The organism is Allofrancisella inopinata, from assembly GCF_012222965.1.
GTDB lineage: Bacteria > Pseudomonadota > Gammaproteobacteria > Francisellales > Francisellaceae > Francisella > Francisella inopinata.
This window is the reverse complement of sequence record NZ_CP038241.1, coordinates 807,400-865,070: the sequence shown is the minus strand read 5'-3', so window position 1 is coordinate 865,070 and position 57,671 is coordinate 807,400. Positions and strand designations below refer to the sequence as shown.

The window sequence follows — 57,671 nt, the reverse complement described above, 5'->3', positions numbered from 1 at the left end:
GGTCGTAGAATTCACCCTGCTTCCGGTAGAGCTTATCATGTAAAATTTAACCCTCCCAAAGTTGAAGGTAAAGACGATGTAACAGGCGAAGACTTGATTATCCGTTCTGATGATAATGAAGCAACAGTCAAAGAAAGACTTTCTGTATATCGTGAGCAAACTTCCAAATTAATAGAATTTTATAAAAACTTTAAATCAAATAATACAAAAACACCGGAGTATATAAAAATCAACGGTGATCAACTAGTTGAGGAAGTATCTCAAGATATTTTTAATGCGTTAGATTAGTTTATAACTTCTTATAAATCTAAACTGATACATTCCAAAATTAACTCAACAAAAGAAATATATTCTATACCAGAGTGGTAGCTAAGACCGATCTGGCAGCTACGATTGAAGCTTACGCCTATATCGCAACCTTTTATTTGGTCTGCTAGTGAACTTAAGCTACTTGCATTTAATTCTGGGGTAGTAAAACCCTTATCGCCAGCAAAACCACAACAGTAAATTCTTTCTGGTAGTATAACCTCATTACAGCATAACTTTAAAAAATTAATATATTTTTCATCGGTATTTTGTTTTCTGGTTGAACAATCAATATGAAGAGCTATCTTATTAAACTTTTTGGTAAGTTTTGTAGTATCAATATTTTCTATAATAAAGCTATTTATATCAGTTAAAACTATATTTTGTTGTTTTGCAAAACTAGCACAAGAGCTATTATCTATCACAACATAATTATATTGACCTAAGTTTTGATTATTAAACAATTCTTGAGTTCTATATTGTTGGGCATAATTAGCTTTTGAGTTATACATCTGACCACAACATATATCCTTAAGGTCTTCTGGATAATTGACATCAAAACCTAACTTTTCTAAAACCAATTGACTAGGATATTTAGAATATTTTTTATTACTAGCAAATATTTTATTAGGACATGATGGCATTAGTAATACCCTATTATCATTATTGGTGATTGAGTTCTTAAAATATACATCTTGAACTTTAGGCATAGTTTCTAAGTATATCGGTATAGATTTAAAGTGATTATGTAAAACCTTAGTTACCTTTTGCAAATTTGTCTTCCCGATGATACTTCCAGTTAAATTAGCCAGTTTAACTTTTTGTTTAGCTTTGTTAATTTCTTGAGAGTGATTAACTAACTTATTAGCTTGTCTTTTCTGTTTTAAAATAAAAGCTCCTGTATCTATGTCAACTGGGCATCTAGTTTTACATAAACTTGTAGTTGCACATGTTTTCACACCATAATATTCAAAATCTTTTTGCCATCTTTGTTTATCACTATCTGCTAAAGTAGGTATCTTTCGTATAACAGCATTTCGTTGGCGGGGAGTAAGACTTAAATTACGTGAAGGACACACTGGTTCACAAAACCCACACTCCATACACTTATCTATTTCATTTCCAATTACATTAAGCTTTTTGAGATTTTGGATATGTAAGTCTTTATTATGTGTTAGCTTAACGTCAGGATTTAAAATATTTTTAGGGTCAAACAACTTTTTTATTTGCCACATGATGTTCCAACACTTTTCTCCCCATTCTACTATTGCAAAAGGCGAAATATTTCTTCCACTGCCATGCTCAGCTTTTAGTGAACCATTAAAACCTTTAGTTACTATATCTGCTAACTCATGCATAAATTTGTCATATACCAATACCGACTCCAGTCGGAATACATGTGTAAACCGGTAGTATGATTTTTAAAATAGCTCTCTATCTCTTATATGGTCTACCTTTTCAGGTATTGTATTCAGATCTAAAACTAGTTCTCCAAATCGCTTAATATGTTCAGTTAAGTATGGGCTTAAATAGCTTAAATCTTCTGCTGTATAGCTATATCCTTCTTGTTTTAATTCATAAAGTATATTCGACATATCTACAACATTCTGGAGAATAATAGAATTAGCTATTAGTTGATTATACTTTATAGATTTCTCCATTTCATCTGGATTATTTGTAGCAACAAGCTTTTTGCTTCCAAATCTTATCCAGTCAGATAATTTATTATATGATTCTGCTTTATTTGTAGTATCTGTAACTTTTTGTCTAAGCTCAATATCATTCATAAAATCTAACAAATAAATTGTTCTCAATACTTTTCCAAGCTCCTGAAAAGCCTTATATAGCTTGTTTTTATAGTTATATGAATTTAACTTGCTTAATATGAAAGAGGAAGATATTTTTCCATATTTAACAGATAAAACTACTTGCATTAAGTCTTTCCAATGGAGTTTTATTAAGTCCCAATTAATAGCTGAGTCACAGAATAAACTATCAATATTCTTATATGCAGAATCTTTTGTTTGACGATAAATCTTTAATTCTTTCCAATTTCTAATCCTTGGCATAAGTTGAATTCCAAATAAATATGCAAAAGCAAACACTGGTAACGACTGTCCTTGAGTGTCAGCATGTATAATTCTGGGCTGGACCTCAGAAGCGTTTTTCATTAGCCCATCTATTATGTGTATAGCTTCCCATACGCCACATTGAATAAATGTTGAAAATAATGCTATATAATTATCAGCTACATGATGATAGGCTATCCCTCCTTTCTTTCCGTAGCGAATATGATGTTCAGCTACCATATTATTATCATGAATTTCTTCTAAAGTTCCATCCGCTGCACAGCTTTCACCAGTTCCCCAAGCTTTTATTAAAGGAAATTCGTTAATAAAGTTTACCAGCCTAACTATTGATTTATTAAGAGATTTAACAGAAAAATGTTTTTGATTTACTCTTGATAAAATACGCGGAGAAATATTGCCTCTAATATGCTTTGCAGTTTGAGTTACTCCCAGCCCTGTACCTTGTGAAAGAGTTGTTAGGATGAATTTTTCAATTGGGCTGTCTAATTTAACATCATAACCTTGTGGTGAAGTACATTCTTGAGTCCATTCAACATAATATTCTGCATTTGATAGTAAATCTAATAAGTTATGCTCTGGCATTCGAGACTTTAGAATACTTTCCAGTTTTTCAGCACTTTCTAATATTGGCTTAGCATCATATTTTTTTAAAATAGGCCTGCCACTAGAATCAATAGTGAATGCGGGGTTATTTAAATAATCATTATCTACATTGCTAGCTTTTTCTATTAATTTTTTATTTAGATAGTCAAACATATCGTCAGGTGAGCTAGGTAAATCAAGGTGATTACAATAATCGTCTATATACTTTAGGCATTCATCCCAAGGTAATAACCCTGCTCTATAGTCACTATAGTTTCTAGCACCTTTAACATATACATCTCCTGAATTTAGACCTTTTACCAAAGCATCAAGAACACTAGTAATTAGCTCTTTTCGATTCATTTTATAACGACCATTTATTTTCTTAAGAATGCGATTTTTCCAAAATTCAACAGTAAATGATAAATCTATCTTTTGATCAAAATATTCACGAGTTGCTGTTCTATTTTTTTGAATAAATTTTATTGCGTCAGTTAAGGACTTGTTATTATTAGATGATTGAGGATCTATGGTATCTATAAGCGTGTGAAACATATTTTGTTGATTATTCAAAAGTACTTTTGATAGAAATACTCTTGATTCAGAACCACAAGTTAATATGACATCATTACATTTATTAGCTATATGTTCAGGACCTCCTGACTTGGAAATTAAATCTGTTATCCATTTAGCGTAAATATTTGGATTCTTAATATCTACACTACGTTCAACTATTGATTTTAAAAGAGAAGCTATATGGGAAGAATTATCTTTATTTTCATCAGCTTTCTTTTCTAACTCATCCTGAGCATGCTTATATCCTGTGGCTACTAGTTTACATAGCATATTTGCAATAGCATCTAATGAGTTAGATTTACTCAAATATACAAGGGATAGTATATATGTATATTGTTTTGCTATATTCATTTTTTTGATTTCATCAATAGTTAGAATTTTTGCTTCTTCAGCAAATTGTTCTATTTTAATTTGAGCAATTCCATCAAGGTAATCATTGGAGTTTCCTAATGAATCTAACCATTTTGAATGTTCTATAAATTTGTATACATTTTGTTTGGTTAGTTTCTGTGGCTGCGTTTTTAAGTTATTGAATAAGCTAAAATAAGAGTCTCCTTGGCATTTTAATAATTCTGTAATTTTATTTCTATTATCTAATTGAGCATTTACCCTATTAAAGACTTGCTGAAATATTTTATTGTTAACTAAATGTCTTGTATGTCTAACAAGTCTATTTAAACTGTAAAAACTTGGAAGCTCATAGTTGTTTTCTATCATGCTCTCAATAACTGCATTAATAATGTCAGGAATATTATTCATGCTATGTGATATTTCATAAGAAAGTTTAACTGCACTTTTTAATCCAAGGTTGATATGCCTACCATTATTTTCCAACTTCCCCCATCTTGTGATGTTCATATGCTTTCTAATAATTTCTCGATGGTTATAAAGTGCTTTAGAAAAATCACCTTTATATTTTTTGTAACCATATTTTTGGGTATAATGAAATTTAGAAGTTTTTCTTATGTAATTAATTATTTCATCAGGTACATTATCAAGGGGTATGAAATAACCTAAATTTTGAAAAGTTTTTAATTGAATTGCAAAGCTTAATCTATATTGATCACTACGAGCATGTTTTTTCATTAACCTTATCTCACTCGAGTTAAGTCTATAAAAATTATCGAGCTCTTGAGACTTAATTTTTCTTCTAGATGAATATCTTGGGTAAGCAGTTCTTTCTATGGTAGACATATTTTCTCCTATAGTGTAAATTAAACTAAAAGTAGTCAGGTTTATGTAACTTAAAATATGTTACGAGTTATTTAACATATTTTATGAAGTTTACAGATAAAACTGAGAGTGTTAAATAAACGGACGTTTGTGAAACAAAAATGTTGATAGGTTACGCAAGAGTTTCAAAAGTAGATGGATCTCAAAATTTAGATTTGCAAATTGATGCTTTAGTCAAAGCTAGAGTTGGCCAAGAAAATATTTATCATGATCATGCTTCTGGTAAAAATATTAAACGTCCATCTTTGGAAGCATGTTTAAAGGCTTTAAGAGAAAATGATATTTTAGTAGTTTGGAAGCTTGATCGCTTAGGAAGAAGCCTTCATGATTTAGTGAATTTAATTCAAAAGCTTTCTGATAAAAAAGTAGGGTTAAGAGTTCTTACTGGTAAAGGAGCAGATATTGATACATCAACTCCTGCAGGAAGAATGTTTTTTGGATTCTTTGCAGTGCTTGCAGAGTTTGAAAGAGATCTAATAGTTGAAAGAACAAAAGCTGGTCTTGAATCTGCTCGCTCAAGAGGTAAGAAAGGAGGCAGAAGGTTTTCCTTAACAAAGTCACAGATAAGACTTGCTCAAGCTGCAATGGGTAATAAAGAAACTATAGTAAGTGAGTTATGTGAAGAATTAGGAGTAACTAGACCAACTTTATATAGATATGTTAGCCCTAGTGGTGAATTAAGGGAACATGCTAAGCGTATCCTAAATATAAAAGATAGTATTTAGGAGTTGTGCGTGCTTACAAAATTTAATTATCATCAAAAAAATATAGAAGGTACAGATTTATTTTTATTAGATGTAAATGATAATAAGCATTTAGTAGATGAAAGCATCATTCCAGATAATCAATTATCAGATATACAAAAGTATAAGATAGAATTTGATCATCTTAAAAGATTAGTATCAAGAAGCTTTCTATATATATATCTAGAAAGTAAATATCAAATAAGTAATTATGAGCTTACTTATAATGAGTATAAAAAACCATATTTAAAATTCCATCAAAATATAAACTTTAGTATTTCCTACTCAAAAGAATATATTTTAATAGCAGTAAGTGATAAGTGTCAGGTTGGTACTGACATTGAATACATTGATAAGAGCATTAATCATAATGAACTTAAAGATGTAATTATGCACCCAGAGGAAATTAGTCATTATAACCAACTAAAAGAAGATCTTGACAAAATCAACTTTTTTTTTGAAGTATTTAACATCAAAGAATCAATAATAAAAGGTTTAGGGATTGGGTTATACTTCGATATTAAAAACATCAATATTTTAAACAATCATAAAACAAAATTGTTCCATAATATTTTTAAAATATTACAGGCTAACTTTAAAACATCACTTTATCTAAATAAATTAAACAAAAGTAGACACATATGATAAAAGCATCCCCATATACAAATTTATTTTGGAATGAATTCCAATTAGATCCAGATCGTAGCGACTATAATATTGTCTTTGATCAAAGAATTAGTGGATCTCTAGATATTGAAAACCTTAATTTGAGCTTACAAAAGCTAATATCTGAACATTTTATTTTAAATAGTCATTTAGTTCAAAAAGATGAAGATATTTTTTGGGAAGAAAATGAATTTATAAATGAATTAGAAATTTACGGCTATAGTGATATTGATAGAATAAAAGAATGGGTATCTAAACCTTTTAATATTGAAAAAGAGCCTTTATATCGTTTTGGATTATTTAAAGTATCAAAAAATGAATATGATTTAGTATTAGTGTTTCATCATGTTCTTATAGGTGGAAACTTATTTGATGAAGTAATTGATAAAATTTCAAAATATTACAATAGTAATAACTCAAAAAGTTTTTTTATAGAAGACCAAAAAAAAGAATATATAGATTATGTTTCTTCTTTACATGAGATAGTAACTGCCGTTGAGTCTAAAAATGAATGGGGAGAGCTATTAGGAAATTGTTTACCTAAAGTAAATTTCTCATCCAATAATAATCAGGGCCAAGAAGAGCTTATAGAAGAGTTTAGTTTTAATATTGAAAGTGAACGATTAAATCTAAAACTATTAAAAAGTATTAATTTAAGTCTTTTTAATGTGTTAATTACACTATATGGCTACATATTAAGTAGATATGTAAATCAAGAAGAAGAGTCTTCGATTGGAATCTCATACCCTGTTGGTATAAAGAATACAAAAGGTTTAATCTTTGGCACTCAGCTTAATACTTTAGTTTTTCCATATAAAAAAGTCAATGAGAAAAAAACTTTTAAAAATCTGTTTGAGGATACAAAGCTCTTTGTATCTAATGTTACAAACAATGATCTTATATATCTACCAACCTCAAAACTTATTTCAGATTCACCGGTTTCAAAACTAGATGTAAGTTTTATACAGACAAACTTTAAATCTAAGCACTTAAATTTAAGGGGATGTAGCTCACTACCGCAAAATAGATTTAATATCGATGTTGGAGGCTCAGATTTATCTTTACAGTATCAGCAATCCGATGATTTTATAGAGTTTAAATGTATATACAAAAATAATTGTTTTCACAAAGAGTTGATAGAACAGTTTTGCAATCATTATAAGAAATTAATAATTGATATATTTGATAAAGCTGATTTAATAATACAAGACTATAAATTATTGATGCATCAAGAGTATCAAACGATACTCTATGATTGGAATAAGACAGATAAAAATTATCCAAAAAATAAAACAATATATCAAATATTTGAAGAACAAGCTCAACAAAACCCAAACAATATAGCATTGGTCTTTGAAGAAGAAAGCTTAACTTATAAACAGTTAAACGAAAAAGCTAATCAATTAGCTAGATATATAAGAAAGCAGTATAAAGAAGTTACAAATCAAGAGTTACAAGCAGACACGCTGATACCTCTATGCTTAGAAAGAAGTATGGATATGGTTATAGGTATCTTAGGAGTAATAAAAGCAGGAGGTGCATATGTGCCAATGGATCCTGAGTATCCTAATGAGAGATTTAAACATATACTGAGTGATACAAATGCTAAGTTAGTTATTACGCAAAGTCATCTAGAGTATAGATTAAAAGATGTATCTGATATAAAAACAATATCGATAGATAATCAAGTATATATACAAGAAGATAAATCAAATTTAGACCTTCAAAGCAAAGCTACAGATCTTGCTTATGTGATATATACATCAGGTACTACAGGTATGCCTAAGGGTGTGATGGTTGAACATCTGAGTTTAGTAAATAGATGTTTATATATGTGTGATTTTAGTAGTATCAATATTAATGATGTTTACTTATTTAAAACAAATTACTTATTTGATGTATCTGTATCAGATATTTTCACTCATTTATTAGTAGGTGCAAAACTCTTAATGACCAAGAATGAATTTGATCTTAAAGAGTTAGAAAGAATTTTAAAAAAAGGAATAACGAGTATACACTGTGTTCCATCCCAGTTTGATTTACTAGAAAAAGCGATAGATAGCTGTGGTACTATTAAAAAAATCTATTTTAGTGGAGAAGCATTAGATTCATCTTGTATCAAGGCGTTACCTAAAGATCAAAAAATCAGAAAGATCAACTATTATGGTCCAACAGAGACAGGAGAGATAACTTCTAAAATAATCAATATAAAAAAAATAAGTTCAATAGGTAAGGTATTTCCTAATTCTAAAGCCTATGTTCTAGATAAGAATAATCAGTCAGTTCCATTTGGAGTTATAGGAGAGTTATATATAGGCGGAGCAGGATTGGCTCGTGGTTATTTAAACAGACCTGAGTTGACAGTAGAGAGGTTTGTAGATAATCCATTTGCTACTGAGTCAGATATAGCTAAAGGTTATACAAGGTTATATAAGACAGGAGATTTAGTTAGATGGTTGCCAGATGGTAATATTGAATATATAGGCCGAAATGATTTTCAGGTTAAGATCCGTGGGTATCGTATAGAGTTAGGAGAGATAGAGTCACAGCTATCTAAGCTTGATGGAATTAAGCAATCAGTAGTATTAGCTAAGGAGAAAGCTGAGACTAAGAGTCAATACTTGGTAGGTTATTATGTAGTTGATGAGTTAGGAATACTTAAGCAAAAAGATTTACTTGATCAGTTATCTGAAGTATTACCTGAATATATGGTGCCTAGTGTATTGGTGGAGTTAGATAGTATGCCACTTACTGTAAATGGTAAGTTGGATAGGAAGGCGTTACCGGATCCTGAGTTTGTTAATGAAGATAGTTATGTAGAACCAATTACAGAGTTAGAAGTTAGTTTATGCAATATTTATGCCGAGTTACTTGGATTAGAGAGAGTAGGTGTTACTGATGACTTCTTCAAGATTGGTGGTAATAGTATATTAGCTATTAAGTTAGCTAATAAAATCTCTAATAAAATGGGGGTAGATATTCATGTTGCCGAGATTCTAAAGTCTAAGAATATTCATAGTTTATCAAAATTAGTAGTTTTAAGAAATCATAGAATTAATATTACTAAATGTAATCAAGAAAATGCCCCCCTTTCTTTTGCACAAGATAGGCTTTGGTTTATAGATCAATATGAAGAGGGAGCTAAAGCATATTATATTCCTATTTTAGTTGCATTATTACCAAATATAAATATAAAATACTTAAAGAAGTCTATTATGAAAATAATAGACAGGCATGAAGTACTCAGAAGTATATTTAAGAAGGATAAATTTGGAAATAATTATCAAACAATATTAAATAAACCTTTTAAAATAAATGAATATAGATCTAGTGATATAGATTTAGAGAAGCAAGTTTTTCATGATATTAATACACCATTTGACTTACAAAATGATTTCCCTATTAGAGTTTGTATTTACTATTATAAAGAAGAGACTAGGTTACTAATCAATATACATCATATTGCTAGTGATGGATGGTCTTTTGACATTTTTTTTAATGAATTAAAGTCTCTTTATGAGTTTTATTCTAGTGATCTTAAAGAAACTAAACTTCCTGAACTAAAGATACAATATAAAGATTACGCATACTGGCAAAGAAACTATCTTAAGGGTAGTATTCTGGAGGAACAATTATATTTCTGGAAGGAAAAATTATTAAATTATGAAGAAACTTCTATTCCTGCTGACTATATAAGACCAAAAAATATAAATTATAAAGGTAATATAATCAATTTTGAAATAAATAAACAACTTTCAAATGATTTAAGACAACTAGCAAAAAGAAATAGCGTATCTCTTAACGCTGTAATGTTAGCGGGATTTTATATTTTACTATATCAACACAACACTAGCCAAAAGGATCTCGTTATAGGGATGCCTACTGCAAATAGGCATTTTGCACAGATACAAAATCTTATAGGTTTTTTTGTAAATACATTAGTGATTAGAGAAAAAATAAATATAGAAGATTTTATTCATATATTTATAAAAAAAGTTCAGTCTAGTTTATTAGATGCTCAAAAACATCAAGACCTTCCTTTTGAGAAATTAATTGATTTGCTTGATATTGATCAAGATCAGAGTAGAAATCCAATATTTCAAATATTATTTGTTGTACAAAGCTTTATATCTAATAAGATAAAAGATAATAGTGAACTTTTCTGCTCTACAAATAAAGCTAATGATTATTATAAAATTTCTCGATTTGATTTAGAATTTTTTATAGATGATAGTACAGATACTTTAACAGCTACTGTACACTATGCTACTAATTTATATAAAGAAGAAACTATTCAAAATATTATAAGACTATATAAGAGAGTATTAACAAATATAGTTAATACTACTGACACTAGAATAAAGGACATCAACCTACTTAATATTGAAGAGTATAAAACTATTGTTTATGATTGGAATGCTAAAATTAAATCCTACCCTAAAAATAAGACTATTTATCAGTTATTTAATGAACAAGTAGAAAAAAGCCCCAATAATATTGCATTAGTTTTTGAGAATCAAAAGTTAACATATAAAGAACTCAATGAAAAAAGTAATCAATTAGCTAGACATATAAGAAAAAAATATGAACAAATTACAGGAGAAAAGCTAAAGCCAAATACACTAATACCACTATGCTTAGAAAGAAATTTAGATATGATCATAGGTATATTAGCTGTTATGAAAGCAGGAGGAGCATATGTTCCTCTTGAGCCTGGATATCCAGATGAGAGATTTAAACATATATTATGTGATACAAAAGCTAAATTAATTATCACTCAAAATCATTTAGAGAAAAGACTTAAACAAATAATAAATATATTGCCGATATCTATTGATGAACAAAATAGTATATATGAATATGAAGAAAAAAATGATCTAAATCCACAGAGCAAGTCAGCGGATCTTGCATATATTATTTATACATCTGGAACTACTGGATTACCTAAAGGTGTAATGGTCGAGCATAGAAATGTTATTCCAATTATAAAATTTCTAGATCAAATATATGATATAAAGCAAGGCTCAAGATTTACACAGTTTACTTCATACGTATTTGATGTATCAATCGCCGAAATATTTGCTGCTTTAACACAGGGAGCTACTCTTTTTCTTCTTTCAGAAGAAGAAAAACGAGATACTAATTTATTATCGACTTATTTAATTGATAATAAAATCAACTATTGTTATTTGCCACCTGTAATATTATCTGAGCTTAAAAAAATAAATTATCCTAATCTTAAAGCTTTAATATATGCGGGAGAACCATTAGATAAAAGAACGGCGGCTTATTGGTCTCAAAACGTTTTATTATATAACTTATATGGACCTACTGAGACAAGTATATATGCATCATATAAGAAAATATCTGGTGATGAAGTAGAACAGATCGGACATGCGATTCCAAATGTAAACCTCTATGTTTTGAATGAACAGCTTAAACCTGTACCTGTTGGCTTATCTGGTGAGTTGTATATAGGAGGACCTAGTGTTGCTAGGGGATATTTAAATAATCCAAAACTTACAGAAGAAAAATTTATATACAAATCTCCTTGCTCAGAAGATGTATTGTATAAAACTGGTGATATTGTCAGATGGTTATCTAATGGTAGCTTAGAGTATTTTGGTAGAAATGATTCACAGGTTAAAATTCACGGATATAGAATAGAGTTAAAAGAAATTCAATCATATATCAACAAGTTAAATGGTATTAAACAATCTGTTATACTAGCACAGAAAAATAAAGAGACAAATACTAGTGAACTATCATGTTACTATCTAGTCAATGATAATTTTTATAATCAAGATTCTCTAGCCTTAAATACATGGGAAGAAGTATACGATGAAAATTATGATATAAACATAAACAATGGAAACTATATAGATGATTTTTCTGAATGGAAAAGCTATATAACTGGAGATATCATTCCTTTAAAACAAATGAGAGCATGGAGAAATACAACTATTTCGAGAGTTAAGTCTCTAAACTCCAAAAGAATTTTAGAAATTGGTGTTGGCTCAGGTTTATTGATGTATCCATTGCTTGAAGACGTTGAACAGTATGTTGGTATAGATATATCCAAAAACGTTATAGAAAGACATAAAAGAAACTTTTCAAAATTAAAGAAGACCACTTTTTATCATTTAACTGCAGATAAAATCAATGAAATCAATGAAAGTGAGTTTGATTGTATAATTATAAACTCTGTTATTCAGTACTTCCCTCATATTAAGTATTTTGAAGAAGTATTAGAAAAAGCTTTATCAAAATTAACAGATGAAGGTACTTTGTTTATAGGGGATGTAAGAGACTATAATTTACACAAAGATCTAATCAAGGAAAAGCTTCAATATAATAATAAGAAATATAATGAATTACTTTTATCTAGTATATCCTTGCAAGAATCTGAATTATTAGTAGCTCCCGAATATTTTATAAATCTTTTAGGCATTAAAAAAGATTTACAACTAGATATATTAGAGAAAGATTTTTCATATAACAATGAATTAAGTAATTACCGTTACGATGTACTCTTGACCAAACAGAAACAGAAAAGTAACGAAGTAAAAATATTTAAAACCGATTATGACAATATAAGTTCTATAAATTTTGAACGAAACATATACTTTGTAGATAAAATTCCTAGAAGAAATTTTATTGTTCATGAATCTAATAATATAATTTTTGAATATCAACACTATAGTGAATATGGTTCTGATTATATGTCTGCTATTATGTATCATAAAGATATGGGTATAGTACGCTTAAGTGACTGTATTCAACCTAATAACAAACAAACTAAAAATTTAAATAACATACCTTCATTAAGTAAGTTAAGGCCAAAAGATATAAAAAATTATTTATCTAAATTGGTTCCTGAATATATGGTACCAAATAATTTTATAGAATTAGAGTATATACCACTGACAACAAATGGAAAAATAAACTATAAAGCATTACCTAAAGTAGAAGTGATATCACAAGATGATGCATATATTGCTCCAAGCTCAGAATTAGAAAAACAATTATGTAATATATGGAAAGAAGCTCTGAACCATAAAAAAATAGGCACCCATGAAAATTTTTTTGAGGTTGGTGGAAATAGTATTTTAGCAATTAAATTAGTTAACTTAATAAATATAAAGCTAAGTACACAAATAAAAGTAAAAGACCTCTTTGATTACAATAATGTTCATGATTTAGCTTTATTAATATCAGGTATAGAAAAAGATTTTAAATATCGCGAATATACTATAAAACCTAATATAAATGATAAATATAATCCTTTTAGTTTGACTAACGTGCAACAGGCATACTTATATGGAAGATTATCAAATTTTGAAATGGGTAATGTATCAACGCATAGTTATTTTGAATTAATTTTTGAGAGTTTAGATGTAGCTAAACTTGAAAAAGTATTGAATATATTAATTTCTAGACATGATGCTCTAAGAACTGTATTTACCGATGATAGTCAAACTTTCATGTCAAATAAGCATAACTACAGTATTACTTATCATACAAATATTAATAAAATAAAATTAAAAGAGATACGTAATAGGCTTTCTCATAAGATATATGATGTAAGTAGATGGCCTTTATTTGATATTGAAGTTAGTTACCACGAAAGTAAATATATATTACACTTAAGCTTTGATATTTTAATAATGGATGGCTCGAGTTTTGCTATATTTTTTAGCGAGTTAGCAGAGCTTTATAATAGTGCAAATATTAATGAAGTAAAGTTACCTCAACTAGATGTCTCATTTAAAGATTATATTGAATCATTTGAAAAAGTAAGAAATAGTGAGTTATTTAAAGAGGCTAAAAGATACTGGGTAGATAAATTATCTAACTATAACTTTGATGCTCAACTACCAATGATTGTTAAACCGTCAGAAGTTAAAGAGCCTAAATTTACTAGATTAATAAAGGTTATAGATAAATCTATATGGAATAAATTAGAGCAGAAAGCTAATCGATATAGTGTCAGCCCTACTACAGTTGTACTTTATGCATATGGTCAGGTACTAACTAGATATAGTGGTACGAGTAAATTCTGTATTAATTTGACTCTATTTAATAGATTACCTTTACATGAGCAAGTAAATAATTTATTAGGAGACTTTACAGTACTTGAATTATTTAACTTTGATCAAAGTAAGTTGGATACTAATATTAGTCAAAGTCTTAAAACTAATCATGAAGAATTATGGAATGATATAGAGCATAACTTATTTGATGGCATCGATTTTCAGAGATTAATCCGTAAAGAGTTACATATAGGAGAAACACAATCGTTAGCTCCAATTGTATTAACAAGTGTACTAGGTGATAAAGATTTTGAGCTTAAGATGGATGGTTATATAGGTAGAGGTTATTCTATTACTCAAACATCTCAAGTTTATTTAGATAATAAGGCATATGAGACATCTGAGGGTTTTATAGCAGAGTGGGATTATGTTGAACAGTTATTTGATCCTGAAGTTATTTCATCTATGCACAAGTCTTATTGTGACTTAATAGAATAGTTAGCTGAGGTAGATTGGGAGTGTAAGTTACCTGAAATAAGTTTGCCTGAATTAGACAAATCCGTAATAGAACAAGCTAATAATTATATTCAGCTAGAAGTTAAATCAACATTAATAGAATTATTTGCAGATTCATTAAAAGCTACCCCATCATTTATAGCAGTAGTAGATTGTGAGGGACAGTATAGTTATAAAACTATATCCGAATATTCAAATGCTATTAATTTATATCTGCATGATAATGGCTTGTGTAAATCAGGTAAGCTAATAGGTGTCTTGAGTGAGAAAGGCTATAAGCAAGTAGTAGCTACTCTAGGGATAATGCAAAGTAGTTCAGCTTATTTACCATTAAATGTGGATTGGCCAAGAGGTAGGTGTGATGAAGTACTATCAGAAGGTAATGTAGATACAGTATTACTATCTAATTCTGAGTTTAATGGCTGTATAAAGGGTAGTGATATAGAGGATAAATATAATTGGTTAATAATAGAAGATATTATCAATTATAAGTCTAATACTAAGTTAGAAGAATTATTTAAACCAAGCTTAGATGATATAGCCTATGTAATCTTTACATCAGGAAGTACAGGTAAGCCTAAAGGTGTGACGATATCACATAGCGGAGCAGTTAATACAATCCAAGCTGTTAACGATAAGTTTGATGTTAACAAAGAAGATAAAATTTTAGCTTTATCAGAGTTAAGCTTTGATTTATCAGTGTATGATATCTTTGGATTGTTAGCAGCTGGAGGGACAATAGTATTTCCAGATCAAAAAAAGACAAAAGAGCCAAGCCATTGGTACGAATTAATAGATAAGCATAATATAACTATATGGGATACGGTTCCTCAGTTAATGAGCTTATTAGTTGATTATGTGAGAGATAGTAGTAAGCAGTTACCATCATTGAAAGTTACCTTAATGAGTGGGGACTGGATACCATTAAATCTTCCTATACAAATAAAAGAAGTATGCCCGAATATAACGGTAATGAGTTTAGGAGGAGCAACAGAAGGAAGTATCTGGAGTATATGGTATGAGATAGCACAAATAGATGAAGGCTGGAAATCTATCCCATATGGCCAAGCAATGCCTAATCAGAAGATGTATATACTTAATGAGCAAGGGCAACATAATCCATTGGGTGTAATTGGGGAGATTCATATAGGTGGTCAAGGAGTAGCGTTGAACTACTGGCAAGATCAGGAAAAAACACAAGCAAGCTTTATAGAGCATCCACAACTTGGAAGGTTGTATAAGACGGGAGATCTTGGTAAGTGGGATAAGAATGGATATATAGTCTTTGAAGGTAGGATAGATGGTCAAGTTAAGCTCAATGGCTATAGAGTTGAATTAGATGAGATATCATCAAAGCTAGCTAAGTTACCTGGAATAGAAAATGCTTTAGTGACTATACAAGATAATCATCTTGTGGGATATTTGGTATCAGAGAGCTTTAAAAAGAAAGACAATGAAATAGATTATCAAGCCTTTAAGTTAGAGCAGAGAGGTATTCTTAAAGATCTAAAAACTACATACAATTTAAATCCAATTATTGATATTGATAGATATAAACTACGCAAGAGTTATCGTAAATTTGATCATAAAGTTGATATTAGTAGTTTAGATATACAAATACAAAAGAAAGATAATCATAGATCAATATCAACGAACCTTACTCATGAGCAATTAACAGAATTATTGTCACCGCTTAGAGGAGTTCAATTAGAAGATAGAGTATTACCTAAATACTTATATCCATCAGGAGGAAGTGCATATTCTATAAGAGCATTTGTAAATATACCTAAAGGATATATAGAAGGTATAGATGAAGGCGTATATTATTATCATCCAACAGAGCATGCATTACAGTTTTATAAAGAAGTTAATGATAATAAGTTCTCAATAGAGTTCAACTTATACATTCCAGCTATGGAGCCACTATATAAAGAAGAGACATTAAGGCTGGCTTATTTAGAGTTAGGCCATATTTTACAACTATTAAATGAGAAATATCCAGTAGCTTATGAAATACAAGATAAGCAAGATGGGGATTACCATAAACTTGTTAAAGTAACTTTAGATCAACAAGATATAGCCAACAAATTAAATATTAAAAAGATAGATAATGATGGTAGCAAGTTCGATAGTTATGATTTAAATTCTCAATCGATAATGTTACAGAGATCTGAATTAGGAAATATACTTATAGGCTCAAGTGGAGTATTAATTTTTGAAGCTGATAAAAATCAGGAGTCATATATACAAGCCGGATATAGAGCTCAAGAAATAACTACTTATCTTTATCAACAAAATATAGGTAGCACAGCATTAGGTTTTAACTTATCTGATTCCTCAATATATACTATAGCTATAGGTGGCATTTCACAAGAGCAAAAACAAAAAAGTGAAGTTAACGTAGATCAAATTAGTTTAGAAAACTTTATAAGCAAAAAGCTTATGAATTATCTTCCAAGATATATGATTCCAGAGGTTTATTTAACTATAGATCATTTGCCATTAACTGTTAATGGTAAAATAGACTATAAGAGCTTACCAATGGCAGAATTAGTAAATCAAGATAATTATGTGGCACCGACAACAGAACTGGAAAAGCAGCTTTGTAAAATATGGGAAGAGGTGCTTAAACTTGATAAAGTTGGTATAACAGATGATTTCTTTAGGATTGGTGGTAATAGTATATTTGCTATTAAATTAGCACATAAGGTATCTGAGCAACTACATATAAAAATTAATGTAGCAGATATTTTTAGACTTAACTCTATTAATAATTTATCAAATGAGTTACATGATAGATTTGCATGGAAGAAAGAAACTAGCTTACTTAATCTCTATACTTTAAAATTTGATGAGTTTTTACCTAATATGCTATTTATTCACCCTGCATTTGCTGGTGCTGAAGTATATCAGTCTTTAGCCACAAAACTTTCGAAAAGTTTTAATTGTATAGGTATTGATAATTATAATATTTATAGTAAAAATAAAATAGATAATTTAAATGATTTAGCTAAGCTTTATGTATCAGAGTATCTTAAGAATTATAGTATTACTAATCCTATATATTTATTAGGATGGTCATCAGGGGGAGCTTTAGCTCTAGAAATGGCTGGCCTTTTAGAACTTAATGGTATTAAAAATATAAAAACTATATTGTTGGACACATTAATTTCTAAGAAAAACATACCTATAAATGATTTAGAAAAAGATATATATAATATAAAAACTACTTTAAAGAAATTCTTTACTAGTCTAGGTCATCAGCCAGTATACAGTGATAAAATTATCTCTTCATGTCATATTGATCTTAAAATATCTAACATTAAACCTTCAGCTAAATTAAGGTTCACAGATGTTCTTTTAGTAAAAGCAAAAGAAATAGATAATCGGCCAAATATTATTTTTAGAAAAGATCAAGCTAGCTTAGCATTACCCATGAATAATATTGACTTGGTTTCAAAAAGAATAACATTAAAAAAGTTAGACTGTCATCATGGTAATATTTTAGAGTTTGAAGAGGATATAACTGATTTTATTCTACAAAATAAGTGAAATTATTTCTATACTACCGGATTACACACGTATTCCGACTAGAGCCGAATACTTCTTCATTATTGTGAAAATCTGGTGTTATAACAAAATGTATGTTTCCTGCTAACACATGTCCGAAAATAGCAGCATTAATATAACCATACTTATCAAAAAGCTTTCTTATCTGAGTTATAAGACTTGGCAAATCTAAAATATTTACAGCTATATCTTCTATAATCACACTAGAACCTGACGGTCTTAGCCCAGCTATGGTAGGCACTATCCCATTACGTATTTTCCATAGAATTTGCGCTTTAACTTCATCTTGGATAAACCCAACTTGATGAATTATACTTGTTTTTTCTATGTAACTATTTATAAGTTTAAGCTTATCTTCTAAATCTTTTTGGCTTGACTCTGCAAGCTCAACCATAATAGCAGCTATTTGGAAATTTTCTAAAGGGATTAAAAAAGGCTTTAACTCAATATTATTAGCTACTGATTTGAGAGATGCATGATCTAACAATTCAACTGAAGATAAATTAAAAGCCTCAATTTGAGTCGTAAGTTTAACTAAGTCATCTAACTTACCATATATTAAATTTAAAGCTTTGTACTTATAGTCTGGCACTGTATTTAAGGTTACATTGCTAACAAATCCAAGTGTGCCTTCTGAACCTATTATTAGTCTCTCTACTATTTTAATAGGGTCTTTAAAATCTAAAAAGGCATTTAAACTATAGCCACTTGTGTTTTTAATTGAAAATTTCTTTTTTATGAAATTTGTTAACTGATCATTTTCTAATATTTGAGTTTGAATCCTTGAAATCCCATTCAAAAAGCTTTTTTTAGTTTGCTTAAAATCTTCTATACTTTGACAGTCTGAAGTATCTAAAATACTACCATCATTAAAAACCACTCGCATAGAATCTAATGTTGCATAAGAATTTTTAGCTGTACCACAACACATACCGCTTGAGTTATTAGCTATAATTCCACCAATTTTAGCTGTATTTATAGAGCCTGGATCTGGTCCTATTTTGCGATTATAAATTTTCAAGTATTTATTAGCTTCACCTCCAATAATGCCTGGCTGTAATTTTACCTTTTTTCCATCATCATAAATTTTATACTCTAGCCAAGAATCGAAAGCCAATATAACTAATACTTGGTCTGTAACAGCCTGACCGGATAAACTAGTTCCTGCGGCTCTAAATGTTAATTTTACATCGTACTCATTTGCTAACTCAACAATCTTTTGAACTTCTTGTTCTACTCTAACTACTAAAACTAGTTTTGGAACCATTCTATAAAAACTAGCATCTGTTGAATAGGCATACCTTAATAATTCATTTTCAACAATTTGTTGTTTACCTAGAACTTCTAACACTTTTAGCTTAAAATTTTCTAACACAACAAATCCATATACCACAAATTATATAAAAGTCTACTATATTATATAGTTTCATTTTATTACATCAAAATGATTTTATTTTTGATTATATTCCAAAAGTTGTTTATGATGTTGTAATAATTAAAACTACATTGATATTTATTGATATATGACATTACTTGAAAAAATTTCTCGAACTGGTTATTGGAGTGATTTTTATATATATCCTATTACTACTGTCTTTTTTTTAGTATTAAGCTTTAGGTATTTTAAGGGTAATTTATTGTGGATATTTGCTTTTGTTTTGTTGGGAGTTTTTATTTGGACTTTTATAGAGTATATGGTTCATAGATTCTTATTTCATCATTTTCCATTCACCAAAGAATTACATGCTGTACATCATCAACACCCTATAGATTTAGTAGGTAACCCAACATATATTTCGTTACCAATCTACACTATTACACTGTTTTTACCTTTATATCTAGTCTTTGGTTTAGGTATAGCAAGTGCAATTTATAGTGGAGCTTTACTTGGGGCTTTATTTTACTTCTTTATACATCATAGTGCCCACCATATAAAAGCAAAAAAAGGCTCTATTTTATTTCTATACAAAAAGCATCATGCTCTACATCACCATTATGAAAATACAAATTTTGCTGTAACCTTTCCACTATGGGATAGGATATTTAAAACAAAAAAATGATTCCTTTGTATCACAAATTTTCTAAAATAATTTTCTTAGCAAGCAACCTAATATCATTTTCATCCTTAAAATTACTTTTATGTAGCCACATTTTAAGTGTCTTATTAGAACCCTCTTGGAATATATAAAGATAAATCCAACCATTTATGATTATATGTTTTCTTATTCTCCAAAAGTCACTTTCTTGCTTATCTATAATTACTTTAAAGCTCTTCTCATTTTCTTTAGGCAAAACAATTGCCTCTAAGACTGAAAAACTAAATAGACACTCATAAAAGATAGATAATATTATCAAAGCAAAACCGATATACAACAAATAACTACTTCTAAAGTAAACCCCTATTACAAAGCTACTAAGTACAACTGTCAAAGTATAAAATAATTTTCGGTATTTACGTGATTTATCTAGGTAAATAACTTTTTGCATAAAGAAAATTTATATCAAGTCATATCCTAATGACTTTAATGCCCTATCATCGTCAGACCAACCACTTTTAACTTTAACCCATATTTTTAAGTTGGCCTGCATACCTATCAGATGCTCAATATCTTTACGCGCATCTATGCCTATTTTTTTAAGTTTAGAGCCTTTTGCACCAATAACTATACCTTTTTGGCTATCCCTTTCAACAAGGATACTTGCATAAATATCTGCGATATTTTTTTGTTCATCAATTTTATAGCTATCAATCTCTACAGCTATTTGGTATGGTACCTCACTGCCTATAGTACGCATAATTTTTTCACGAATTATTTCTGAAACTAAAAACTTAATACTTCTATCTGTAATTTGGTCATCATCATAAAAAAAGTATTCAGATTCAGGAAGTAACTTTTCTATTCTTGACTCAAGCTCATTAATGTTATGTCCTTGCTTAGCTGAGACATAAATAACATCATAAAATGTAAATTTGTCTTTAATAGACTCAATAAATACACTAGCTTCAAGTGATTTTTTCTTATCAACTTTATTTACCACTAAAAATATTGGAATTTCTGAATTTTTAATTTTAGCTACTATATTATCCTCTAATTCTGTCCATTTACCCATCTCAACTATAAATAAAATCACATCAACATCTTTTATCATTGTTGTTGCTGCTTTATTCATAAATTTATTGATTGCTTTAGGCTCTTTAGTATGGATACCTGGAGTATCCACATAAACGAATTGAGTATCTCCAACTGTCTTTACTCCTATAATTTGGTGTCTTGTAGTCTGAGGTTTACGAGATGTTATACTAACTTTATACTTAAGAATATTATTTAACAGTGTCGACTTACCAACATTTGGTCGACCTATTATAGAAATATAACCACATTTTTTCATAGTTTAAGTTTTAGATTGTTAGAGCATAATAATATTAAGATTGTAACACACTAGTTAACTCTCTCTGAAAAAGTTTTTTACTCCCTAAATTGTAATACCTTAGTTATATGCTTAAACACATTCTTTAAAAAAATAACTTAATTTTAAAGAAATTTAAAAAAAATTATTTTTATACTATAATTAATTAAAAGTAGCATTTATTAATATAGCCAATAAGATGCAGACGCTATGGTATTTTAAGTCTAAAAGCTTATTTATATAGATAAGCTTAGATAAAGAAGGCTATTAGCTATTCAATAATAAAGCTATTACAAACATTAGCCGTAACAAAAATTTTTAAAAATCGAAGAAAAATTGCTAGGACTGACTATGCCAAACTTTGTAGAAATTTTCCAAAATTATCCTGAATTATTTATTCAAAAAAACTCTTTTAAGCTAAGTTATACAGAAAACCCGACAGATGATCTTGCTGTAGACAGATTAATTAATCGAAAAAACAATTTTTATAGAGATATAAAAGTACAGCAAAATGGTCTTAAATATAAAACTTTTATTATAAACGATCCGCTTTTACCTTTTTACCCAAAAGATGTCTTAGATAGTTTTTTTAATTTTATGCTTTATCTAGGTTTTAACGAAGGCTATTTCAAAATTTATTTATGCAAACAGGGAAAACTAAAATTATTAAACATTCCTATACAACACTACAATTTAGAAGGGATTGTATATCATAGTCCAGTAAGTTATGAATTACAAATGCTATTAGAAGAAAATTCTTTAACTTCAGACAATATCTTACTTATATCTCCTGGTGATATTAATCTGGAAGGTAAGGATAAAGGTAAACTAGAGTTTGTAAATAAAAAACTGGTAATGGATCTTGATATTTTATCTAAATACCTGGAGACCAATAATAGCGCATCCTTATTAGAGTATTTACAAGAGTTAGATTTCACTATAAAACTATTTTATACAAGCAAAAAAAAGCTTCCTAAAAATACCGTTGAATTTGTCAGGGGCCTTAGTAAAAAAAAATCAAATATACAAAAACATTTTAATCTTGAAATAGAAAGTACAAATGATTCTAAAATTTTTAGGCGCTATATCTCTGATTTACTCTTTTCAGAAAAAAATTCTAATTTTAAAAATGATCTGGCAATAATAAAAATTTATGTTCTTGATAGCATATCATTAGCGGACTTGTTATGGTTACTGTCATTTGATATTCAATTACTACAATTATTTTTGCAAAAAAAATATATTACGGCTAAGCAACTATATCCTGGTCCACAACATACTGGCCTTATCCTACACGATATAACTTTCACTATACAGAAACTAGATACACAAATGTCTTTCAAGCTTTTTCAAGCATATGGAAAAAAACTTTTACTGGAGGATAGTAAAGTTAAAAAAGCTTATGAAGCGAATTGGGCAGAAAATACTACTTTTAAATCCATGACCATAAACGTAGGTTCTCTACTGAATGCTTCGCACTGTCAGTTATATTCAAGTATTTGTGAAGGGTTTGATGAGATAGTCATTTGTAATTTTCGTTCAAATGACATACTAACTCAGGATGAAATTATAAATTTTTTTCCTAACTCAATAAACGTACGCTACTTTGACAAATTAGGACGCCCTATTGTTGAATATATTGGAAAAAAAGGTTACGAACAAGAAATAGCAAATTCAACTCACCATATAGAACCTTTAAAAAAAATAAAAGATGAAATCAAAAAATTAAAGGAAAACATTATAGATGACCAGATACAAAATAGTAAAAAAAATGAATTTTATATAGCTCAAGATGGTCTTTTAGGAGAGGAAAGAAAATTTGGAAGAAATTTCTCTCCTAACACTCCAGTATACTATTATAAAGCTTTTAAAACCTGGCAATCTACACATTTTAGTTCAAAACTCTCACTGGATCAATTTAATGAAAAAATTTTTACAAAAGAAGGAAATAATATATTACTAAAATTTAGAAATAAGCAACAAATAGATGATTATCTAGATTATGTTTACTCATTCGCTAAGGATAATAGACATGAACTTCTTTTTATATCAGCCTCTGAAAAAATGACTTGTAGTGATGAAAATATTATTCTTTCGGAGGACGGGACTGGAATCATCAAACAAAAGCCTTGCGGAGAAGTATTTGATACTTTAACCAAACAATATACTAAGCCATTAATACTTATAATTGATTACTCGGATTTTAAAGCACAAGATATCGTTAGGTGTAATAGTGCAATAGATATGCCAGTAGAAAATAGAAATATAGACGGAGTAAAAATACCTCATAATACAATCATAATTGGTTTAATAGACATTAATCATAATTACAAAGGAGAAGATTTCTTCTCAAGATTTACTCTTCATGCTCCAATATTTCAAATGGAAAATATTAGTGCTGAGCTCAAAAATCGAACAAAAAACTTAAAAAAGGAAATCTTAGATTTTGATGTAGCTAGAGAAGTAGCACAAAAAGAAAACTTTTTTTTAATTTATAATTACGAGTTAAAAGACTGGGAAAGTTCTTTAATAGGGTCATGGAAACTAAACTATAAAGAACTAATCCTTGACCCAGGTTCACTACTCAACGTAATACGACAAATTTCAATTAAAAAAATTAAAAATGCTTCAATTATAATCAACAACCCTCCATTAGATGATAAAAGATTTGGACATATTTTAAGGCAACTAATAGTCTATAAAAAAACATGCTTATTTGGTTTAACCATAACTATTCCTGATAATACTAGCTTTCAATTTAGCGATGGACTTAAAGTATTTGATTTTAGTAATATATCTTATTCAGACTATTCTCATATAAAACCAGATTATATTCTCACTGCTTCTAATAGGCGTTATCTTTTTGAGGATATAGAATTAAATGATGGTGGTTTTATGAAAAATACACAAGGTTTTTTAGATAAAACACCCAAAAATGACATAATTTTGTATATTCCGTTTACCTTTGATAAACTGATTTGGATCGATTTATTATCTAAACTTGAATCTTATAAAAAAAATATTTCTATTGCTTTACACCCATCGGTAAGCGTTCCAAATGAAATATTTACTAACGAACTATATAGTAAACTGAACCAATCTAGATATCAAGGAGCTCAAGAAATACAATCAGAAACTAACAATAACCTAGAAAGCTTAATATTCACAAAAACAAACTTCGTTATATTATCTGATAGCATTGAAAAAACGGCGCAGGATTTGATTAAGAATAATAATATTGATTATAGTATTCCAATATCAGAGATCATGGTACATCAACTATTTGGATCTATTGAACCAATTTCAACACAATTTCCACTAAGATTCCGTAAAAAAATGACCTTTTTTACAGAGAAACTGCGAGAAAATAAAAGAATTTTACTATATGGGGTATTTTCATCTGAAATTCTTGAGAATATAGTAACATTCTTTCATAAACATTCTCTGCTTTGTTCTGATAAAGATAATCAAGCTCAAATAATCCTTCTTGCTGATATTTCTCAACAAAACTGTTTCCAATTTACTAAAAATATACTTTTCTATAGACAAAATAATAATACTATAACTAATTCAAAGATAGTAAATATTAATAACAATAACCAGCGTAAATTGCAGTGCCTAGAACAACTAAATGATTATCCTTGCATTGCAATTATAGGACCAACTTCAGTTGGAAAAAGCACATTTATTAATTCCTTACAATCAGATATTAATCTTAAAGTTTTTATAGGATTAGACTCCTTACGGGAGTGGACTAAAGCTATTTCAAATACTTCTATCAAGTATAACATTTTAGTCGTTGATGAATATAATTTAACTAATAGCGATTTTAGTGTTTTTAATAATATATATACTTCTTCACCATCAATATACGTTGACAATAATTATTTTTATCTAACAAATAAACACAAAGTTATCTTTGTTGGAAATAGTATAGAATACGGCGGAATGAGAAAACAGCCTAGACTTTTTGATATACAGAATATCCCAATTTTAAAATTTGAAGCTATGGATATTGAAAATCTATATTATTACCTACTGCAAAAGTATTCAAAAGGAGAATCTTTAAAAAAATATTTTGTAACTTTGCTAAAAATATATGCCTATGTACAAAAACTAACGGCTGGTGCCAGTACCAAAGTTTCAACCCGAGAATTAGAAATGATGATCCTCATTATGCTAGTTTTAGATAAATATAAGCGTTTTAGTAAAAAGACCCTTATTTACCAACCTGAGATACCAGCGATTTGCGCTTATCTAGTTTTAGCAAATATATTAAACAAAAGTCAAAAAAGTAAATTTATATCATGTCTTGAAAGCAACATGCAATTTGATATTAACCTTGTTGAAGACTCAATTATGTTCCCTAATAAGAACTACAAAGAAAACTCAAATTTTATATTAGTTAAATCTAGATTTCTGGCGTACAATCAATTACTTGCTTTTATAGAAGTTAGAAAACTAAAAATTGAAGAATCACAGCATCTTAATTCACTTATAGGTTTGAATGCTATTAAAATCGAAGGCATGCCAGGTCTTGGCAAAAGTCAATTTGTAAAATCTGTGTTAAAAAATGAAGCCTTTGTCCCAGCATCAAAATTTTCTTTTTCAGAGTATATATTTATAAGTGCTAACTCAAAACCTAAAGAACAGGAAAAAATGCTGTTGCAAGCGTTTTATTCTGGACTTATTGTTGTGATCGAAGAAGCAAACACCGCTGACCTTAATGAAAGATTAATTAATACTCTATTAATGGGAACAGATCTATCAGGTGCCCCGTCTCCTAAAAAAGGTTTTGCCCTTATTATTACTCAAAATCCTATACAGATGGGAGGAAGAGAACCATATAGCCAAGCTCTGCAACGTCGTATGCTACACGTTGATTTTCCTGACTATAGAGATGATGAATATAAGTCTATTATAGATAAAAAATATAACTTAAATATAAATGAAGCAGAATATTTAATAGAAATCTTTATAAAGCATCGCGATTATGCACTACGACAAAAGTATAGACCAACACCAACGACAAGGGAGCTATTTAATGAGGCACATAGAATTAGTTTAAAAAATAATAAATATATAAATTTTGATTCTTCATTTTTTCTTGCTTTTGATGTAGATGATCACTGGAAAAATCTATTTCCAGAAAAAAAAATGCAAGGGAGAATGTACGGAAAACTTTCCACTACAGAAGTTATAACACCAGAGTTTGACTTTGAATATATTGAATATACAAATGACTATGAAATTAAAACAGTGAAATTACCTAAACACTTATTTTCTGTTAATGAGCCTCAAGTAAAAAATAGAACTTGGATGATAAATATAAGTGCTCATGGATTAGTACAAGTGGATAGCAGATATTTTTCTGTCCAATATTTCAAGAATACAAAAATGTATGATTTTCCTTATAAGATTGATAAGTTTGTTGAAAATATAAAAGAAGCAATTGGTGAAAATAACACATATAACATTGGGTTCTACTTATGGGCTTGTGGATCCTTCACAGTTGCGTTTCGGATGATGGAAGAATTACAAAAAAATTATTTTAAGAATTGTTTTACAGTTACTTACGGGGGAGATAACAAAACAGTTTTCAATAAAGCAGGTATAGATTTAAAATCTGAACGTATAATAAAAAAAGACTACCCAGATGGAACAAATCATAAATTTTCAAAAAATCCTTTTGAAGGAGTTATTGATCAGCAAAAATGGTCAAATAAAGATAATAAATTAGCTGTTTTTTGTGGATATGAAGGAGATTTACAAATTCTTCCTTACTCACTGTTTAAAGATTCATTCATGAGCAGATCTTCTAACGGTTTTACATTGATGAAAAACACGATAACTCCTGTAGGTATACTAAAAAGGATAATAAGGCTTATGCCTAACATAAAACATTCAGAATATACAAAAAAATATTTAAATAAATTTATTTTATGGAATGACATAATACCAATTTATAATAAAATCGCTATCAACTATGTAGATAAAATGTTTAAAATGCTTATATATCACGATCCACCAAGGATTAACCAGGAACAATTTCTTAATCAATACGTACCAAGAAACTTAAATTATGTAGGGTTTTCATATAACGATTTGTTGAAAAAAGTACAAACTATGTACACACCTTCGTTTTTTTGGAGGGATGGAAATTGCTTAATTGAGGATGACGAAATTGAAAAATTACAAGGTATATTTTCTAGTTCAAATCCCATAAAATATTTACACGATTATCTTAATGAAGAAAACTTTGATACTCATACCATTAAATATGGGTTTAAAAAGCTTAACGAACTACTCAAAGATTGGTTTATCGAGGTTGAATATGAACATGGTAATTATTAGCTGCGATAGTTCTTTTTCCTCAATTGCAGGAAATCACGACTATAGCACTTGTTAACAGAGTTCTAACTTCTATTTTTTTAATGCTCCTGCTTCATGTTTATGTACAGGAGTAACCGTATACTATATATCCATGAGATATTTATAGTAAATTTTATTTTAGACACAAGGTAACAAGATATTTAAAACCCATGTTAAACTATAAACATATTTAAACAAATATTTATCATCAGACACTTTAAATTTTTTATTTTTTATATTAGCATATATTAAAAATTTATTTTTAACAAAACAAAGAAAATGGTCTTGTTAATATAGTCAGGCAGAGAACCTCTCTTTCACAGCCATTATTCTTTTTTCAAAAGGTAACCTTAAAATGATAAAATATAAATATAAGATAGCCAGCGTGATAATTTTAATTTTATTAATCACGCTTAGCATATTTGAGCTTGTAAAAAATAATAATCAATACCAAATACTTCCTAACAATAATGGATCTAATTTAACTGACACATCTTGGGTTAAAAATAAATACTTAAATATAGCATATGCTACGGTATCTGATGCCCAGAAACTAGATATTTACCTACCTAATGATAAAAAATTTCCTAAACCATATCCTATTATAATCGCTATACATGGGGGGGCATTCTTAGGTGGAGATAAAGCTGACTACCAACTAAAACCTATACTTGAAGGTATAAAATATGGCTATGCTGTAGTAGCCATTAACTACCGTCTATCAGGAGAAGCAATATTTCCTGCAGCGATCCAAGATGTAAAAGCGGCTATAAGGTTTATCAAAGCAAATGCTACTAAGTATGATCTAAACCCGAATGCTATAGCTGTTTGGGGGGATTCTGCTGGTGCAAATTTGGCTGCTCTTGCTGCAACCTCAGGAAATAAAATAACTCAACTAGACGATTTAAGTTTAGGTAATAAAAAGTACTCAGCAAACGTACAAGCTTGTGTTGATTGGTTTGGACCTACGGATTTTAGCAAAATGGATGATCAGTTTAACCAATCAGGTTTAGGCAAAGCTAATCATTCCCAAGATGACTCTCCTGAAAGTTTATATATTGGTAGCAATGTTGGTAATAGTCCTGAAAAAACGAAGTTGTCTAACCCAGAGACGTATATAAGTAAAGAAACCCCGCCATTTCTTATAGAGCATGGTAGTATTGATAATATGGTACCTACCCAACAAAGTATAAATTTCTATAATAAATTAGTTAAAGTGATTGGAAAAGACAAAGTTGAATTAGTGATTATTGAGGGGGCTAAGCATGGTGGTGAAAAATTTGAAACTAAAGATAATTTAGAGCTTGTATTTAACTTTCTTGATAGAATTCTTAAATAAGAAAAACTCTAACGAAGGTCACTTCTAGTAGCTTTGAAGTATTTATTTTTTAGACCTGATTGTATTTTGTAAAGCTTTACGTATAACCTCTGAAACATCACTAGTATCTACTAGGGAACTTCTGACCATTTTTTCAGCGTCTTTTTGCTTATAACCTAATGCTAATAAAGCATCTACAGCTTCATTAAATATAGAATTAGAAATAATCATTGAGCTATCTTGAGCGGTTGAGTCTTTTGGTAGCTCAGTAGAGTTTTTAATATCAGACTGGCCATAAATTTCATTAGCCAATTTAAGTAGTTTATCATATATTTCAACAACTAACCTTTCTGCTGTTTTTTTACCAATCCCAGGTACAGTTGCTAATAAACCATAATCTTTATTTTCTATACAATGAAGTAGCGTTTTACAGTCCATTCCAGAAAGTATTGCTATAGCGGTTCTGGCACCTATACCACTAACTTTTATTAACTCTTGAAAGACTTTTTTATCAACTTTAGTTTTAAAGCCATAAAGTTGTTGTATATCTTCTCTGACAACAAAATGTGTATACAAGCTTATCTCACTATTAGTCTCACCAAGAGTGTAAAAAGTAGTCATAGGTACGAAAATTTCATATCCAACACCGTTTACATCTACCAATAACGCGGTAGGATCTTTTTCTAAAAGAGTACCTCTTATAAAACTTATCATAATAATCTATTTTTGGTATTTTACTCTTAAGGATAAAGCTTATTTGGCAATAATCAAGTTAACTTTATGTCTTTGTCTCCATAATTTTATCGAAGTGCTTGACCGTGGAATTGTTTGTAATAATTTATATTTTATATATAGAAACGGCAAAGACTATTTAAAAGTCTATTTATTCCAATAGCTAGAAGAGGTTGCCGGCCAGTTATCTTTATCAAACCCAGGAGCTTGCTCTAATTCTTCTTTTGATTTGTTCAGTTTAAACTGCGAATTTGCTGTATCAACTTCAAAAGTAGTCATCGGAATAGCAAATAGTTTATCTCCCATTCCAAGCAACCCTCCAAACGATACAACTACGTAAGCTACTTTACCTGAGTTAGGGTTAATCATAATTTCTTTTACTTTCCCCAAGTTTTCTCCTTTATAGTTAACTACCTTTTCACCTATTAGGGTACTTGCTGGTAAAGCTAAATTTGATATAGCTTGTTCATTTTTAACCGCAACTTTTGATACTATGGTGTCGCTGTTTTCATTTGAATAACCTAAACCTATACCACCAGCTAACAATATAGTTGTTATAATTAATTGTGTTTTTTTCATCGTAGACTCTCCTAATGTTTTTTTTTATTTTTATAGTATTACCCCTACTTAATCTTTGCTTTTGATGCTTCTGCATATTATCTCCTCCTTTTTGTTTGTAGTCTCTTTAAATTAACATATAAGATTGCTTACATGAATTTTTATACAGCAGGTTTTCAACGTTAGCTATTTAAAGACTGTAATTTTTTGGCTTTCAAGACGGTAGATTACCACGTGAAGCACGAGGATAATCAGTTATACCAATTCCAACATAAATTGTTGAATTTATCCCAAAGGAGTTTATGACTAAAAGTAATAATATAGCCTACTAGGCATAAAAGTAGTACTAACTGAAATAGCTTAAAACCAAGCTATTTCAGTTAGTACTACTTTTTAGTATCGTTAGCTATATGTGTTGGAATTGGTATTATGTAATATTTAATAAGCTTTTAGAGTTGATGACATTTATTTAATTCTTTTTTGAGCCACTCGACTTGCTCCAACAATTTTAGCTAAGGATTTACTGCTATGATAATGGCATATAGCTATAGCTAAAGCATCTGCTGCATCTTCTGGTGGCTTTTTACTTAACCCTAATAGAGATTGCACCATATGTTGAACTTGAGACTTTGCTGCTGCCCCTGTTCCAACTACTGCTTGTTTTATCTGCTTAGCCGAATACTCACTAACACCTAAGCCATTTATGGCTAAAGTACACATAGCAACACCTCTTGCTTGTCCTAACTTTAAAGCACCTGTTGGATTCTGAAACATAAAAATCTGCTCAATAGCAGATTCTGTTGGAACATATGTATTTATAACTTCTGTGATACCATCTGCAATCTGCTTGAGCCTATTTGCTATAGTTACTTCTGTAATACGAATACACCCACTAGCAACATAATATAGTTTATTATCTTGAGCCTTAATAACCCCAAAACCCGTAATTCTTGAACCTGGATCTATACCTAAAATTACCATTTAGCTCCTAGACTTATTAAGAATGTAATATCTATCAAATTATAGTTAACTAAGTCGTTCCATTAATTCTTGAGTAAAATTAGCGTTAGAGTATACATTTTGTACATCATCAAGGTCTTCTAATTTATCAATTAGATTCATAACCTTTTCTGCTGTTTCCAGGTCTAACTCAACTTTAGTTTCTGCATCAAAAGTAACTTCAGCACTATCTGGATTAAAACCTTTTTTTATAAGTGTTTCTTGCACATCAGAAAAGCTTTGAGGGTCTGTTATTACATCTATACTACCATCTTCATGTATAATTACATCATTAGCCCCTGCTTCCAAAGCTAGTTCCATTAGAGAATCTTCATCTACTCCACTTGCAAATGAAATAATACCCTTTTTAGTAAACATATATGCTACTGAACCATCTGTTCCCAGATTTCCACTACTTTTAGTAAAAGCATGACGAACTTCACCAACAGTACGATTACGATTATCTGTCATACAATCAACCATAATAGCTACACCATTTGGTCCATAACCTTCGTAACGTACTTCTTCAACATTTGCTCCCTCTTCACCACCAGCACCTTTAGTGATAGCTCTTTCTATAGTATCTTTACTCATATTATTAGAAAGTGCTGTAGCAATAGCGGCTCTTAGCCTTGGGTTAGCATCTTTATCCCCACCCCCTAACCTAGCTGCTACTGTTATTTCTCTAATCAATTTAGTAAAAATTTTACCTCGTTTTGCATCTTCTTTTGCTTTTTTATGCTTGATATTAGCCCACTTACTATGACCTGCCATCTTTTTATATCCTTAAATATAACTAACTACTTTTTCAACTAATTTTTCTATACCTTGTGACGCTTCTAAAATATTTTTAGCACACATATACGCTGGTGTGGAAACCACTTTTACTCCCTCATCAACACAAATATCTGTAGCATCCATCATTACAATTTCAGCACCCTTTTTCTCTAAAATTGCTGCTGTATTTTCATCATTACCGATAGTTACTTTTGTGCCTTCTGGGTAGACTAAAGGTATCATTAAAGGAGAAATACAAATATAACCAGCTGGCTTATCTGCAAGATAAAAAGCTCTTGCAAATTTTAATACTTCCTCATTCATTTGATAACTATCATCACCAACAAATGCAAAATCCATAATATTTTTAGCCGCACCAAAGCCACCTGGAAATATTACAGCGTCATAATTATCACTATCAGCTTCTGCAAGGTCTATAACATTGCCTCTAGTAAGACGTGCTGATTCTTCTAATATATTTCTAGGAGAAGCTTTCGCATCAACAGATTGATTCAAATGGTTTATTACATGTTTTTGGTTTTCATTTAAAGCAACTCCTTGCCATTCTACACCTTGCTTTTCTAACGCTAGTATAGTCAGTATAGCCTCTTGTATCTCGGTACCATCAAGATGACCACAACCTGATAATACTATTGCTACTTTTGCCATTTTCTTCACCTTTTGTTTTTAGTTTTTTAATTTTATAAGTCTAAATTATTTCTTTTAAAAACTCTATCTGCTCTATAGCTAGAACGAACCATCGGGCCAGATGCTACTTCTAAAAACCCTTTTGCTAAACCTACTTTACGATACTCATCAAATTGTGCTGGCGTTACAAACCTTTGTACGCTTAAATGATGCTTAGTTGGTTGCATATATTGACCTAGTGTTAAAATATCAACCCCTACACTTCTAGCGTCATCCATAGTTTTATAGATTTCTTCTTCTGTTTCACCTAGACCCACCATGATACTAGTTTTGGTCAAAACATTTGATGATTTTTGTTTTACATATTTCAAAAAATTAAGAGTCTGCCAATACCCTGCTCTAGGGTCACGCACAGGATGAGTCAAACGTTCTACAGTTTCGATGTTTTGTGCGATAACATCAACTTGCGTATTTATAATTTTATCTATATTTTGTTCTACGCCACCAAAATCTGGTGTTAAAGCTTCAACTTTAATCTCTGGACTAAGTTGTTTTATTGCTGAAATTGTGGCTGCATAATGTGCAGCTCCACCATCTTCTAAATCATCACGATCCACCGAAGTCAAAACTACATATTCCAGATTCATTAATTTTACACTTTTGGCTGCATTTTTAGGCTCATCTTTATCAAGCCAGCCTTTTGGATTTCCTGTGTCAACTGAACAAAACTTACATGCTCTAGTGCAAACACTCCCCATCAGCATGATGGTTGCTGTACCATGAGACCAACATTCATTAATATTCGGGCATTTCGCTTCTTCACAAACAGTAGAAAGCTTATGTTTTTTCGTGATAGTTTTAACTTTAAGGTATTCATTTGAATCTTGTTTTTTAACCTTTAGCCACTCAGGTTTACGAATATGTACAGAATTTTCTTTTTTATTTCTAATACCATCTTTAACTGCATGAAAACCTTGCTCTGTAGTATATTTACCACCACTTTCAACCTTTACTTTTAAATTAGAAATTTCTCGCATAAATTATATAACACTTAGATGTAAACTTAGTAAGCTAGCCACTATTATAAGGAATAACCTAAATTTTATAAATACATATAAGCCAGATTTTACTTTAAAATAGTTGTTTTAAACCTTTAGAATGCTTTAGACAAGTACTTATTATCAGATCAAGTTTGAGCTACTACACCTATAACTAGTAGGCTATACAGTTTCACAAAACTTGTAATGAAAGGGCTCAGGCTCCTCTAATCATCTATTGCTTTCATGCACTTTTTTATGTCTATTCAAATCTCCTTTTCTAGCAGACCTGTAACCACAGATTTCACATTCATATGGTTTCTCACCTGTATGTACTCGTTTATGTTCAACCAATCGTGTTGATGTAGTACAAGTTTGACTACATCCTTCAAAGTCACACACATATGGTTTCTCCTCATGGCTTTTTTTATGTCTATTCAACTCTGCTTTTATAGCAAATTTTCTACTACAGCCTGCAATGTCACAACTAAGTAGTTTCCCTTTATGTCTTTGTTTATGGATTTTCAACTCTACTTCTGTAAAAAATTTTTTATCGCAGTCTTCAAAGTCACACTTAAATGATTTCCCCCCTGTATGTCTCAGCTGATGTGTTTTCAACTCTACTTCTGTAAGAAATTTTTTATCACAGTCTTCAAAGTCACACTTAAATGGTTTCCCCCCTGTATGTCTCAGCTGATGTGTTTTCAACTCTACTTCTGTAAGAAATTTTTTATCACAGTCTTCAAAGTCACACTTAAATGATTTCTCCCCTGTATGTCTCAGCTGATGTGTTTTCAAACTTGCTGAAAAAGTGGTTTTATAATTACAGCCTGGAAAATCACATTTATATTGTTTTTTTGTATATGTTTGCAGCTGACTACTTAGACTAACACTATTATCAGTATTAAATCCTTGTCCTATATTACCCATAACACTAGGTACAATATCAATATTATTATTTACTACTTTTTCTAAATCAGAAGTCGATATGGAAGCCTTTCTTTTCTTGATTTTATTAGGATCTTTGTTGCCAGTTACTTCGCAATCTTGGCACCATGACTCAATAAAATTAGTTACATAATCTTTAGTTTCATGATTATTTTCACACCTAATAGTAATCTCTGCAGCATAACTATTAATTTCATCTCCACCAGCTATTACTGCACTATTATGGTGACTTTTAATAAGGTTTTGGATTTCATTTTTAGCCCTATGAGTATAAATTTCATCATGTAATCGCGCAAAACTAAATTTATCAAAAAAAGTATCGTTACTTTTAGGGCTCAATGGATTATTAACTATATCCGAACCTATGCTAGGATGTCTCACATACTTAAAGTTTTGATCGTTATGGAAGTTATTGTATTCATCAAAAAAAACTCTATTTTGTGGGCTTAGTGGCTTGCCTGGGCTATCTGAAACTATACTCAAACGCCTAGTATTTGTATTTATTTTAGCTGTTATAGTTGCATTGGTATCTGGGTGTTCTAAAAAAGAAGCTCTATTTGCTAAAACATAAGGGCTTTGGGTTTGTTTTTTATAAAGTATGATATATGGTTGAGGGTTAGTGTAGCCATATTTAGGTTTAAAGCTATTAATTACATCGTCTATATTTTTATAAGCTGTTTTAGTTACTTTAGTGTCATTATATATAACAAAATTATCTTGGCAGGTATTACGAGATACTGCTATATAATGACCCCTATCGATATTTGGGCCAATATGTACAATACAAGCAATGGGTTTGTAACATACCCCTTGGGTTTCTATATCGTTAATATAAATGTTCTCTGTATATTTACTTCTGGAAGTATCAAATAATACCAAATGTACAAGTATATAGTCTTGATCCATGAAGTCATAATATATTTCACTTCTCGCATTTTGCTTAGTACCGCCACAAATTCGGCTAGAACATAGGTATTTATTTTCTCCACTTAAATTTTCTATTGAGGGATTATTTTCAGTGAAAACTGCATTAGAAATTACTAAATGGGGTTGATTACAATTAACTCCTATAAAAGTTTGGGGATTATCTGTTACACTTCTTTGACCGCAATTGGAACATGATACTATCCTTTTATGTATTACACTCGGGTTATCTAGTACAGTTATATCTAATAATTTTATTATAAATTCATGAGCATCTCCTTGAACGTTCCTAAAAATAGGAGTATCCAGTGCACTATTTGCTACATTTTGTTGTTTAAAACAATCTAATAGTCTAACTATATCTATAGAAGTTTTTTGTCCGCTAATTAACTGAGTCATTATTTCATTAATTACGTTAAAAAGATTAGTAGAAGAAATATAACGCTTATATTGCTGTTGAATAGCGCCATCTTCAGATAATCTTTGTGAGATTGCAAATGCTCTTTGATTTATATCGCTTATATCTGTTAGTTGGCGTAAGATAGGTTCCATACATGATAGTAATTGTAAACTCGCATTAATATAGCAGTTAACACGATGATTAACTATACCGGCTCTTATACTTGCTTGTTGTTTACCATAAAGTTTTAGTACAGTACCTGGTTTATTAATAAAGAAGCTAGGTTTTTTAGTAGTAAAACTATTTATTTGATTTTGAGCATTTGAGTTTAATGAATCAATTGACATATGCGAGTCTATACTTGAGCGTCTAATATGCTTAAAATCTGTATTATTATAAAACCTATTATTTTCACTAGATAAACTTCTATTTTGAGGACTTAATGGATTATCTGACATTTCTGCATCTATTATATTAAAAACTCTAAGATCTTCAAAACTTTTATAAGAATCATCATGTCTCTCAAATATGCTGGTGTTTTTCAATCTTAATTCACTATCTATACTAGATGTTCTAGAATTAGAATTTAAACTCATAGTAGCTCTTATAGATTCATTTGGATTTAAATACTGCTGCTGTTTTAAAAAAGAAGTTTTGCTTACTAAGTTACATGGATTTTGAACTTGTTGTTTACTATAAGGTTGGAGGGTAATATTTGGTTTATGAATAGCGAAGATAGGTGTTTGCAATTTTTGAGAATATAAGTTAGCACTTGCTGGTGCTAAAAGACATTTGAGGTTTTCATCAAACTCTCCAGTATAATACGCTTTTTTATATAAATTTGTTCCACCGGTGTTATTAGGAAATTTACGCACTATTCGTCCAAGTATTTGCTCACCTTTTGAGCCATACAAATCTCCTAGCTTAATAATATACCCTAAATTAGGATCATCAAAACCTATCGTTAAGCTTCTATAGGTTATCAATACGGCATTATCTTGTTTGTTTTTAAAGTTTTCTAATTTATAAATATTCAGCTTATCAGTATCATCTATATACTTTTTATTATATTTTTTACTATATATATAATTAATACTTACGTTTTGAAAACACTTTTGTAGATATGAGGTTAACAACTGTAAGTCATGTTTTGCTGAGTTTGACTTTTTAAAACTTTGAGGGATTGTTCTTATAAGCTCTCTTAATCTTCTTTGTCCACTCACATAAATTATACCTTTAAACGGTTTATTTTCTAAAATCTTGTTTTGAATTTGATCAATAGTACAAGCTATTTTATAACCTTTTACTTTTCTTATCACATCACGATCGAATGCTTCTCTATAATTTAGTTTATACGTATATTTATGGTCAAATTCTGATCCAGACATTAGTAACTTTTCACTAAAATCAGGTAGTTTAGCTAGCAACTTTTCGGGGGCAGTTATCTTAGCTTCGTCAAAAATAAAACTAACGTTATTTAAGTTACTTTTATCTACAGAATCAAATAAATTTATAAAACTATAATAACTAACGATATATTTTCTTTTTTCCCTTAAATGTTGCGGTTCTCTCATCCTCTCAGCAAAATATGCTAATGTAAGACACCTATTGTAACCTGTAGCAACCTTAAGGACAGGAAACTTATACTTAACATCCAAGTTAGGTCGAGGTATATTCTCTAAGATTTCTCTTTTAAAAAGAGAAAACATTTGATCTACTAATGACAAAAAAGGTTCTATAATAATTACATCTTTACCTTTAATATAGTCATTAAGCGCTTTATAAAAAATTACATAAGTTTTACCAGTTCCAGTTGGCAAAAAAACTCTTTTAATTTTTTCTTGTGAGGATTCTATTTCATTTATAGCTTTTTTTTGATAATCCCTATAATTATTCTTAACATATGAATTAAGTGTATAACTATCTATAACCTTAGCTAACTTAGAAATATTCTCTTTAGGTATATGATTTTGTAACATGAAAAGTTTTAAATAAGGTATATTTATCTTATTTTGATAACGTTCAATAACAGTTTCTTGGAGAGCGGTTATGACGAAGTCTTCTACATCACTTGCACCTTGACTTACTGTTAAATAGTCTTCAACTCCTTTTAGACCCAAGGATGATGCAGATTTTCTATATCTGGAAACTTTGATATTATCTATGTCTATATCTATATAACCATTTTCATAATTATAAGCTAGATTTTGTTTATATAAAACTTCTAACGCTATTAATGTATATGCTGAATCAGCAGCATAATTATAATATTTTACCGGTATTAATTCCCAAAGATTATATCCTGCGTATTTAAAGAGATTTTCAAAGATATAAGAACTATTATAATAAATAATAGCTGCTATACCACTGCGTGTTTTTTGTTCATATTTTTCTTGCCCAATTAAGCCAACAATATGACCATTACTGGTTACCTTTTGTTTAGTATATTGATACAGTAATGACCAATCATAGACATAGTCATTGGCACTTACAACCATATTTATATTACCTTCTATAATAAGAAAATCATCTATGCTCTGAGAATAGGCATAATGCCAAGCAACATATTTCTTTATTACTATATACCTGGCTAAGTCATGGCCGTTATCATCACACTTTAATTTGATAAAACTTATATTATCTTGTAATCCAGTTATTTGATTATTGTTGACTAATATTTTTTTATATTCAGCAGATGTACATATTACTATTATTTGGATATCATTATTGCATATGTAAGGAAGCTTGGTATTTTCAATATCTATGCTTATTACAAATATTACTGGCTTTCCCTTTAAATTGATATTTTTTTCTTTTGAAAGTATATAATAACTTAAATCTAATGTGTTTCCTGAATACGTTATTTCAGGCTTAAAAAGAGCGCTTTTTACAAATACAGAACAATCAGAGTTTGACAAATAAAACAAAGGTAAAATATTTACTTCATTACTTTGCTTTTTGAATACACTACGTAAATCCTCTTTGGCACCTACAAACATTTTATAGTGAATCCCAGTTTTATCAACAAATTCTCTTATACTTAAGAATTGTTTTTTTCTTACTAAAAGGTTATCTCTGTATAGAAAATATATTTTATAAAACCTTGTAATCCTAACTTTGTCACAATATAACTTGTGAAGTTTTATTTGTACTTCATTAACATTAGATCTCAAATGGGGCTTATTTGCACATTTTTTACAATTATAATTCTCACCACTCATAAGAAGTTTTATAGGTTTAATGGAAAAATAACCACATAGCTTACACATACAGTAAATAATACTCTCATCAGAATCTATAAAACCAACAAAAGCAAGATTATGTTGTTGGTATTTAGACATTAGACCTTTATGTAGAGTTTTATTGCTATAATATAATCCAAAATAGCTTGGGCTTGCTTCAAATTTATCCGCAAGTAAAGCATCAATTTGCTCATCATAATCGCTCTTAAAATCTTGTTTACACTGCTTACATATTAAATCAGCACTCTTATATCCAACTCCTTGGAAATGTATGTCTTTATGAAGTTCAAATGTTTGTTCTACATTATGAAACTTGCATTTAATAATAACCTTAATATGGGTATAGCTATTATTAGATAAAACTTCCACGTTATAGTTATAGTAATTAGTATATGCATAATGCTCTAGAGCATATGTGAGTTTAATAAATGAATCATAAGCGCCATCATATCTACGAGCTATATGATTGAGTGTAATGCAATGGATATTTTTAAGTGACTGCATAAGTTATATTTCCATAAGTTTAGTATATTTTTAAAACAATAATAATATAATTGCAATGCATAATATCATAATTACCATATAATTTGTAACTTATTATTAACTTAATAAAATTTCATTATCTTGCTTTTTTTACCCTGTTAAGAATATAGTGGTGCTTTGGTAAGTTGGCAGGTGCATACAGTGTTTGAAAAATGACTAAAAGAACCTATTTAAAGGGGCTGTTACAACAATCCCTTAAATCATATGGTGTACTTGTTACAGGGTTTTGACTATGAAACCCACATGAAAAATTTTTTATAAAAATTTTTTATTAATTAAACCCAATATTTTTTAAAAATTTCTCTACAAACTCTATACGTTGCTCGGCTGTTTTAGTAGTTTTTGTTATCAATAAATCTTGATCTTTGCTTAATTGAAAATCCATCGGACTAGATTGAATAACTTTTATTAGTTTCTGAAGCTCAAACTTAGTAGAGTCAGAAAATACTACTTTACCAGAACTAGCAAACATTTTGATTTGAGCTATCCCTAAATCAATAGCGTCTAATTTAAAATGAGCAACTTTAAGCAAATATAAAACCTCTAGAGGTAACTTACCAAAACGGTCTATCAACTCTATCTTTATATTTACTAATTGTTTATGATCAGCTTTAGATATACGTTTGTATATGTTTAAACGAGTATTAACATCATTTACATAATAGTCAGGTATCAAAAGTGGGATATTTAACTCAATATCACAAGTGGTTGAATTTACTATCTCATGTATATCAAGTTTTTTACCTGCTTTTAAATTATTTATAGTTTTATCAAGTAACTCCATATACAGATTTAGGCCAATACCATCAATATTACCACTTTGCTCTTTACCAAGAATTTCACCAGCTCCACGAATTTCTAAATCATGATTTGCAAGTGTGAAACCTCCGCCTAATGATTCTGTGGTACTAATAGCCTCTAATCTTTTGGTAGCATCTTTGGTAATAGCTAACTCACTTGGAATAAGTAAATAAGCATATGCTTGATGATGAGAACGCCCCACTCTTCCACGTAGTTGATGTAGCTGAGCAAGACCTAAATTATTTGCGTTTTCGATAATAAGAGTATTTGCGTTTGGAATATCAATTCCTGTTTCAATAATAGTCGTACACAATAAAATATGGTATCTATTGTGTTTAAAATCAAACATAACCTTTTGGATTTCTTTTTCACTCATTTGACCGTGTGCAATAGCTATTTTCAAGCGTGGGAAAATCTCTTGTAAAAACTCCTTTTTCTTTTGAATAGTTTCTACTTTATTATATAAATAAAATACTTGACCACCCCGAATAGTTTCACGAGTTACAGCCTCACGAATTATAGCGGTGTCATATTCTTTAACAAATGTTTTTACCGACAAACGCTTAGCTGGAGGTGAGGCAATAATAGACAAATCACGCAAAGCTGAAAACGCCATACTCAGACTACGCGGAATAGGAGTAGCAGACATTGTTAAAATATCTATCTCTGCCTTTAGTGATTTAAGCTTCTCCTTCTGAGATACACCAAAACGGTGTTCCTCATCAATTATTAATAAACCTAGATTGTTAAAATCTATTTTTGAAGAGATCAGCTTATGTGTACCTATAACGATATCAACTTTGCCACTTTTAAGATCTTCAAAAAGCTTCTCTTGTGCTTTTGAAGTTTTAGACCGAGTAATCACTTCTATATTTACAGCTGTTTTGGCAAATCTATCTTTAAAACTGTTATAGTGTTGTTGAGCTAAAATAGTTGTAGGAACTAATATGGCTACTTGTTTTTGATTTTGTACTGCTAAAAATGCTGCCCGCATGGCAATTTCTGTTTTACCAAAACCTACATCACCACAAATTAGCCTATCCATGGGTTTACTAGAAATCATATCTTTAAAAACATCACTAATAGCTTTTAGCTGATCAGGAGTTTCTTCAAAAGGAAAATCTGCACAAAATTTTAAGTACTCTTTTTCATCTAATGAATTACTAAAACCCTGTCGCATCTCTCTCTTTGCATAAATCTCTAGCAAGTCCGCTGCTACATCGATAATTTTTTTAATAGTTTTTTCTTTCTGCTTTTTCCATTTATCTGATCCAAGCCTACTAAGAGCTATACTTTCAGTCACAGAAGAATTATAAATACTTATTAAGTTTAGTGATGTAATAGGGACGTAAATTTTGGCATCAGCGGCGTACCTTAATAAAATAAACTCATCTTTTTTGCCATTTAACTCAACGATTTCTAATCCTTCATACCTACCAATTCCATGGTCTATATGTACCACATGCATCCCAGGTTTTAGATCTGTAAGGTCTTTAAGATCTGTCGTGTCATACTCATTTTGTTGGAAGTTTTTTGATACAGTTTTTGTATGTTCGGGAAATAAATCTGCCTCTGTAATTAATACTAGCTGATCATCTAATATTATGCCTTCTTGAAAAGGTGAAACTATAAGAAAATATTGAGCTTGAGATGCTAAAGCTTGCTCAAAACTATCACAAACTTGTATATCTAAATCTATTTTAGTCAAATGCTCTAAAAGTATCTCTGCACGGCCATTTGAATCTGTTGAAAAAATCACTTTCTCAAAATTATTTTTTGAAAGTAGATCTAATAAATGCTTAAAAGGATTAGAAAGCTTATAGTTTGCCGAAATTCCAGCTAGTGTTTTTAAGTTTATTTTCTTTGATTTTGATATCGGTTCTGATAACCACTTTATAGTTTTATATTTTTCTATGAAATTAATAAATTCATTTTGTGAATAAAAAAGCTCTTCGTAATGTAATACTGGGCGGCTTACATCAGCTTTTAACTCATTATACCTAAGTTTAACCTCACTTAAAAAAGCTTCTATACTATTAGAAACATTGCCATACAGATGTAGATTTGTAGTTTTAGGTAAATAATCAAACAAACTGAATAACTTTTTATAAAATAATGGTAAATAAAACTCTACCCCACTAAAGTATTCTTGATTTTGTATAAAACCTGCTATATCTGAATTAAGTGCAGTTTTTGGACAAAGATGTGCTAACTGATCAAAGGCTAGGTTTGTTGTATTATCAGTATAAACAAATTCATGTGATGGCATTATATCAATATGGTTCACATCTTTTTTTGAGCGTTGCGAGTCAATATCTAGCTCTTTAATACTATCAACTTCATTGTCAAATAAGTCTATTCTATAAGCTACTTTTGAACCTATTGGATAAATGTCGATAATACTACCACGGATACTAAATTCGCCTTTAGCGAAAACATTATTAACTAGTGTATATCCAGCCTCGATAAATTGAGATTTACGTTTTGTAGTATCAAAAATATCTCCTGCTTTTAAAATAAAACTATGTTCTTGTATAAAATCTATTGGAGCTAGCTTTCTAAGGGCATTCTCAACGCTTGTGACTAAAACTATATTTTTTGAGCTCTCATTTGCTAGCTTATAAAGGATTTTTTGACGTTGTGATATGATATCAACCGAAGCAGAAAATCTATCATAAGCTAAAATCTCTAAGCTTGGGAAAAACAAAACTTCTATATTAGAAGTTTTAGATAAGTATTTTAACTCTTTATAAAACCTATACGCCTGCTGTGGTTCTTCTGTAATTATAAGATTAAAATTATCATTTCGTTTAATATATTCTTTGAGTAAAATACTAAACGATGCGCCATAAACATTGGAAATTACATTATCTTTCGGAGTTACATAATTAAAAAGCATTTATAAGAATTTACGAAATCAAAAGTTATAGCAGATAATAATATAAATTATTCTTTATCGCCAGCTGCAATCCCGAAAATTTGTAATAGAGTAACGAAAATATTGAATAAAGAAACATATATATTAACTGTTGCTAAAACGTAATTATTCTCTTCACCTCTAACTATAGAGTTAGTTTGCCACAAGATAAAACCACCTGAAATAAATGCAAAAACTAGCGAAATCACAAACGCTAAAGCAGGTAACTGTAAGAAAATATTGATAACTAAAGCAACCAAAGCAACTATAGCACCAACTGCACAGAATGAGCCTACTCTATTAAAATTTCTAGAAGGGTTCATCGCTAAAGCAGATAGACCTAAAAATATTAGGCCAGTAGTACCAAATGCCATCATTATTAATTCAGCACCATTTTTAAACATAGTGATATACGCGTTTAATATAGGGCCTAATGAATACCCTAATAATCCCGTTAGAGCAAAGGTTAACACTATTCCCATAGGTGAATTTTTAGTAGCATTTATACCAAATAATAATCCTATGTATACCACTATCATAATTATAGGGTTCATAAAACCAGCATTAGTTTGCATAGCTATAAATGCAGTCAAAGCACTAAATAATAAAGTCATAGATAGTAGTAAATAAGTATTCCTTAGTACTTTATTTGCTCTTAAAGCTGACTCTTGTGTTAATGAGTCAATAACTCTAGTATTATTAAAATCGTTCATTTCTTCTCCTTAGAAGTTTCCTGAAATTATACATTGGTTATTATAACATAAGTGTTATATACTTTGTTCTAAAATGTGAATTCATAACTATTTTTCAAGTATTTTCTAGATATTAATAGAAATATCATATAAGAAAGATACAAACACCAATGATGAATATATTAAGTATAATAATGTCGTCGTTATAGTTTCGTTTTTACCACCTGCTAATATCTTTCCTAAAGAAAAATAAATAGGAATTATAAATATATTAAGAATAATAGACAATATTATAGATATGATAAACATCGTATTGCTCACTAGATTATTGTCAATAAACACTGCTAATGCTAATATAAAAACTTTTGTTACTTCTAAGTAAAGCATCACTTTTATCAATTTAGAGTTTATTATTGACTCTATTTTTAAGCTTATAATCTTAAACTGCCAAGCAATATAAACAGCTATACAAAGACCATAATTAAACATAAGGAATATAACTGTACTAATTACTGAATTAATATATTTTGGATCTATACTATTATTGTCATACTTAAGAAAAGTAAGATAAATCATTTTATTTAAAACTATAAGTACTAAACTAAAATACACATATTTAAGAAGCTCTAAGCCAGTTTCTTTATTATTAGTCACAGTCAGCACATGTAAATAGACTAAAGAAACAGGTAGCACGATAAGATTAAGGCTGCTAAAGATTTTTAGATTAAGAAGTAAGTAAAACAATATTACTGAAAAAACAAAAAATATAATAAAAACACCATAAAAACTTATATCTACTCTTTCTGTTTGACTAGTTAAAGAAGTGTTAAGTTTATAACTATTTTTAAGAAAAAAATTAGCAAGAATATAATAGTAAAAAGATAGAATAATTTAAATGAATATGCATCTTTAAGAACAATAAAACAAATAAAAACACCTATAGCTATTCCCAACAAAGCACTCGAGTATACTCCAATAAAGCCATATAAGCGACGGGAATCAGTTTTTAGGTAAAAAGAGCTTAAATTAAAAAGTAAATTAACTATAACGATAGAAACTCCTGTCCATAAAGCTGCTAAGCTAAAAAGATAGGTATTTTTTATAAAAGATAAAATAATAGCAATGATTACAAATTGTAAGCCATGAATTATCGATTTCGTTGAACCAAAAAAATAGTTACTTATACACCCAAAAACACCGGCAAAAAACATTACAGAAATATGGTCATTTCTGTTATAAAAGAAGTTGATATCGCCATAAAGAGTTAAAAGTGTTACAAAAGGAGCTATACACAAGCATAGACAAAAAATCATTATTGCAATGATATGTAAACCCACTGGTTGCTTAAAATCAACATTGGTTTTTGGAACACTTCTACCTATAATTTTTTTCATTACTTACTCTTTATTTTCTACTTAAGCTTCATTTTTTTAGTAATAACTGATTTAATTTATCTAGATAAACTTTGTCCTCTGGAAGAGCATTGTATTTTTGTGATTTCCACATCTCTTCAGCTAGATAGTCTATCATAATATGCTGGACTTTATGTTCATCAAAATTGTACTTAGCTAGTAGCTTTGTATATATACTTGCTATGCCTGCTGGGCGATTAGTCTGAATTTGCTCAATAATAGCAAGATGTAGACCAATGTGTAAAAAAGGATTTATTTGCCCCATTTCAGGAGAATAATCTTTATCGATATTATCCATATTTATTTGGTTATGGTATTCTGGGTGTAGCTCTATAATCCTAGATATTTGCTCTTCTATAGCAGTTAAAGGTTCTCTAGCTTGAAACTTTTGCCAACTATCTATAAAAAGTTTACGCAATTGATTTCTATCTTGGGAAAAAATCATACAAATTTTTCCTTATCTTTAAATTCACAATATTGGTAAATTATACAATTTCTACATTTGGGCTTTTGAGCTGTACAAATATATCTACCATGTAAAATTATCCAATGATGAGCATCTTTTAAGTACTCTTTTGGAATTACCCTTAAAAGCTTTTTTTCGACCTCATTAACGTTTTTTCCCTTCGCTAAAGGAATACGATTAGCAAGTCTAAATATATGAGTATCCACAGCCATAGTTGGTTTACCAAAAGCTGTATTAAGTACTACATTAGCAGTCTTTCTGCCAACTCCTGCTAAAGAAATTAAATCATCAAAATTATCAGGTATTTCGCTATTAAACTTTTCTATTAAATCTTTACACGTCGCTATGACATTTTTTGCTTTTGTTTTGTATAGCCCGATTGATTTTATATACTCAGCTAGTTTTTGTTCACCTAAAGCATATATTTGCTTAGGGGTATTAGCGACTTTGTATAAAACAGCTGTAGCTTTATTTACACTTACATCAGTTGCTTGTGCTGATAATATTACAGCTATTAATAATTCAAAATTAGAAGTATATTTTAGCTCTGTAGTTGGATTAGGGTCATTGTGTTTCCAAATTTCAAAAATCTTTATGCGTTTTTCTTTATTCATCAGAAGTGGAGACTTTTTTCTTATTTCTAAACTTTGCCAAAGATGCTGCTATATATGCTTTTTTATCTATTTCTTGTGCTGTCGCTATATTTTTATAAACTTCACGTTGTTTAACTTTTGTTTGTTTAACTCGTTGCTTGTGAAACTCATACCTTTCACGATAATGATTTTTTTGTTGTATATATTCTTTTTCAGGTAGGTTCTGTGGTTGTTTACTCTCTATAAGATCAATCAAAGAAATACAATCCATAGGACAAGGTTCTATACAAAGTTCACACCCTGTGCACTCTGATTCAACGATTGTATGCATAAGCTTTTTGGCACCAACTATAGCATCTACCGGACATGCCAATATACACTTTGTACAACCAATGCACATACTTTCGTCTATCTTTGCTATAGCACGAGGCTTTACTCTTCCTAAACTTTCATCTAAAGGAATTTCTGGTTTACCTAAAAGCTGTGATAGTTCTTTTAAAGTTTTTTCTCCGCCTGTTATACATTTATTATGTTTTTCGCCATTTGTAATGGCCTTAGCATAACTATAGCAGTCTTGGTAAGTACATTTTTGACATTGAGTTTGAGGTAAAATTTTATCTATGCTTTCAATTGATACTATCATATTTAGTACAACTCTATATTTGTTTTATTTTCCATAGACTGGATATATTTCTTGATATTACTAGGAATTTCTAGCAAATCTTTTGCCATAGTCAAAATATAAAATATCGGAAAAATATTTATATCATCCCATGAAAATTTATCACCATTTATAAATGGGGTATTTATGTATGGGTCTATTTCTAAAAGAATCCTATTTATTTCATTGATAGAATCTTTAGGGGGATTTCTTAGAAAAATATCCATATCACCAATATACTGTGATTTTTTATTTATAAAATACTCTTTTGCGCTTTGAGTGGGGAAATCACACTCATTTTTAGGGTGATAAGGTATCCTAGGGTACACAACTCTACGATAATGCGGTGCTAACTCTGCTATTAAACCTTTTACAATAGGACTTATACTTGAGTTGGCTATTTCAAAAGATTGAATTTCTGCGATGTATTTGCATATCTCATCACTTTCTTTTAAACAAGTACCTTCTTTTTTTTCTAAAAAAGGTACTTGTTTAGACCCTATTCTATCTATATGAGCTTTCTCATCATCATTTGCTAAAAACTCTAACTGATAGGCTAGCCCACTTAGGTCAGCAACTAGCCTAACTTTGATACAATAAGGGCAATGATTGTATACATAGATTTTCGTATTTCCACTCTTATTCATAAATTAATAATATAAGCTATATATTTACTTCTTAGGAGCATTATAGCATAAATTACTTTGTCGTATCATGGCTTGACACAGAATCTATCATTCACCTACTTTAAGACCATAGATCTCTAATAACACTTAGATGCTTTTTTGAAAGCTATAAAATTAACGTTCTAAAGAGTTACTAAAATTACCTTGTTTATTAAAAGCAGCTGCGAAAATAACTACAAGAGCCAAAAACATAACCCCTTTACCATACGCCATCATAGAATCAAATAATGAATTAATAAAAAATGTTACAATTAGTAATATAGAAATGTTAAATGATAGTTTAATTTCAGTATTTTCTCCCCTTTGAAGGAGAAAAAATGCAAAAGTACTTACCCAAAAAATACACCAAAAAATAGCACCAACCACTCCCATTTTTCCTAAACTATTAAAAAAATCGCTATGAAAGTGCTGAAACTCCACCGCAAGAAGTGATGCTTGGTTTTTTTCCATAAGGTCTTCTTTTATTGTATGTGCTTGCTCTATATTACACCCAATAAAAGGATGCTGTTTAGCACATATAAGTGATGCCCTATATAATTGAAGCCTTATTCCTGTAGAAGTTGAAAGAACTTGGTTGTTTTCTGAAATTTCAATACTATGAAACATCTCTGAAAATCTTTCCACATAAGAAGAATTCTTAAACCCTGTAAACAAAACCCCCACTATAAATACACTACAAGTTACAAATAAAATAATTTTCTTCCAATTTAAAAGAAAAAAAGGTATACAAAAAATCGCAATTAAAAGGCATATAATAGCACCTTTACTTGCCATATATAAACATGCTACAGACATTACAACAAAAACGAAAAACATTAAAGTTGATAATAAGTATTCTTTGTTTTCTAAAAACAAAATCATGAAGTAAAAACAACAGGCCGCCTCTGTTGAAGAGAAAAGACCTGAGTAAATAGTATTATAATATGTTGGATCAAATCTTACTGCACCAGAATGAACCGCTATTAAAACTTCAATTAATGTAATTATAGCTCCTATCAAAATGCAAATTAGAAAAAGACTCTTTTGCAAAGTAATATAATTCAACGACATAATTAGAATAAATGGAATAAAAAAAACTAAAGGTATAGCCATTAATCGACCATCTAAATGAATAAGTGCCATAACCAAACTATATATTGGTAAAAGCAATAGTAAAAAGATAAACCGTCTATTTTCTTTAAAAAGCTTATTACACTCTTTTATGTTCTTTATATAGAAAAAAATATTTAGTAATATCAAGCTTACAGCAAGAATTTCTATAGTTCTTAAAGGCGTTAATAAAAAAATTAAACCAAAAGCTAATAAATAATTAGTACACCTTGAATAAGCTTTTACATTCATGATATATCTGGTATAAATTTAGACCGAATTAAAAGCTATTATACTTAAATATCTATTGTATGTATAACCCTTTTACTAAAAAAGAGTGATCTATCTCTGTATACAATAATTTTTATAATTTAAGCTCAAATATGGGACAATTCTAAGTCCCACAATAAGTAGCTTTTACAATTTGGTCTTCTGTGGGCTCTAACATATAGCTTTGATATTTTTTATCAAATTTGTATGGGTGTTTTAGAGCCTTGTTTAAATTATAAAAATCTCCTAAATCACCACTTTCTGCTGATTTAATAGCTTTTTCAACTTGGTGGTTACGAGGTATAACAAATGGATTAACTTGTCTCATATCAAAAGTATCAACTTTTGGAGCCTTAGAAACCCATTTATCTAACCAGTTAGCTAAACCTTGCTTTCTTAAAGCTTCAAAGTGTTGATAAGATAAATTATAAAATGTATTCGTATAGTCAAGGTTATTCTTATACATTTCTATCAACAGCTCTGAAATTAAACTTTCATCTTCGTTTTGGTAACTAGCCAGACCAAGCTTTGATAAAAACATCTTTTGCCACTTAGTTTTATAAATTTCAGAGTATTTAGTAAGCGCTTCTTCAGCTAGGCTTATAGCTTCTTTTTCATCTTCAGATATCAAACTCAATAAGCTTTCTGCAAGTCTTGCAATGTTCCAGCCACCAATAGGAGCTTGATTTGCAAATGCATAACGCCCATTTCTATCAATAGAACTAAAAACAGTTTCCGGATCATATTTATCCATAAATGCACATGGCCCATAGTCTATAGTTTCACCTGAAATAGTCATATTATCAGTATTCATAACACCATGAATAAACCCTACCCTCTCCCATTGGGTAATTAAGCTAGTTTGCTTATCCATTACATAATTTAACAAGCCTAAAGCCTTATTTTCACCATAAGGAATATTATGCCTTTTTATAGTATAATCTAACAAACTTTGGCTATAATTCTTACCCAGCATTGCTGCGTATTGAAATGTTCCAACCCTTATATGACTACTAGCTACTCTTATAGCTATAGCACCTTGTTCAACTGATTGTCTTTGAACATTTTCACCTGTGGTTATTACCGCTAATATTCTGCTGGTTGGTATATTCAAATTATGCATAGCCTCACTGACTATATATTCTCTAAGCATTGGTCCTAAGATTGCTTTTCCATCGCCTCCCCGTGAAAATTTAGTAAGACCAGCCCCTTTTAGATGAATGTCTACTACTGTACCATCTGACTTTTTATATTCCCCAGTAAGTATTGCTCGACCATCGCCAAGCATTGTAAAATGCCCAAACTGGTGCCCAGCATATGCTTGGGCTATTGGGTTTTCACTTTGGTGACCTAGCAGAAAATCTAAAAGCTCTGGTTCATCTAGTTGCTCTAACTTTAAATCAAGCTCTTTTGCTAATACGTTATTAAAAGCTAATAGCTTTGCTTTTGGATATTTATAAACTGATTGTTTAGAATAAAATTCTGCTGGTAAGCTCAAATAACTATATTCTAATGGAATTAACATCGATTGTATAATGTTTACTAATTTAGTAACATTTTAACAAAAGATAGCCAATAACATAGCTTTTAGCTAAAATAATAAGAAAATATATTTTGGAAGCTTATTGGATGGAATATCTTAGATTAGCTATAGTTGATTCAGAAAATTACAATAACTTCGCTGGGGTAGCAGAAAGCAATTTTGATAGAGTGATAGTTTTCACCAATAGCCAAGAACTTGAATCTAATTTTAAAAAAACTCAAATATACAACAATTTTGAGCTAGTATCTATCATTTATGGTGAAGGAAATAAGGATAATATGGATGGCTACATTTGTGCTAAAGTTGGAGAATATGTAGAGAGATACCGTAACTATCGTACTTATCTTAGTATTACTATATTTAGCAATGATAAAATATTTAAAGGTATTGCCGCTTACTACACTCGTAAAGGGTTTAACATTGCAACGGCTGCACCAAATGGTTGCATTACAGGCACTAGTAACACAGACCCAAAAGTTAGAATAAAAAATTTCCTAATGTGCTCAGAAGAAGTAAAAAACCAAAACTTTAAAAAAGGTTTTAGTGAAACAGCTAAAGATGCATTTTATCGGTTAATTAATAAAAAACTAGATAAAGATATTCCTAAAGAAATTACTGATACTTTCATTGATAAAAAAGCTGTATTTTTCTCTAATCATACACGTAAAATTACTATTGATGAAACAAAGTTATAATGGTTACTGGATAAAATTAAAGAGAGTAAATTTATGCAAAGAGTTAACACTCCTTTTTTTAACCAAAGTGCGCTTTCTTTAGCTCATGCTTTATTGGGGAAAATCATTTGTAGATACTATAATGATCACTGGCTTTATGCACAAATTATTGAAACTGAAGCATATGAGTTAACAGATAAAGGAAGTCATGCCTCTTTAGGTTTTACACTTAAACGTAAAGCCTTATTTATGCCAGCTGGAACAATCTATATGTATTACTCTCGTGGTAAAGATTCTTTAAATATTTCAGCTTGTGGAGAGGGTTGTGCTGTTTTGATCAAATCAGCTATTCCCTATAGAGAACTTTCTGGTAATCAAATGCTTGACATCATGCACCAACTTAATCCACTACCAAATGGAGAGAAACGTTCAATTCATAGATTAATGTCAGGACAAACTCTACTTTGTCGTGCCTTAAATTTAAAAGTTTCTGACTGGGATCAACAACAATTTTCACAACAGTTTTTTATAGCCGATACTGGTTACAAACCCCAAGAAATTATTCAAACGACACGTCTAGGTATTCCAAAGGGGCGTGATGAGCATTTACCGTACCGTTTTATCGATGCTAACCATGCAAAATCATGTACAAAAAATCCGCTAACAAGTCGTATTCCTATTGACTATAAAATTTTGAAATTTGAATAACGTTTAGCTTCACATCTTTATAGATATACACTTCTTATAATGCTAAAATACGGTCATATTTATTTTACACAGTTTTGAATAAAAGTTATGGAATACAGAAAATATATTTGCATTGTTTGTGGTTTTATCTACGATGAAGCTGAAGGTTGGCCAGAAGATGGTATTAAGCCAGGTACCAGATGGGAAGATATACCAGAAGACTGGGAATGTCCTGATTGTGGTGTAACAAAAGAAGAGTTTGAGCTTTTAGAAGAGTAAATCTATTACTAATGTCATCTCTTTTTCAAAAAATTATTTTTGATAATAAACGTTTTATCATTATGAGAGATGATTTAAACCATCCTGTTTTTTCAGGAAATAAAGCTAGAAAGTTAGCTTATATCTTAAAAAATCCAGAAAAATACTCGCATGTCAAATCTATAGTTTCATTTGGTGGTAATCAGTCTAATTTTATGCTTGCATTATCACAATTAGCTAAGCTCAATAATTGGCAGTTTCATTACTGGGTTAAACCTCTACCAAAGTTTCTAAAACAACACCAAAATGGTAACCTCAAGCTAGCTTTAAATAATGGTATGCAACTTTTTGAAACCAAACATCCTTTAAATCTAGAAAGCATAAAATTAGAATATACAAACTACTCAAAAGATATTTATTTTTTTGATCAAGGTGGTAGGAACCCGAATGCTGAAATAGGTATAGCAGAATGTGCTAACGAAATAGTAAAATATTGTAAAGAAAATAATTTTCAAGATTATAGTGTAATAGTAGCATCAGGCACAGGTACAACGGCCTTGTATTTGGAAAAATACTTACCTAATAAAGTTTATACTGTAGCTTGTGTTGGTGATGAAGATTATTTAAAAAAACAATTTTTTATAGTTGACCCCAAACAAACTCCACCTACGATCCTTGTAAAAAGCTTCAAATCTACGTTTGGTCAACTAGATGTAGATAACTATAAACTATATAAAAAGCTGCTAAAGCAAACCAACATCGAATTTGATCTATTATATGACCCTATCACATGGAAAGTATTATTAAAAAACTACGATCAATTGCCAAAACCTATAATATATATTCATTGTGGTGGCACATCTGGTAACATTACCATGTTAAATAGATATAGTAGACTAGTAGCTAATTAGTATTTAGCTTTTTAAGCCTATCCCTAAAATGGCTATTAAAAAAACTCTACTATATGTTATTATCCTTAACATTAATTACCAATGTTTAAACTTATCAGTATGAAATTTTATTTTAAAAAAATCATAGCTATAACAATACTACCTTTAGCTTTAATTTCTCAATCAATAGCATGTACTGCTGTTACTCTTGTTGATGCAAAGCAGCATGTAGTCTCAGGACGAACTATGGAGTGGGGTTTAGACTGGGACTGGAGAGTTATTTATATACCTAAAAATACTGAACAATCCCTAACAGCTCCAGCTGATTTAGCATTACCCATACAAACTTATAAATCTAAATACTCCATTTTAGGTACTGGCATTAAAAATGATCGTCAAACCATACTTATAGATGGTCAAAATGATCAAGGTCTTAGCGTTAGCGCTAACTATTTACCAAATTTTACTCAGTATCAAAAAGTTAGCAAAAATGATAATAAATATGTGTCTATTATCGAATTTACTACTTTTATCCTAAGTGAATTTGCAAATATTAATCAAGTAAGACAAGCTTTAAAAGAATATAAAGTATGGTCAGATAGCACAACTATGGTTGATGGTATATCTCCAGAATTACATTTTCTTATCACAGACAAGCAAGGTGGTGGTCTAGTTGTAGAATATGTAAATGGAGATGTAAAGCTTTATGATGTAAATTCTAACATCAAAGTAATGACAAATGCTCCTACTTACGATTGGCATCTTACTAACCTAAAAAATTATTTAAACTTGAGTAATAAAACTATAACTAAAATAAAAATTAAAGATTTTATCGAAAATAGTAAAGATAAACAAGAAACTGCCCAAGAAGTAAATGGGCTAGGTGAAGGAAATGGATTTTTAGGATTACCTGGAGACTATTCGCCACCATCTAGATTTGTTAAGATTGCTATACTAGCGTACTATTCTAACAATGAAAGCACCTTTCAAGAAAGCTTAGTAACAAAAATTATCCATATATTACACAACGTTGATATTGCAGAAGGCACTGTCATAGTGAAAATTAATGATCAAACAATGTATAATCATACTGCTTATACTGTCATTAAAGATTTAGATGAAAATATACTTTATTTGTCATCATATTCAAACCCAGCTAGTTCAGTAGTGATAGATCTAAATAAGCTAGATAAAAATAATACGAAAGCATTTGATACTATAATTAAGGATATTAAAATTCCAAACACTGATATTACAAACAATTTTCTACAATCTAATATCTTAAAAGACTATTAACTTAATATCATAATAAATCTGTGTTTAAGGCAGAAAACACCTCTACAAATTGATTAAACTGTTTCACATAATTTTCCATAGTATGTTATCATCGTAGCGTAGTAGTACATAGTGCAATTTTAAACTTTGGAGAAACTCGTGCAATATAACTATGACATAATTATTATTGGTAGTGGCCCTGGAGGTGAAGGTGCAGCCATGAAAGCTACTAGAAATGGTAAAAAAGTAGCAATTATCGAAGGTGATGCGCTTGGTGGAGGTTGTACACACTGGGGAACAATTCCTAGTAAAACACTTAGGCAAATTGCCAGAGAAATTGGCATGAATGGACAAAAAGGTAACTATGATTTTCCAAAAATGTTAGAAGGCGCTTACCAAATAGCAGACCTTCAAACAGAAATCAAAAAAAATAGATTTATAAGCCATGAGATAGATATATACTATGGTTTTGCAAGTTTTAAAGATAATCATACTATAAGAATATCTAGAAAAAATGGTTCTACTGAAATAATTACAGCTGAAAACTTTATATTAGCTACTGGATCAAGACCGTACCACCCTTCGGATATTGATTTTTCTCATCCAAGAATACTAGATAGCGATAAAATTCTTACCTTGCAAGATAAAAACATTAAATCAATTTCTATTTACGGTGCTGGTGTTATTGGTTGTGAATATGCTTCTATTTTGAGAGCCTTAGACATACATATTAATCTTATCAATACCAGAGACAAACTGATGTCTTTTCTAGATGACGAAATTGTTGAAAACCTCACTAACCACTTTTGTATAAATCAACATATTCATTTAATTAATAATGAAACATATAAATCAATACAAGCAAATGATGATTATGTAACTATTACTCTACAATCAGGAAGGATCATAGAGTCTGACTATGTGTTATTTGCTCTTGGTCGCTCTGGAAATATTGAAGGTTTAAACTTAGATAAAATAGGAGTTCAAATCAATCCAAGCAGAGGACAAATAACTGTAGATGATAGCTATCAAACATCTGTACCAAATATATATGCTGTAGGTGATGTTATAGGACCTCCGTCTTTAGCTTCAGCTGCTTTTAACCAAGGTAGATTCGCAGCAACTCATATTATAGATGGATCATGTAATGATAAACTAGTAGAGGATATACCTACTGGTATATATACTAGACCAGAAATTAGCTCTATTGGTAAAACTGAACAAGAGTTAATAGCTGAAGGGGTCCCATATGAAGTGGGTAGATCTTATTTCAAAGAGTTAGCTAGAGCTCAGATATCTAAAAATAAGACTGGTATGCTTAAAATTTTATTTAACCCTGACAGCGGGGCTATACTTGGTATACACTGTTTCGGCCATAGAGCATCAGAAATTATTCATATTGGACAAGCAATCAAAGCTATGCCAGCTGAACACAATACCATAAGGTATTTCTTAAATACTACTTTTAATTACCCTACCATGGCAGAAGCTTACCGTATAGCAGCTATTGATGGTGTTAACAAAGCGAAAGTAAAAAAAATAGCTACAGAGAAAGCAAAAACCACAAAAAAATAATTAATCACTATATTTTTAAAACTATAAACTATAGTATATAATCATCTCTATTTAAAATTTTACCAACTATCTTAAATGTTTGATATAGGGTTAGTAGTACTCTTTTTTGCTTTTCTATTTGGTGCTGCCATAGGTAGTTTTTTAAATGTTCTAGCTTTTAGACTTCCAGAAATGATAAAGCAGCAAGATGAAAAAACTGCTAAAGAAATACTAAATATAATTGATAACGAAGCTGTTGATATAGATGTAAAGCAACAGGAAAATATCCTAAGACCCTCAAAATGTCCCAAATGTTCTAACAAATTAAAATATAGACATAATATACCTATATTAGGCTGGTTTTTGCTAAAAGGAAAATGCTATTTTTGTAAAGTAAAAATATCCATTCAATATCCTTTAGTTGAATTAGTATCAGCTATTAGCTTTTGTACCATAACTTATTTATATGGAGTAAGCTGGCAAGCTTTTGCACTTATTTTACTTTTGTGTTTTTTTATTCCTCTTTTTATAATCGATTTAAAACACTATATATTGCCCGACGAACTAACTCTTCCTCTTATTTGGATAGGATTAATTATAAATAGCTATGGAATATTTACCAGTTTAAACAGTGCTGTATGGGGTGCTGTCATGGGCTATTTATCATTGTGGAGCATATATTGGATATATAAAATTTTCACTGCAAAAGAAGGCTTCGGCTATGGTGATTTTAAGCTTTTGGCTGCCATTGGTGCTTGGTTTGGTTATCAGATGTTAATTTATACTATCTTTGCTAGCTGTATAATTGGCTTAATAATAGCTGGTTTAATAAATTTATTTGGACGTAGAACAAATGTTATTGCCTTTGGCCCTTCTATAATTTTAGCTAGCATTTTTTATCTAGCTACTAAAGATAATCTTTATATATGGTATAATCATGTTATGCTAATTCAGTCTTCACTATGAGATGTCAAAGAGAAAT

The 57,671-nt window shown here is 29.9% G+C and carries 36 protein-coding genes and 1 pseudogene (2 of these 37 only partly in view); 16 read left to right on the top strand and 21 right to left on the bottom strand.

From position 1 onward, the window contains the following. Positions 1-288 carry the 3' portion of an adenylate kinase gene (adk, locus tag E4K63_RS03880; RefSeq protein ID WP_133941746.1) on the top strand. The gene continues 363 nt to the left of window position 1, outside the view, so the window shows 288 of its 651 coding nt (coding positions 364-651); its start codon lies beyond the left edge, outside the window; the stop codon is at positions 286-288. An 11-nt stretch (positions 289-299) separates the two neighbouring features. Here adk and E4K63_RS03875 read toward each other — a convergent pair whose 3' ends face one another. Further along, the gene (locus E4K63_RS03875; protein ID WP_179965687.1) at positions 300-1,664 is read right to left on the bottom strand and encodes a (Fe-S)-binding protein; all 1,365 of its coding nucleotides are present in this window, start codon (positions 1,662-1,664) and stop codon (positions 300-302) included. A 63-nt stretch (positions 1,665-1,727) separates the two neighbouring features. After that, positions 1,728-4,748 carry a Tn3 family transposase gene (locus E4K63_RS03870; RefSeq protein WP_133942471.1) on the bottom strand — a complete coding sequence of 1,007 codons (3,021 nt, stop codon included), beginning with the start codon at positions 4,746-4,748 and terminating at the stop codon, positions 1,728-1,730. A 140-nt stretch (positions 4,749-4,888) separates the two neighbouring features. On the opposite strand from E4K63_RS03870, the gene E4K63_RS03865 reads away from it, so the two are divergent. From E4K63_RS03865 to E4K63_RS03850, 4 genes are read left to right on the top strand one after another with little or no spacing between them, the layout of a single operon-like run. Next, complete coding sequence (locus E4K63_RS03865) at positions 4,889-5,512, top strand: recombinase family protein (RefSeq protein WP_133942470.1); 624 nt, start codon at positions 4,889-4,891, stop codon at positions 5,510-5,512. A 9-nt stretch (positions 5,513-5,521) separates the two neighbouring features. Beyond that, positions 5,522-6,175 (top strand): 4'-phosphopantetheinyl transferase family protein, encoded by a 654-nt coding sequence (locus E4K63_RS03860; RefSeq protein WP_166666920.1) that lies wholly within the window; start codon positions 5,522-5,524, stop codon positions 6,173-6,175. Further along, the gene (locus E4K63_RS03855) at positions 6,172-14,727 is read left to right on the top strand and encodes a non-ribosomal peptide synthetase (RefSeq protein WP_133942468.1); all 8,556 of its coding nucleotides are present in this window, start codon (positions 6,172-6,174) and stop codon (positions 14,725-14,727) included. Before E4K63_RS03860 ends, E4K63_RS03855 begins: the two co-directional genes overlap by 4 nt. A gap of 42 nt (positions 14,728-14,769) precedes the next feature. Continuing rightward, positions 14,770-18,297, top strand: a complete 3,528-nt coding sequence (locus E4K63_RS03850) for an amino acid adenylation domain-containing protein (protein ID WP_133942467.1) — start codon at positions 14,770-14,772, stop codon at positions 18,295-18,297. 13 nt (positions 18,298-18,310) lie between these two features. Here E4K63_RS03850 and E4K63_RS03845 read toward each other — a convergent pair whose 3' ends face one another. Next, positions 18,311-19,690, bottom strand: coding sequence for an FAD-binding oxidoreductase (locus E4K63_RS03845; RefSeq protein ID WP_208318252.1), 1,380 nt, complete (start codon positions 19,688-19,690; stop codon positions 18,311-18,313). A 148-nt stretch (positions 19,691-19,838) separates the two neighbouring features. Between E4K63_RS03845 and E4K63_RS03840 the strand changes: the two genes are divergently transcribed. Then, positions 19,839-20,375, top strand: coding sequence for a sterol desaturase family protein (locus E4K63_RS03840; protein WP_133940748.1), 537 nt, complete (start codon positions 19,839-19,841; stop codon positions 20,373-20,375). A 10-nt stretch (positions 20,376-20,385) separates the two neighbouring features. Here the strand turns inward: E4K63_RS03840 and E4K63_RS03835 are convergent, their stop codons facing one another. After that, entirely contained in the window at positions 20,386-20,802 is a 417-nt protein-coding gene (locus tag E4K63_RS03835; protein WP_133940746.1) for a hypothetical protein, read from the bottom strand. A 9-nt stretch (positions 20,803-20,811) separates the two neighbouring features. Beyond that, on the bottom strand, positions 20,812-21,705 hold the full coding sequence (gene era, locus E4K63_RS03830) for a GTPase Era (protein WP_133940744.1): 894 nt from the start codon (positions 21,703-21,705) through the stop codon (positions 20,812-20,814). A gap of 369 nt (positions 21,706-22,074) precedes the next feature. Between era and E4K63_RS03825 the strand changes: the two genes are divergently transcribed. Together E4K63_RS03825 and E4K63_RS03820 are read left to right on the top strand one after the other, a co-directional pair. Continuing rightward, positions 22,075-28,077, top strand: a complete 6,003-nt coding sequence (locus E4K63_RS03825) for a hypothetical protein (protein ID WP_133940742.1) — start codon at positions 22,075-22,077, stop codon at positions 28,075-28,077. 373 nt (positions 28,078-28,450) lie between these two features. Continuing rightward, a complete protein-coding gene (locus tag E4K63_RS03820) occupies positions 28,451-29,434 on the top strand; it encodes an alpha/beta hydrolase (RefSeq protein ID WP_133940740.1) in 984 nt (327 codons plus the stop codon). Positions 29,435-29,476: 42 nt separating this feature from the next. Here E4K63_RS03820 and ruvA read toward each other — a convergent pair whose 3' ends face one another. The 16 genes and pseudogenes from ruvA to E4K63_RS03740 all read right to left on the bottom strand — a co-directional run bounded on the left by ruvA (position 29,477) and on the right by E4K63_RS03740 (position 51,333). Then, entirely contained in the window at positions 29,477-30,127 is a 651-nt protein-coding gene (gene ruvA, locus E4K63_RS03815; protein WP_166666875.1) for a Holliday junction branch migration protein RuvA, read from the bottom strand. 165 nt (positions 30,128-30,292) lie between these two features. Next, positions 30,293-30,724, bottom strand: a complete 432-nt coding sequence (locus tag E4K63_RS03810) for a PRC-barrel domain-containing protein (RefSeq protein ID WP_133940736.1) — start codon at positions 30,722-30,724, stop codon at positions 30,293-30,295. Positions 30,725-31,168: 444 nt separating this feature from the next. Further along, positions 31,169-31,684 (bottom strand): crossover junction endodeoxyribonuclease RuvC, encoded by a 516-nt coding sequence (ruvC, locus tag E4K63_RS03805; RefSeq protein WP_133940734.1) that lies wholly within the window; start codon positions 31,682-31,684, stop codon positions 31,169-31,171. A gap of 45 nt (positions 31,685-31,729) precedes the next feature. Beyond that, on the bottom strand, positions 31,730-32,476 hold the full coding sequence (locus tag E4K63_RS03800; RefSeq protein ID WP_133940732.1) for a YebC/PmpR family DNA-binding transcriptional regulator: 747 nt from the start codon (positions 32,474-32,476) through the stop codon (positions 31,730-31,732). Between the two features lie 12 nt (positions 32,477-32,488). After that, positions 32,489-33,148: an isoprenoid biosynthesis glyoxalase ElbB gene (gene elbB / locus E4K63_RS03795; protein ID WP_133940730.1), complete on the bottom strand. Its 660-nt coding sequence runs from the start codon at positions 33,146-33,148 to the stop codon at positions 32,489-32,491. Between the two features lie 32 nt (positions 33,149-33,180). After that, positions 33,181-34,164, bottom strand: coding sequence for a lipoyl synthase (gene lipA / locus E4K63_RS03790; RefSeq protein WP_133940728.1), 984 nt, complete (start codon positions 34,162-34,164; stop codon positions 33,181-33,183). Positions 34,165-34,395: 231 nt separating this feature from the next. Then, positions 34,396-40,182 carry a DEAD/DEAH box helicase family protein gene (locus E4K63_RS03785; RefSeq protein ID WP_133940726.1) on the bottom strand — a complete coding sequence of 1,929 codons (5,787 nt, stop codon included), beginning with the start codon at positions 40,180-40,182 and terminating at the stop codon, positions 34,396-34,398. Between the two features lie 310 nt (positions 40,183-40,492). Then, positions 40,493-43,921, bottom strand: coding sequence for a transcription-repair coupling factor (gene mfd / locus E4K63_RS03780; RefSeq protein ID WP_133940724.1), 3,429 nt, complete (start codon positions 43,919-43,921; stop codon positions 40,493-40,495). A gap of 47 nt (positions 43,922-43,968) precedes the next feature. Beyond that, positions 43,969-44,652 (bottom strand): Bax inhibitor-1/YccA family protein, encoded by a 684-nt coding sequence (locus tag E4K63_RS03775; protein ID WP_133940722.1) that lies wholly within the window; start codon positions 44,650-44,652, stop codon positions 43,969-43,971. Between the two features lie 105 nt (positions 44,653-44,757). After that, positions 44,758-46,025: pseudogene (locus tag E4K63_RS08335) on the bottom strand (hypothetical protein). A gap of 28 nt (positions 46,026-46,053) precedes the next feature. Continuing rightward, the gene (locus E4K63_RS03765; RefSeq protein ID WP_133940718.1) at positions 46,054-46,488 is read right to left on the bottom strand and encodes a DUF1841 family protein; all 435 of its coding nucleotides are present in this window, start codon (positions 46,486-46,488) and stop codon (positions 46,054-46,056) included. Beyond that, positions 46,485-47,123: an endonuclease III gene (gene nth, locus E4K63_RS03760; RefSeq protein ID WP_133940716.1), complete on the bottom strand. Its 639-nt coding sequence runs from the start codon at positions 47,121-47,123 to the stop codon at positions 46,485-46,487. Before nth ends, E4K63_RS03765 begins: the two co-directional genes overlap by 4 nt. Continuing rightward, positions 47,116-47,745 (bottom strand): RnfABCDGE type electron transport complex subunit B, encoded by a 630-nt coding sequence (locus E4K63_RS03755; RefSeq protein ID WP_133940714.1) that lies wholly within the window; start codon positions 47,743-47,745, stop codon positions 47,116-47,118. Before E4K63_RS03755 ends, nth begins: the two co-directional genes overlap by 8 nt. A gap of 2 nt (positions 47,746-47,747) precedes the next feature. Next, positions 47,748-48,410, bottom strand: coding sequence for a glutaredoxin 2 (gene grxB, locus E4K63_RS03750; protein WP_133940712.1), 663 nt, complete (start codon positions 48,408-48,410; stop codon positions 47,748-47,750). A 153-nt stretch (positions 48,411-48,563) separates the two neighbouring features. Further along, positions 48,564-49,790, bottom strand: coding sequence for an O-antigen ligase family protein (locus E4K63_RS03745; RefSeq protein ID WP_133940710.1), 1,227 nt, complete (start codon positions 49,788-49,790; stop codon positions 48,564-48,566). Positions 49,791-49,932: 142 nt separating this feature from the next. Further along, positions 49,933-51,333, bottom strand: coding sequence for a protein adenylyltransferase SelO (locus E4K63_RS03740; RefSeq protein ID WP_133940708.1), 1,401 nt, complete (start codon positions 51,331-51,333; stop codon positions 49,933-49,935). Between the two features lie 104 nt (positions 51,334-51,437). On the opposite strand from E4K63_RS03740, the gene E4K63_RS03735 reads away from it, so the two are divergent. From E4K63_RS03735 to E4K63_RS03700, 8 genes are all read left to right on the top strand, one after another. Next, on the top strand, positions 51,438-52,046 hold the full coding sequence (locus E4K63_RS03735; protein WP_133940706.1) for a PIN domain-containing protein: 609 nt from the start codon (positions 51,438-51,440) through the stop codon (positions 52,044-52,046). A 33-nt stretch (positions 52,047-52,079) separates the two neighbouring features. Further along, positions 52,080-52,733 carry a DNA-3-methyladenine glycosylase gene (locus tag E4K63_RS03730; protein ID WP_133940704.1) on the top strand — a complete coding sequence of 218 codons (654 nt, stop codon included), beginning with the start codon at positions 52,080-52,082 and terminating at the stop codon, positions 52,731-52,733. 87 nt (positions 52,734-52,820) lie between these two features. Beyond that, complete coding sequence (locus tag E4K63_RS03725; protein WP_133940702.1) at positions 52,821-52,991, top strand: rubredoxin; 171 nt, start codon at positions 52,821-52,823, stop codon at positions 52,989-52,991. A gap of 11 nt (positions 52,992-53,002) precedes the next feature. Then, positions 53,003-53,881, top strand: a complete 879-nt coding sequence (locus tag E4K63_RS03720) for a 1-aminocyclopropane-1-carboxylate deaminase (protein ID WP_133940700.1) — start codon at positions 53,003-53,005, stop codon at positions 53,879-53,881. A 99-nt stretch (positions 53,882-53,980) separates the two neighbouring features. Next, the gene (locus tag E4K63_RS03715; protein WP_133940699.1) at positions 53,981-55,156 is read left to right on the top strand and encodes a choloylglycine hydrolase family protein; all 1,176 of its coding nucleotides are present in this window, start codon (positions 53,981-53,983) and stop codon (positions 55,154-55,156) included. A gap of 138 nt (positions 55,157-55,294) precedes the next feature. Continuing rightward, positions 55,295-56,710 (top strand): Si-specific NAD(P)(+) transhydrogenase, encoded by a 1,416-nt coding sequence (gene sthA, locus E4K63_RS03710; protein ID WP_133940697.1) that lies wholly within the window; start codon positions 55,295-55,297, stop codon positions 56,708-56,710. A 75-nt stretch (positions 56,711-56,785) separates the two neighbouring features. Further along, on the top strand, positions 56,786-57,655 hold the full coding sequence (locus tag E4K63_RS03705) for a prepilin peptidase (RefSeq protein ID WP_133940695.1): 870 nt from the start codon (positions 56,786-56,788) through the stop codon (positions 57,653-57,655). Position 57,656: 1 nt separating this feature from the next. Further along, positions 57,657-57,671: the 5' portion of a thioredoxin domain-containing protein gene (locus E4K63_RS03700; protein WP_133940693.1), read on the top strand. The gene runs 831 nt beyond the window's last position; the window shows 15 of its 846 coding nt (coding positions 1-15); it begins with the start codon at positions 57,657-57,659; its stop codon lies beyond the right edge, outside the window.

Excerpts from the sequence above, each read along its gene's own strand:
- E4K63_RS03875 (WP_179965687.1), bottom strand. The coding sequence starts at position 1,664 with ATGCATGAGTTAGCAGATATAGTAACTAAAGGTTTTAATGGTTCACTA.
- E4K63_RS03870 (WP_133942471.1), bottom strand. The coding sequence starts at position 4,748 with ATGTCTACCATAGAAAGAACTGCTTACCCAAGATATTCATCTAGAAGA.
- E4K63_RS03865 (WP_133942470.1), top strand. The coding sequence starts at position 4,889 with ATGTTGATAGGTTACGCAAGAGTTTCAAAAGTAGATGGATCTCAAAAT.
- E4K63_RS03855 (WP_133942468.1), top strand. The coding sequence starts at position 6,172 with ATGATAAAAGCATCCCCATATACAAATTTATTTTGGAATGAATTCCAA.
- E4K63_RS03840 (WP_133940748.1), top strand. The coding sequence starts at position 19,839 with ATGACATTACTTGAAAAAATTTCTCGAACTGGTTATTGGAGTGATTTT.
- E4K63_RS03835 (WP_133940746.1), bottom strand. The coding sequence starts at position 20,802 with ATGCAAAAAGTTATTTACCTAGATAAATCACGTAAATACCGAAAATTA.
- era (WP_133940744.1), bottom strand. The coding sequence starts at position 21,705 with ATGAAAAAATGTGGTTATATTTCTATAATAGGTCGACCAAATGTTGGT.
- E4K63_RS03825 (WP_133940742.1), top strand. The coding sequence starts at position 22,075 with ATGCCAAACTTTGTAGAAATTTTCCAAAATTATCCTGAATTATTTATT.
- E4K63_RS03820 (WP_133940740.1), top strand. The coding sequence starts at position 28,451 with ATGATAAAATATAAATATAAGATAGCCAGCGTGATAATTTTAATTTTA.
- ruvA (WP_166666875.1), bottom strand. The coding sequence starts at position 30,127 with ATGATAAGTTTTATAAGAGGTACTCTTTTAGAAAAAGATCCTACCGCG.
- E4K63_RS03810 (WP_133940736.1), bottom strand. The coding sequence starts at position 30,724 with ATGAAAAAAACACAATTAATTATAACAACTATATTGTTAGCTGGTGGT.
- ruvC (WP_133940734.1), bottom strand. The coding sequence starts at position 31,684 with ATGGTAATTTTAGGTATAGATCCAGGTTCAAGAATTACGGGTTTTGGG.
- E4K63_RS03800 (WP_133940732.1), bottom strand. The coding sequence starts at position 32,476 with ATGGCAGGTCATAGTAAGTGGGCTAATATCAAGCATAAAAAAGCAAAA.
- elbB (WP_133940730.1), bottom strand. The coding sequence starts at position 33,148 with ATGGCAAAAGTAGCAATAGTATTATCAGGTTGTGGTCATCTTGATGGT.
- lipA (WP_133940728.1), bottom strand. The coding sequence starts at position 34,164 with ATGCGAGAAATTTCTAATTTAAAAGTAAAGGTTGAAAGTGGTGGTAAA.
- E4K63_RS03785 (WP_133940726.1), bottom strand. The coding sequence starts at position 40,182 with ATGCAGTCACTTAAAAATATCCATTGCATTACACTCAATCATATAGCT.
- mfd (WP_133940724.1), bottom strand. The coding sequence starts at position 43,921 with ATGCTTTTTAATTATGTAACTCCGAAAGATAATGTAATTTCCAATGTT.
- E4K63_RS03775 (WP_133940722.1), bottom strand. The coding sequence starts at position 44,652 with ATGAACGATTTTAATAATACTAGAGTTATTGACTCATTAACACAAGAG.
- E4K63_RS03765 (WP_133940718.1), bottom strand. The coding sequence starts at position 46,488 with ATGATTTTTTCCCAAGATAGAAATCAATTGCGTAAACTTTTTATAGAT.
- nth (WP_133940716.1), bottom strand. The coding sequence starts at position 47,123 with ATGAATAAAGAAAAACGCATAAAGATTTTTGAAATTTGGAAACACAAT.
- E4K63_RS03755 (WP_133940714.1), bottom strand. The coding sequence starts at position 47,745 with ATGATAGTATCAATTGAAAGCATAGATAAAATTTTACCTCAAACTCAA.
- grxB (WP_133940712.1), bottom strand. The coding sequence starts at position 48,410 with ATGAATAAGAGTGGAAATACGAAAATCTATGTATACAATCATTGCCCT.
- E4K63_RS03745 (WP_133940710.1), bottom strand. The coding sequence starts at position 49,790 with ATGAATGTAAAAGCTTATTCAAGGTGTACTAATTATTTATTAGCTTTT.
- E4K63_RS03740 (WP_133940708.1), bottom strand. The coding sequence starts at position 51,333 with ATGTTAATTCCATTAGAATATAGTTATTTGAGCTTACCAGCAGAATTT.
- E4K63_RS03735 (WP_133940706.1), top strand. The coding sequence starts at position 51,438 with ATGGAATATCTTAGATTAGCTATAGTTGATTCAGAAAATTACAATAAC.
- E4K63_RS03730 (WP_133940704.1), top strand. The coding sequence starts at position 52,080 with ATGCAAAGAGTTAACACTCCTTTTTTTAACCAAAGTGCGCTTTCTTTA.
- E4K63_RS03725 (WP_133940702.1), top strand. The coding sequence starts at position 52,821 with ATGGAATACAGAAAATATATTTGCATTGTTTGTGGTTTTATCTACGAT.
- E4K63_RS03720 (WP_133940700.1), top strand. The coding sequence starts at position 53,003 with ATGTCATCTCTTTTTCAAAAAATTATTTTTGATAATAAACGTTTTATC.
- E4K63_RS03715 (WP_133940699.1), top strand. The coding sequence starts at position 53,981 with ATGAAATTTTATTTTAAAAAAATCATAGCTATAACAATACTACCTTTA.
- E4K63_RS03705 (WP_133940695.1), top strand. The coding sequence starts at position 56,786 with ATGTTTGATATAGGGTTAGTAGTACTCTTTTTTGCTTTTCTATTTGGT.